General features: G+C 67.9%; 61 protein-coding genes (1 of these 61 running past the window's edge). 46 read left to right on the forward strand and 15 right to left on the reverse strand.

Annotated features, from left to right (window positions below):
• The coding region (locus JKV81_RS01800; RefSeq protein WP_202074798.1) for a cation transporter at positions 1-565 on the reverse strand (565 nt) is incomplete at its 3' end.
• Positions 566-656: 91 nt separating this feature from the next.
• A complete protein-coding gene (locus JKV81_RS01805) occupies positions 657-938 on the reverse strand; it encodes a heavy-metal-associated domain-containing protein (protein ID WP_055643684.1) in 282 nt (93 codons plus the stop codon).
• 180 nt (positions 939-1,118) lie between these two features.
• Here JKV81_RS01805 and JKV81_RS01810 point away from each other — a divergent pair, with 180 nt between their 5' ends.
• The gene (locus JKV81_RS01810) at positions 1,119-2,084 is read left to right on the forward strand and encodes a DUF8832 domain-containing protein (protein WP_055643683.1); all 966 of its coding nucleotides are present in this window, start codon (positions 1,119-1,121) and stop codon (positions 2,082-2,084) included.
• An 86-nt stretch (positions 2,085-2,170) separates the two neighbouring features.
• On the opposite strand, the gene JKV81_RS01815 is transcribed toward JKV81_RS01810, so the two are convergent.
• From JKV81_RS01815 to JKV81_RS01830, 4 genes are all read right to left on the reverse strand, one after another.
• Positions 2,171-2,893, reverse strand: a complete 723-nt coding sequence (locus JKV81_RS01815) for a hypothetical protein (RefSeq protein ID WP_055643682.1) — start codon at positions 2,891-2,893, stop codon at positions 2,171-2,173.
• Between the two features lie 218 nt (positions 2,894-3,111).
• Positions 3,112-4,413 (reverse strand): MDR family MFS transporter, encoded by a 1,302-nt coding sequence (locus JKV81_RS01820; RefSeq protein ID WP_107411322.1) that lies wholly within the window; start codon positions 4,411-4,413, stop codon positions 3,112-3,114.
• Positions 4,410-5,531, reverse strand: a complete 1,122-nt coding sequence (locus JKV81_RS01825; RefSeq protein ID WP_055643680.1) for a PLP-dependent cysteine synthase family protein — start codon at positions 5,529-5,531, stop codon at positions 4,410-4,412. The genes JKV81_RS01820 and JKV81_RS01825 overlap by 4 nt, the downstream gene beginning before the upstream one ends.
• Before the next feature lie 1,832 nt (positions 5,532-7,363).
• Positions 7,364-8,749, reverse strand: coding sequence for an MFS transporter (locus JKV81_RS01830; RefSeq protein WP_055643678.1), 1,386 nt, complete (start codon positions 8,747-8,749; stop codon positions 7,364-7,366).
• Between the two features lie 94 nt (positions 8,750-8,843).
• On the opposite strand from JKV81_RS01830, the gene JKV81_RS01835 reads away from it, so the two are divergent.
• Positions 8,844-9,446, forward strand: coding sequence for a TetR/AcrR family transcriptional regulator (locus tag JKV81_RS01835; protein ID WP_107411324.1), 603 nt, complete (start codon positions 8,844-8,846; stop codon positions 9,444-9,446).
• A gap of 441 nt (positions 9,447-9,887) precedes the next feature.
• Here JKV81_RS01835 and JKV81_RS01840 read toward each other — a convergent pair whose 3' ends face one another.
• Positions 9,888-11,360 carry an MFS transporter gene (locus tag JKV81_RS01840; RefSeq protein ID WP_307820476.1) on the reverse strand — a complete coding sequence of 491 codons (1,473 nt, stop codon included), beginning with the start codon at positions 11,358-11,360 and terminating at the stop codon, positions 9,888-9,890.
• A gap of 113 nt (positions 11,361-11,473) precedes the next feature.
• Here JKV81_RS01840 and JKV81_RS01845 point away from each other — a divergent pair, with 113 nt between their 5' ends.
• From JKV81_RS01845 to JKV81_RS01870, 6 genes are all read left to right on the forward strand, one after another.
• Positions 11,474-12,067 (forward strand): TetR/AcrR family transcriptional regulator, encoded by a 594-nt coding sequence (locus tag JKV81_RS01845; RefSeq protein WP_055643675.1) that lies wholly within the window; start codon positions 11,474-11,476, stop codon positions 12,065-12,067.
• 272 nt (positions 12,068-12,339) lie between these two features.
• A complete protein-coding gene (locus JKV81_RS01850; protein WP_107411325.1) occupies positions 12,340-12,741 on the forward strand; it encodes a DUF6153 family protein in 402 nt (133 codons plus the stop codon).
• Between the two features lie 123 nt (positions 12,742-12,864).
• The gene (locus JKV81_RS01855; RefSeq protein ID WP_055643673.1) at positions 12,865-13,491 is read left to right on the forward strand and encodes a DUF305 domain-containing protein; all 627 of its coding nucleotides are present in this window, start codon (positions 12,865-12,867) and stop codon (positions 13,489-13,491) included.
• Positions 13,492-13,585: 94 nt separating this feature from the next.
• Positions 13,586-14,482 (forward strand): F510_1955 family glycosylhydrolase, encoded by an 897-nt coding sequence (locus JKV81_RS01860; protein ID WP_107411326.1) that lies wholly within the window; start codon positions 13,586-13,588, stop codon positions 14,480-14,482.
• A gap of 81 nt (positions 14,483-14,563) precedes the next feature.
• Positions 14,564-15,094, forward strand: a complete 531-nt coding sequence (locus tag JKV81_RS01865; RefSeq protein WP_107414841.1) for a DUF4396 domain-containing protein — start codon at positions 14,564-14,566, stop codon at positions 15,092-15,094.
• Between the two features lie 140 nt (positions 15,095-15,234).
• Positions 15,235-15,645: a four-helix bundle copper-binding protein gene (locus JKV81_RS01870; protein ID WP_107411327.1), complete on the forward strand. Its 411-nt coding sequence runs from the start codon at positions 15,235-15,237 to the stop codon at positions 15,643-15,645.
• A gap of 136 nt (positions 15,646-15,781) precedes the next feature.
• Here JKV81_RS01870 and JKV81_RS01875 read toward each other — a convergent pair whose 3' ends face one another.
• Positions 15,782-16,201, reverse strand: coding sequence for a heavy metal-responsive transcriptional regulator (locus JKV81_RS01875; RefSeq protein WP_107411328.1), 420 nt, complete (start codon positions 16,199-16,201; stop codon positions 15,782-15,784).
• 82 nt (positions 16,202-16,283) lie between these two features.
• On the opposite strand from JKV81_RS01875, the gene JKV81_RS01880 reads away from it, so the two are divergent.
• Positions 16,284-17,258, forward strand: a complete 975-nt coding sequence (locus JKV81_RS01880) for an alkylmercury lyase family protein (RefSeq protein ID WP_107414842.1) — start codon at positions 16,284-16,286, stop codon at positions 17,256-17,258.
• A 107-nt stretch (positions 17,259-17,365) separates the two neighbouring features.
• Here JKV81_RS01880 and JKV81_RS01885 read toward each other — a convergent pair whose 3' ends face one another.
• Both JKV81_RS01885 and JKV81_RS01890 read right to left on the reverse strand, forming a co-directional pair.
• The gene (locus JKV81_RS01885) at positions 17,366-17,629 is read right to left on the reverse strand and encodes a SpoIIE family protein phosphatase (protein WP_109879062.1); all 264 of its coding nucleotides are present in this window, start codon (positions 17,627-17,629) and stop codon (positions 17,366-17,368) included.
• 301 nt (positions 17,630-17,930) lie between these two features.
• A complete protein-coding gene (locus tag JKV81_RS01890; RefSeq protein ID WP_109879061.1) occupies positions 17,931-18,368 on the reverse strand; it encodes a TIGR03618 family F420-dependent PPOX class oxidoreductase in 438 nt (145 codons plus the stop codon).
• Positions 18,369-19,046: 678 nt separating this feature from the next.
• Here JKV81_RS01890 and JKV81_RS01895 point away from each other — a divergent pair.
• The 4 genes from JKV81_RS01895 to JKV81_RS01910 all read left to right on the forward strand — a co-directional run bounded on the left by JKV81_RS01895 (position 19,047) and on the right by JKV81_RS01910 (position 22,630).
• Positions 19,047-19,625, forward strand: coding sequence for a hypothetical protein (locus JKV81_RS01895; RefSeq protein WP_109879060.1), 579 nt, complete (start codon positions 19,047-19,049; stop codon positions 19,623-19,625).
• Positions 19,626-19,628: 3 nt separating this feature from the next.
• Positions 19,629-20,744, forward strand: coding sequence for an MAB_1171c family putative transporter (locus tag JKV81_RS01900; protein ID WP_109879059.1), 1,116 nt, complete (start codon positions 19,629-19,631; stop codon positions 20,742-20,744).
• 23 nt (positions 20,745-20,767) lie between these two features.
• Positions 20,768-21,955 (forward strand): amidohydrolase family protein, encoded by a 1,188-nt coding sequence (locus tag JKV81_RS01905; RefSeq protein WP_109879058.1) that lies wholly within the window; start codon positions 20,768-20,770, stop codon positions 21,953-21,955.
• Between the two features lie 120 nt (positions 21,956-22,075).
• Positions 22,076-22,630, forward strand: coding sequence for a hypothetical protein (locus JKV81_RS01910; RefSeq protein WP_109879057.1), 555 nt, complete (start codon positions 22,076-22,078; stop codon positions 22,628-22,630).
• A gap of 40 nt (positions 22,631-22,670) precedes the next feature.
• Here the strand turns inward: JKV81_RS01910 and JKV81_RS01915 are convergent, their stop codons facing one another.
• Complete coding sequence (locus JKV81_RS01915) at positions 22,671-23,507, reverse strand: helix-turn-helix transcriptional regulator (protein WP_258310502.1); 837 nt, start codon at positions 23,505-23,507, stop codon at positions 22,671-22,673.
• A 374-nt stretch (positions 23,508-23,881) separates the two neighbouring features.
• Between JKV81_RS01915 and JKV81_RS01920 the strand changes: the two genes are divergently transcribed.
• The 22 genes from JKV81_RS01920 (at position 23,882) to JKV81_RS02025 (ending at position 41,125) form a co-directional block, all read left to right on the forward strand.
• Entirely contained in the window at positions 23,882-24,196 is a 315-nt protein-coding gene (locus JKV81_RS01920; protein WP_236054990.1) for a transcriptional regulator, read from the forward strand.
• Positions 24,196-24,570 (forward strand): helix-turn-helix domain-containing protein, encoded by a 375-nt coding sequence (locus tag JKV81_RS01925; protein WP_236054992.1) that lies wholly within the window; start codon positions 24,196-24,198, stop codon positions 24,568-24,570. Before JKV81_RS01920 ends, JKV81_RS01925 begins: the two co-directional genes overlap by 1 nt.
• Before the next feature lie 56 nt (positions 24,571-24,626).
• Positions 24,627-25,208 (forward strand): WhiB family transcriptional regulator, encoded by a 582-nt coding sequence (locus tag JKV81_RS01930; RefSeq protein WP_109879055.1) that lies wholly within the window; start codon positions 24,627-24,629, stop codon positions 25,206-25,208.
• 61 nt (positions 25,209-25,269) lie between these two features.
• The gene (locus JKV81_RS01935; RefSeq protein ID WP_146224080.1) at positions 25,270-25,629 is read left to right on the forward strand and encodes a hypothetical protein; all 360 of its coding nucleotides are present in this window, start codon (positions 25,270-25,272) and stop codon (positions 25,627-25,629) included.
• A gap of 65 nt (positions 25,630-25,694) precedes the next feature.
• The gene (locus JKV81_RS01940) at positions 25,695-26,489 is read left to right on the forward strand and encodes a hypothetical protein (protein ID WP_146224079.1); all 795 of its coding nucleotides are present in this window, start codon (positions 25,695-25,697) and stop codon (positions 26,487-26,489) included.
• Positions 26,490-26,572: 83 nt separating this feature from the next.
• Entirely contained in the window at positions 26,573-27,220 is a 648-nt protein-coding gene (locus JKV81_RS01945; RefSeq protein ID WP_258310501.1) for an ATP-binding protein, read from the forward strand.
• Complete coding sequence (locus JKV81_RS01950) at positions 27,220-27,567, forward strand: DUF4326 domain-containing protein (protein ID WP_109879053.1); 348 nt, start codon at positions 27,220-27,222, stop codon at positions 27,565-27,567. Before JKV81_RS01945 ends, JKV81_RS01950 begins: the two co-directional genes overlap by 1 nt.
• The gene (locus JKV81_RS01955) at positions 27,567-27,986 is read left to right on the forward strand and encodes a DUF6195 family protein (protein WP_109879052.1); all 420 of its coding nucleotides are present in this window, start codon (positions 27,567-27,569) and stop codon (positions 27,984-27,986) included. Before JKV81_RS01950 ends, JKV81_RS01955 begins: the two co-directional genes overlap by 1 nt.
• Positions 27,986-29,104, forward strand: a complete 1,119-nt coding sequence (locus JKV81_RS01960) for a DUF2637 domain-containing protein (RefSeq protein WP_236054993.1) — start codon at positions 27,986-27,988, stop codon at positions 29,102-29,104. Before JKV81_RS01955 ends, JKV81_RS01960 begins: the two co-directional genes overlap by 1 nt.
• A gap of 29 nt (positions 29,105-29,133) precedes the next feature.
• Positions 29,134-29,739, forward strand: coding sequence for a hypothetical protein (locus JKV81_RS01965; protein WP_109879067.1), 606 nt, complete (start codon positions 29,134-29,136; stop codon positions 29,737-29,739).
• A 484-nt stretch (positions 29,740-30,223) separates the two neighbouring features.
• Positions 30,224-30,787, forward strand: a complete 564-nt coding sequence (locus JKV81_RS01970; RefSeq protein WP_109879051.1) for a hypothetical protein — start codon at positions 30,224-30,226, stop codon at positions 30,785-30,787.
• 10 nt (positions 30,788-30,797) lie between these two features.
• Positions 30,798-31,775 carry a C40 family peptidase gene (locus JKV81_RS01975; RefSeq protein ID WP_109879050.1) on the forward strand — a complete coding sequence of 326 codons (978 nt, stop codon included), beginning with the start codon at positions 30,798-30,800 and terminating at the stop codon, positions 31,773-31,775.
• 50 nt (positions 31,776-31,825) lie between these two features.
• A complete protein-coding gene (locus tag JKV81_RS01980) occupies positions 31,826-32,164 on the forward strand; it encodes a DUF8827 family protein (RefSeq protein ID WP_007447287.1) in 339 nt (112 codons plus the stop codon).
• Between the two features lie 3 nt (positions 32,165-32,167).
• Positions 32,168-33,478 carry a hypothetical protein gene (locus tag JKV81_RS01985; protein ID WP_236054995.1) on the forward strand — a complete coding sequence of 437 codons (1,311 nt, stop codon included), beginning with the start codon at positions 32,168-32,170 and terminating at the stop codon, positions 33,476-33,478.
• Positions 33,459-35,090, forward strand: coding sequence for a brain acid soluble protein 1 (locus JKV81_RS01990; protein WP_236054996.1), 1,632 nt, complete (start codon positions 33,459-33,461; stop codon positions 35,088-35,090). The genes JKV81_RS01985 and JKV81_RS01990 overlap by 20 nt, the downstream gene beginning before the upstream one ends.
• 6 nt (positions 35,091-35,096) lie before the next feature.
• Positions 35,097-36,623, forward strand: coding sequence for an SCO6880 family protein (locus JKV81_RS01995; protein ID WP_109879049.1), 1,527 nt, complete (start codon positions 35,097-35,099; stop codon positions 36,621-36,623).
• Positions 36,620-38,056 (forward strand): putative type IV secretion/conjugal transfer ATPase, encoded by a 1,437-nt coding sequence (locus JKV81_RS02000; RefSeq protein WP_202074800.1) that lies wholly within the window; start codon positions 36,620-36,622, stop codon positions 38,054-38,056. The genes JKV81_RS01995 and JKV81_RS02000 overlap by 4 nt, the downstream gene beginning before the upstream one ends.
• 62 nt (positions 38,057-38,118) lie before the next feature.
• Positions 38,119-38,439, forward strand: coding sequence for a DUF6238 family protein (locus JKV81_RS02005; RefSeq protein WP_236054997.1), 321 nt, complete (start codon positions 38,119-38,121; stop codon positions 38,437-38,439).
• A complete protein-coding gene (locus JKV81_RS02010) occupies positions 38,439-38,702 on the forward strand; it encodes a hypothetical protein (protein WP_109879046.1) in 264 nt (87 codons plus the stop codon). Before JKV81_RS02005 ends, JKV81_RS02010 begins: the two co-directional genes overlap by 1 nt.
• A gap of 43 nt (positions 38,703-38,745) precedes the next feature.
• Positions 38,746-40,194 carry a type IV secretory system conjugative DNA transfer family protein gene (locus JKV81_RS02015; RefSeq protein WP_109879045.1) on the forward strand — a complete coding sequence of 483 codons (1,449 nt, stop codon included), beginning with the start codon at positions 38,746-38,748 and terminating at the stop codon, positions 40,192-40,194.
• Positions 40,191-40,694, forward strand: coding sequence for a hypothetical protein (locus JKV81_RS02020; protein ID WP_109879044.1), 504 nt, complete (start codon positions 40,191-40,193; stop codon positions 40,692-40,694). The genes JKV81_RS02015 and JKV81_RS02020 overlap by 4 nt, the downstream gene beginning before the upstream one ends.
• Positions 40,691-41,125 carry a hypothetical protein gene (locus JKV81_RS02025; protein ID WP_181396646.1) on the forward strand — a complete coding sequence of 145 codons (435 nt, stop codon included), beginning with the start codon at positions 40,691-40,693 and terminating at the stop codon, positions 41,123-41,125. The genes JKV81_RS02020 and JKV81_RS02025 overlap by 4 nt, the downstream gene beginning before the upstream one ends.
• Before the next feature lie 55 nt (positions 41,126-41,180).
• Here JKV81_RS02025 and JKV81_RS02030 read toward each other — a convergent pair whose 3' ends face one another.
• The 4 genes from JKV81_RS02030 to JKV81_RS02045 form a co-directional block, all read right to left on the reverse strand.
• The gene (locus tag JKV81_RS02030; RefSeq protein WP_109879043.1) at positions 41,181-41,654 is read right to left on the reverse strand and encodes a TrmO family methyltransferase domain-containing protein; all 474 of its coding nucleotides are present in this window, start codon (positions 41,652-41,654) and stop codon (positions 41,181-41,183) included.
• Positions 41,655-41,694: 40 nt separating this feature from the next.
• Complete coding sequence (locus JKV81_RS02035; RefSeq protein WP_109879042.1) at positions 41,695-43,086, reverse strand: NsdA family TPR-like regulatory protein; 1,392 nt, start codon at positions 43,084-43,086, stop codon at positions 41,695-41,697.
• Between the two features lie 158 nt (positions 43,087-43,244).
• Positions 43,245-43,772 (reverse strand): GNAT family N-acetyltransferase, encoded by a 528-nt coding sequence (locus JKV81_RS02040; RefSeq protein WP_109879041.1) that lies wholly within the window; start codon positions 43,770-43,772, stop codon positions 43,245-43,247.
• Positions 43,769-45,022 (reverse strand): helix-turn-helix domain-containing protein, encoded by a 1,254-nt coding sequence (locus tag JKV81_RS02045; protein ID WP_109879040.1) that lies wholly within the window; start codon positions 45,020-45,022, stop codon positions 43,769-43,771. The genes JKV81_RS02040 and JKV81_RS02045 overlap by 4 nt, the downstream gene beginning before the upstream one ends.
• Before the next feature lie 410 nt (positions 45,023-45,432).
• Here JKV81_RS02045 and JKV81_RS02050 point away from each other — a divergent pair, with 410 nt between their 5' ends.
• The 11 genes from JKV81_RS02050 to JKV81_RS02100 form a co-directional block, all read left to right on the forward strand.
• On the forward strand, positions 45,433-46,164 hold the full coding sequence (locus JKV81_RS02050) for a hypothetical protein (protein WP_109879039.1): 732 nt from the start codon (positions 45,433-45,435) through the stop codon (positions 46,162-46,164).
• Positions 46,165-46,205: 41 nt separating this feature from the next.
• Entirely contained in the window at positions 46,206-46,601 is a 396-nt protein-coding gene (locus JKV81_RS02055) for an ATP-binding protein (RefSeq protein WP_109879038.1), read from the forward strand.
• On the forward strand, positions 46,601-47,020 hold the full coding sequence (locus JKV81_RS02060) for a DUF6415 family natural product biosynthesis protein (protein ID WP_109879037.1): 420 nt from the start codon (positions 46,601-46,603) through the stop codon (positions 47,018-47,020). The genes JKV81_RS02055 and JKV81_RS02060 overlap by 1 nt, the downstream gene beginning before the upstream one ends.
• A 298-nt stretch (positions 47,021-47,318) precedes the next feature.
• A complete protein-coding gene (locus JKV81_RS02065; RefSeq protein WP_109879036.1) occupies positions 47,319-47,780 on the forward strand; it encodes a helix-turn-helix domain-containing protein in 462 nt (153 codons plus the stop codon).
• A gap of 131 nt (positions 47,781-47,911) precedes the next feature.
• On the forward strand, positions 47,912-48,337 hold the full coding sequence (locus tag JKV81_RS02070; protein WP_202074801.1) for a hypothetical protein: 426 nt from the start codon (positions 47,912-47,914) through the stop codon (positions 48,335-48,337).
• 446 nt (positions 48,338-48,783) lie between these two features.
• Positions 48,784-49,989 carry a methyltransferase, FxLD system gene (gene fxlM / locus JKV81_RS02075; protein WP_109879035.1) on the forward strand — a complete coding sequence of 402 codons (1,206 nt, stop codon included), beginning with the start codon at positions 48,784-48,786 and terminating at the stop codon, positions 49,987-49,989.
• Between the two features lie 63 nt (positions 49,990-50,052).
• Entirely contained in the window at positions 50,053-50,244 is a 192-nt protein-coding gene (locus JKV81_RS02080; protein ID WP_109879034.1) for an FxLD family lanthipeptide, read from the forward strand.
• A gap of 80 nt (positions 50,245-50,324) precedes the next feature.
• Positions 50,325-53,225 (forward strand): lantibiotic dehydratase, encoded by a 2,901-nt coding sequence (locus JKV81_RS02085; RefSeq protein WP_109879033.1) that lies wholly within the window; start codon positions 50,325-50,327, stop codon positions 53,223-53,225.
• On the forward strand, positions 53,222-54,466 hold the full coding sequence (locus tag JKV81_RS02090) for a lanthionine synthetase C family protein (RefSeq protein ID WP_109879032.1): 1,245 nt from the start codon (positions 53,222-53,224) through the stop codon (positions 54,464-54,466). Before JKV81_RS02085 ends, JKV81_RS02090 begins: the two co-directional genes overlap by 4 nt.
• Before the next feature lie 19 nt (positions 54,467-54,485).
• The gene (locus JKV81_RS02095; RefSeq protein WP_109879031.1) at positions 54,486-55,316 is read left to right on the forward strand and encodes a thiopeptide-type bacteriocin biosynthesis protein; all 831 of its coding nucleotides are present in this window, start codon (positions 54,486-54,488) and stop codon (positions 55,314-55,316) included.
• Positions 55,317-55,467: 151 nt separating this feature from the next.
• Positions 55,468-56,057: the 5' portion of a hypothetical protein gene (locus JKV81_RS02100; protein WP_236054999.1), read on the forward strand. 364 nt of this gene lie beyond the right edge of the window; only the first 590 of its 954 coding nucleotides appear in the window; the start codon lies at positions 55,468-55,470; the stop codon falls past the right edge of the window.

Consider the following 56,057-nt stretch of genomic DNA (forward strand, 5'->3'; position numbering starts at 1 on the left):
CGGCCGTCCCGAAGAACAGCGCCCACAGCGACCACAGGAATGCGGCCGACGTACCGACCGAGATCAGCGTGTCCATGGTGGCCGCGCCGTGCTTGGCATTGGTGAACGCGGCGCGGTGGAAGGGCCAGGCCGCGTAGGTGACGACGGGCGCGGCAAGGGTGAGGGAGAGCCACTGCCAGTACTCGATCTGCAGAGCCGGGATCATCGCCATCGCGATGACGGGTACGGCGAGAACAACGGCGGTGACGAGCCGCTGGCGAAGGGGCCGTAGCTCGATGTCCGCGCGCTCGTCCTCGCTCGGACCGCCCGTCGCTCCGTCCTGTTCGGCCCGCGGAAGGGCGGGCTCCTGGGCGGAGTAACCGGTCGCTTCGACGGTGGCGATCAGGTCCTGCACCGAGATGTCATCGGCGAAGCTGACCTTGGCTTTCTCGGTGGCGTAGTTGACGGTGGCCTCGACCCCGTCCATACGGTTGAGCTTCTTCTCGATACGGGCCGCGCACGAGGCGCAGGTCATGCCGCCGATGGCGAGCTCGACCTGGGCGGTGCCCTGAGTCGTGGTGGACATTTCCTGCTCCTCGTTCGGACGGAACTACGGGGCGGTGGCCGGGGCCCGGCCTGCGAACAGGGCCCCGGCGGCCGGTGGACTGTGGCGCGGGTCAGGCGCGGCCGGAGAGCTCGTAACCGGCGTCGTCGACCGCTGCCGCGATCGCTGCGTCGTCGGACGTGCTCTTGGTGGTGACGGTGACCAGGCCGGCGGTCACGTCCACGTCGACGGCCAGGACCTCGTCCAGCTCGCCGACCGCCTTCGTGATGGCGGTCTTGCAGTGCCCGCAGGTCATGCCTGAGACGCGGTAGACGGTGACGGTGGCGTCCGTGACGGCGGTCGCAGCCTCGCCGGTGCTGGTCGAGCAGGTGCCATCAGGAGTACAGCAGGACATGAGTTCCTCCTCGGATCCTTATACCCCTAGGGGGTATCAGTGCTGATTCCATGTATACCCCCAGGGTGTATTTCTGGCAAGCGCCACGAGAGACGGTCGCTTATACCCCCTAGGGGTATAAGCTCGTGAGTGCGAGGCCACCCAGAGGCCCGCCGGGTACGAACCCCAGAGGGAGCAGCCATGAACACCGCAGTGAAGATCACCGCATTCACCGCCGCACTCGCAGCGTCGTTCGGCGCCGCGTACGGGCTCGGCGGCTCCGTGGACCCGATCGCGGGTGGCACCGAACCCGCCACCCATGCCGGGCATGCGAAGGACGCCCCACCGGAGAGCGGGAGCGGCGACGGCGGCCACACGGCCCCACCGGCGGGAGGGCTCCAGATTTCCGAGGCCGGATACACCCTCGATCTCAAAACCCCTCGCGTGCAGGCGGCACAGACAAGTGAACTGCGCTTCGCCATACGCGACAGGTCCGGCCGACAGGTCACCGCCTACCAGCGAGAGCACGACAAGGAACTCCACCTCATCGTCGCCTCACGCGACCTGGCCACATACCAGCACCTGCACCCCACCAGGGCCAAGGACGGCGTCTGGAGCACCCCCGTCGACCTCCCCGCCGCCGGCGACTACCGGGTCTTCGCGGACTTCACCCCCACGGCGAAGAACGCCACCAACCTCACACTCGGGGCCGACCTCGCCGTCTCCGGGGCGTACAAGCCCGCAGAACTGCCCAAGCCATCCCGCACCGCCACGGTCGACGGGTACTCCGTGACGCTGAACGGCAACCTCCGTCCCGATACAGCGGAAGAACTCACGCTCAGGGTCAGCAAGGACGGGCGCCCGGTCACCGACCTCCAGCCCTATCTGGGCGCGTACGGGCACCTTGTGGCGCTGCGCGACGGTGACCTCGCCTACCTGCACGTCCACCCCCACGGCGAACCCGGCGACGGCACCACCGAGTCCGGCCCGGAAGTCTCCTTCACCGCGACTGCGCCCAGCCCTGCGGCCTATCGCCTCTTCCTCGACTTCAAGCACAAGGGCACCGTTCGCACCGCGGCGTTCACCGTCCACGCCGGAGCGCCAGCCGACACCTCTCAGCTTGACGAGCCGGCGGCCGAGACCGAAGTCGGCGGCCATCAGCACTGAGCATCAAAACGACATGCGAGGTCACAAGACGCCCACGGCCTGCCAGTAGCGCGCGTCGCGTAGAGCAGCCGCGTAACACCAGCGCGTCAGTGGCTGTGCCCGTCATCGATTCCAGATTCCGCTGGGGTTTCCCCTGCTGCCGGCGAGACACTCCCCTCCGGGGATCCGGCGGGGCCCGGCCGATCAGGCTGCGACTGCTGCTCTTCGGACTGAGGTTCCGTGCCGCCCCCGTGGCTGTGGCCACCTGCGCCAGGCTGCTCGGACAGCGCGGACGCCAGTTGGCGCAGTCCGAAGAAGCTGATGAGTACCACCATGAGGACGGAGAGGCCGGCCAGGCCGAAGACGCGGCGCCAAGAGGTTCCTTCGTCCTTGATCACGTATGCCAGGAAGGACAGTGCGATGCCGGCCGGTATGAGGACGGCCGCGCGTGCGGGGAAGTCCTCGAAGTGCTGGAGACCGCCGCTCAGCATGCCGATTCCGAAGGACAGCAGCAGCGAGGCTCCTATGACGACGAGCATCCGCGGCAGGGCCGGCTTGTGCCGGGCGAGGACGAATTCGTTGAGGACTGTGGCGGCGAGGAAGACCAAGACTCCGTACCCGGCGATGCGGGTGTAACGGGTGGGGTCGAGTGGGTGGTGGACCACGGCGCCGCTGATCAGTCCGGCCCCGACGAAGTAGCCAACGTAGCCGAGGTATCGCGCAAGCAGGGCGCTCTTCCGTGAACGGGCCTTGCGCAGGGCCGCTCGCCCGGGTCTCTGTGCGGGACCTTCGAGCGTGGCAGGGCGGTCCGCGAGCTGGGAGGTGGGCACCAGTTGCTCCTTGTTAGGTGGGGTCGTTGAGGCCAGGCGTGGGCGCCCAGGCGGCCTAAAAGGCGGGATTTCGCTACCGCTCGGCGCTGCGGCGCCCAGGGTTCGCAGTAACCGGCTGGGCAGGGGGCACATCAGTGCCCCCGAGGTGGGGGGTCGACCCGGTGCGGGGGAGGTCGGGTGGCACCCGGCCTCCCCCGCACTTGCCACGACCGTTCGGGTCAGGCGGTTGCAGGTACGGACTCGGATGCGGACTTTGGCGTTGCGAGGCGGCCGGTGCGGTCGAGTCCGTACAGCGCTGCTGCGCAGCCGAGGCCCAGCAGGGACAGGACGATCCACGGCAGCGCGGACATCCCGGCGTTGCGGGCAGCGTCAAGGGCGGCTCCGGTAAGGAGGTTCCCGACGGTGATGCCGATACCGCAGATGGTGTTGTACAGGCCGTAGTGGGTGGCGACGAGGCGGTTGCCGGAGAGACGGACGATGGTGTCCATCTCGAACGGGTAGGCGATCATCGTGCCCAGGGCGAGCAGCAGTGCGGACAGCGCGGGTGGCACCGCGGCAAGCAGCCACAGGCCAAGCCCGCCGTCCGGAACCGGCACAGCCGTGGCCAGCAGCAGCGGTACGAACGCCAGCCCCATGGCCAGCAGGCCCCACACGAGTGCGCGGCCGGGCTCCATACGGGCCTTGCACCAGGCAGTCACCCGCGTCTGGCCCAGGATGGTGCTGAGCCCGGACACGGCGAACAGCACCGCCACCGCAGCCGTGCCGAACTGGCCCTCGCCGCCCAGACGTCGCACCTCCAGCGGCAGCGCGAGATAGACCTGGAAGGTCATGACGTACGAGCCGACCATGGCGAGCGAGAACAGCAGGAACGGCCGGTTGGCCAGGATGCCGCGCCACTGCACCAGGACACCCCGGCGGCTGTCCGCCCCGGACTTCGTGTCGTCGGCCCTGCGCGCGGGCAGAGCCCGGATCTGCACGATGCTCAGGACCGCGAAAATCCCGGCGGCTGTGAGACAGGTGACGCGGAAGTCGATGCCGGTCAGCGCCATTCCCACCAGCGGGCCGAGGAGGATTCCGGCCTGGTAGAAGACGTTGAACAGCGCGAACGCCTCCACTCGCCGTTCCCCCGCGTCCGCCGCCAGGTAGGCGCGGGTGGCCGGGTTGAACAGCGCACCAGCCAGACCGGTGGCGGCGGAGGCGGCGATCAGCGCGGGGACCGACTCCACGAGCCCTAGGGTCGCGAAGCCGACGATGCGCAGCACCATACCGGCGATGATCATCGGCTTGTACCCGAACCGGTCGGCCAGGGTCCCGCCGACCAGGAACATGCCCTGCTGGCTGAAGTTGCGGACACCGAGGATCAGACCGACGAGCCACCCGGCCAGCCCGAGGGGCCCGGCCAGGTGGGTGGCGAGGTACGGCATGAGCATGTAGAAGCCGAGGTTGATGGTGAACTGGTTGACCATCAACAGCTGGACACTGCGCTCGTAGGTGCGGACCTGCGCGAGGGTGCTCTTCACCGCGCCTCCCCTGCACCGGTCCGGTCACGCACGTCGTCGCTGCTGAGGGTGAGCGGGTCGACCACGCTCGTACACCGGGCCCATCGGGTGACTTCCTTCTCGTCCAGGCGGCCGATCACGTCGGGCTCGGCAGCAGGCGGGCTGTCGAGCAGACCATGGGCCGCGCAGTAGTCGTCGTCGTAGACGGTGCCGAGGTAGCGCTGAGGCCCGTCGGGGAAGATCGCCGCGATCCGGGTGTCCTCGGGCATCTCGCGGGCGAGCCATCCGGCGACCAGGGCGACCGCGCCGACGCTCCATCCGCCGGTCGCGTAGTGCGAGGCAGCCAGCTGACGGCAGGACCACACCGCTTCGGCCGGGGCGACCCAGTGCACTTCGGAAAAACTGTCGTAGGCGACGTTGCGCGGGTAGATGCTGGATCCGAGCCCGCGCATCAGCCGTGGCCGGGCGGGCTGGCCGAAGATCGTGGAGCCGACGGTGTCCACGCCCACGACTTTCAGATCCGGGTAGAGCTGCCGCAGCACCCGGGAGACGCCTGCAGAGTGGCCGCCGGTACCGACACTGCACACCAGAACGTCGATGTGAGCGAGCTCGGTAGCCAGTTCCAGCGCGAGCGGCGTGTAGGCCGTGGTGTTGTCGGGGTTGTTGTACTGGTCCGGGCACCAGGAATCCGGGTACTGCTTCATGAGTTGGGTGACGCGGTCGCGGCGGGCCTGTTGCCAGCCGCCGGTGGGGTGGGGCTCGGAGACAACGTTGACCTGGGCGCCGTAAGCGGTGAGCAGCCGGGTCATGGACATCTCCAGGCCCGGGTCGGTGACCAGGGTGACCGGGTGGCCGTGGACCATGCCCGCCAGGGCCAGGCCGAGGCCGAGGGTGCCACTGGTGGACTCGATGATCCGCGCTCCGGGCTTCAGATCGCCACGGGCTCGGGCGCGTTCGACCATGTACAGACCGGGGCGGTCCTTTATGCCGCCGGGGTTGAAGCCTTCCAGCTTCGCCCAGAACCCCCGTCCGACCGGAGCGAAGGGCTCGCTGACGTGCAGGAGCGGCGTGTTGCCGACCAGGCCGGACAGGGCGGCGTGGCCGGGCTTGGGGGGATGGGTGACGTTCGGAGAGTGCATCAGTCGGCCCTCATCATTCGGTGAATGGCGCGTCGGGTACTGGTCTCTCGCACGCCGCCCGGCCCCGAACCGGTGATCCGGTCCCACGGGCGGAGCGACGGCCGCGGCATGCTGCGGCGGGAAGAGGCGGCCTACCTCCGCCACCGGCAGAGCGAACACAAGGTTTCTCGGCCTGAGCCAGCTCCTGGCACCGCCACCTGTGCCTGCCGAACGCCGGCGTCAGCTGACGGCGAGCACCCCGTTGTCGCTTCGGGGGCGGTGGCGGCGGACGTCGGCGTACGCGTCTGCTGGCCGGCGACCACAGCGGTGTCCGCGCCGGCCGGCGAGCAGGACGAGTCAGCGGGTGCGGCAGCGTGCGGCAGTTGCTCAACGCCCTGCTGGGCAGCCGAGACCGCGCGGGGCACGCCGTGAGCATCGCTGGGCTCGTGGAGCGGTAGCGCACAGCCGAGGATGCTCAGGAGCAAGCCGCTCAGGAGCAGGGCCATGAGCCGTTGCTGTACCGGTGCGATCACGGGACGTCGGCGAATACGGGTGGGGGACGGCACAGTTCCTCCGCAGGCGGCCGTCGCGCGCCCCAAGGGCAGCGCAGCGGCGGGCGGGACGTTCCATGGCAGGGGCGACGTCGCAGGAACCTGCCTCGCGACACAACGCGGCGCGTCGGAGCAAGGAGAGAGACAGCGACGACCGGCCTCATCGCGCCCACAGCCGCAGAGGGCTGCCCGAAGTCATGTCACACGGGAAGGCGTGGAAGGCCGGGGAAGGTCGCCGGTGCTAGATCTGCAGGACTGTGGCTCTTATCGACGTGCTCGGCAACTGCTTGGCTGCCGCGACGTCACCGAAGGCGATCGGAGTAGGTCGCGGCAGTGCAGGAGCGTCTGCCACGACCAGGGCGCAGAGGCTCGGGACATCCAGAGTCGGTGCCTGCTGCGGCTGACCGGGTACGCACTCCGCAGCCGTATGAGACGAGCCGTCATGCTCACCACCATGGTGATCAGCCGGCCCGTCCTCGACAGCGAGGCCGTGGCCCACGTCCACAGCGGACGCAGTCACGCTAGCGTCCAGGTGAGCGCTGACCGCTTCCTGGCTCACCCCGTGCGCGTATACGAAGGTGAACAGCGTGACGGCCACCCACAGCATGCGCAGCGGACCCGCTGACGAGCGGGCCCGTGCCACACGGGGAGACGACCAAGCCGTGACCATGCCGTGATCCTAGTCGCTCATGCTGCCGTCCATTCGCCGCCCCGGCCTCGAACAGAGCCCGAACAGACGGTCCTGTCCGGACACGCGTATCGGCAACAGCACAGGTGATGAGCAGACGACGGCTTCCGTGAGGGGTCCGAGACGAGCGCAAAAATAGGACGTGCGTCACACCCGGCCTGGGGCGCCACCCATCGGCGCGCTCACGACTGCCTTGGAGTACCGAACGGTCTGCTAGTCGTGCAACGGAGCCGGGCCTCACCGCCCACTCCGGGGAGCGGCAGGCGGCCCCGGGTGCCCAGGCCCGCCCGTCAACAGCTGTTCAGCTATGTCTCTTTGCCCGATACGAGGGCCACCAGGATGTCAGCGACCGGTCGTTCGGCCGCATGCGCCTCCGGCGCTCGGCAAGCAGGCAGAAGGTACGGCCTTGGTCGGAGCTGATCACCAGGCGATCCGCAGTGCCGACTCGTACCTGCGTCCTTATCGACCTCCCGCCGGCCTGCGGACTGACCGGTCACCGAGGGGTGGCGCAGACGGAGCAAGAGCTCGCGCAGGGGCGGAAAGCGAGTGCCCGGGCGGGCTCTCCTAGGGACCCGCAGGGGCGTGGTTGCCGTCGGTTCAAGCGCCGTGCCTGGTCACGGGGAAGGCTTCTTCGGGGTCAGGAAGAAGGTCAGGAGCGCGGCTACGGCAGCGACGACCGCGCCCGCGGCGAACCCGGGGGCGAAAGCAGCTGCGTCACCTCCGGCGATACCGGCTGCGGCCATGCTTGAGACCACAGCAGCTCCCAGCGATGCGCCAAACTCGTGGAACGTGCTGAGAATGCCCGAAGCAAGGCCCGCTTCGTGCGGTTCGATCTGGCCCAGCGCAGTGGCGGAGGCGACCACGAAGAGCACTCCCGTGCCCGCGGCAGCCACCGCGATACCCGCAACCGTGGCTGCCGTGTTCTCCCACAGGGCGGGAGCAGTCATCCCGGCGGCGGCGACCAGCAGGCCCGCCACTCCCAGCGTCCTGGATCCGGTCCGCCCGATGACGCGGCCGGCGGCGTTCGCGCCGATCATGGTTGCCAGTGCCACGGGCAGGAAGAACAGGCCGGTTGCCAGCGGCCCGTGTCCGCGGTGGTCCTGGAGGTAGAAGGTGCCGAGGAAGAACACCATGATCATCAGAGCTGTGGCCACCAGGATCAGCAGCGTGCCCGTGGCCACCGGCCGACGCGTCAGAAGGCGGATGTCCATCAGAGGCGTCGCCGTCCGCCGCTGCCAGGCCGCGAAGGCCCAGTACAGCAGCAGAGCCGCAACCACCAGACCCGCCGTCGCCATGGTGATCCACCCCTTGTCGCCGGCGCGTATCAGCGCATAGGTCAGGGTGCCGGTGGCAGCGGTGACCAGGATCGCGCCCACGGCATCCAGGCGCCCCGAGGTGGCACGCCGCTGTGGCGGCAGGTAGGCCCTCAGTGCGACGACCAGCGCCAAGCCCACGGGGACGTTGACGAAGAACACCCACGGCCAGCCTGGCCCCGCGGTCAGCAGGCCACCCAGCAGCACGCCCAGGGCGGCGCCGCTGCCACCGAGGGACGACCAGATCCCCAGGGCCTTGTTGCGCTCCTCGCCCTCGAAGAGCGTCACGACCAACGACAGGGCCGCCGGGGACAGCATGGCCGCGGAGAGGCCCTGGATCACCCGGCCGGCGAGCAGCATGCCTCCCGATTCCGCAAGACCCGCCAGCAGGGAGGCGCCGGCGAACAGTACGAGGCCGAGAAGGACGAGGCGCCGCGCGCCGAACAGGTCCGCAGCCCGGCCCCCCAGCAGGAGAAGACCTCCGAAGGCCAGGGTGTACCCGCTCACGACCCAGGTCAGCGCCTCGCGCTCCAGACCGAGGTCCGCTCCCAGGTGCGGCAACGCGATGGCCACGACCGTGACGTCCAGGATGAGCATCAGCTGCGCGACGCCGACCAGGCCAAGAATCTTCCACCGACGTGGATCCGGTGTGCGGGTGGGACTGGTGGAGATCTCTGCTTCGCTCACGACGGTCTGCCCCCTTGCAGGTAAGTCGAACAGGCTTGTACGAGTTATGGACGCTACTATAACTCGTACAAGCCTGTTCGACTTATGGAGTGAAATGCCTCGCTCGACACGGCCAGGAGCGCGTCGCGCCGACGCGCAGCACAGCGTCGAGAAGATCTTGGACGCGGCCATCGACTGCCTCAGCCGCAACCACGACGCGAGCGTCGTACAGATCGCGCAGGCCGCGGGCGTCGGCCGAGTCACCCTCTACGGCCACTTCCCCTCCCGGGAGGGTCTCGTCGAAGCCGCCCTGGCACATCTGCTGGAACGCGGCGAAGAGGTCCTGTCCGGGCTGGACCTGACGGGCGAGCCGGCCCAGTCGTTGCGCGAGCTCATCGACTCCAGCTGGCTGCTCATCGCGCAGTCCGGTGCGATGCTGGAGGCCGCTCAGAAGGTCCTGCCTCCCGGACGCATCCATGAACTGCACGCCGGACCCGAACAGCGTGTGCGCGAACTCATCGTGCGAGGGCAGGCACAGGGCGCGTTCCGTGACGACCTTCCCGCCGCCTGGCTGGCCAGCGCCCTCCACCACGTCCTCAAGGGCACGGCCGCGGACGTCAGGAGCGGCGCCATGACCGCGGAACAGGCCCCGGAGTTCATCGCACAGATCACTCTCGCCGCCTACGCGCCCCAGCCGAGCTGCTCGAACAGGCCATGACCTGCGTACCCCCCTCCCGTTGGGCGCAAGTGGCACTTCACCGGCTGACCCGATGGGACATCCATCCAGGGTGCGGACTCGTGGGGGTGACGCTCGGACCAGTGACTGGTGGTACGCGCGAGCCGAGCCTCCGACCGATGGTCGGCGCTCCGGCCAGACGACCCAACCTGCTGCAACTGACCCCCAGACGCCGGGTGGATAGGTCCACCTCATGGATCTTGACCGCTTCGGCGACGCAGCGGAGGCTCACGGACGGGATGCGTATACCGCGCAGGTCGCATCGAAAGGACGGGTCCTCCGCGAGGGCGAGGCCCGATCTTCCGCCCAGAGGGGTTCGCGCGCCCGCCGCCACCTGGTCGGCCGCGTTCGGTGCAGCCCACCGGCGAATGCTGATCATGCGCCGACCCGCTGTGCAGCGACGATCGACGGTTTAGTGCTGGTTTAGTGCGCCATAACGCGGCCCTGCGAGAGGTCCGGCCGACCGGCGGGAAGAAGGAACCAGCCGGAGATCCCCGCAGCCACGGCGATGACGGCGGATGTCGTGAAGGCGGCTGCGTAGCCGCTCAGGTCGCCCGCCCCTTCCAGGCTCGCCCCCGCGACCATCGCGATGACGGCGACTCCAAGGGCGGCGCCGAGTTCGTGTGCGGTGGTGACAAGGCCGGACGCCAGACCGGTGTCCTGGTGGCCGAGGCCGTTCATGGCGGCGGTGGTGGCGCAGACGAAGGTGGTGCCGAGGCCGAAGGACATGAGAGAGAAGCCCGGGGTGAGGCCCGTCCACAGTCCGCTGTCGGCCGTGAGGCCGGCGAGGAGGAGTGCGCCCAGCGCTGTCAGGGCGAATCCCGCCACTGCGGTGAGGCGCCAGCCGATGCGGCCGACCGTTGTTCCGCCGAGGTGGGCGCCCAGGGTGACGGCGACGGCGACGGGGAGGAAGGCCAGTCCGGTGGTGAGGGCGTTCTCGCCGAGGATGTGCTGGACGTAGAAGGAGTTGAGGAAGAAGGCGGAGATGAGCAGGCCGCTTGCGGCCAGCATCACCAGCGCGCCGGCGAGCAGGCTGCGCCGGGCGAGAACTTCCAGGCGTACGAGCGGCACCGCGACGCGGCGTTCCACGGCAAAGAAGGCGACGGTGAAGACAGCCGCGCCAACCAGGGGTAGCCAGACGTGGGCGGTGTCGAAGCCTCGGTCGCGAGACTCCACGAGGCCGTAGATCAGGAGAGCGGGGGCCGTGGTCAGGGTCAGAGCACCCAGCGGGTCAAGGCGCTTACGGGAAGGGGCCGGAGTTGCCGCGCGGTGCGTCCCACCGAGCAGCGCCGGTACCGCGACGAGGGCGAACAGGCCCACGGGGATGTTGATGAAGAAGATCCACGCCCAGCCGGGTCCGGACACCAGTACCCCGCCGAGCAGCACGCCCGCGGCGGCGCCCGCGCCGCCGATCGCCGCCCAGAGACCGAGGGCTTTGTGCCGGGCGGGGCCGTCGAACAGGACGGTGACCAGCGCCATCGCGGCCGGGGAAAGGAGGGCCGCCCCGACGCCCTGGACGGATCGTGCGGTGATGAGTGCAGGACCGCTCGCGGCAAGGCCCGAAGCGAGGGAGGCGGCGGTGAAGAGGGACAGTCCGACGAGGTACATGCGGAGTTTGCCCAGGGTGTCCGCGAGGCGTCCGCCCAGGAGCAGGAGGCTGCCGAAGAACAGCGTGTACGCGGTGACGATCCACGTCAGCGCGGAGCCGGAGAGGGAGAGTTCGGCACCGATCGTGGGCAGGGCAACGTTCACCACCGTCACGTCAGCGATCAGCATGAACTGTGCGAGGCAGAGCAGAGCGAGCACCCACCAGCGATGCCGGTGAACAGGCGACGGCGGCCCCTCGTGTGGGTGGTGCACGTGCTGTGACGCCGATGTGGTGTGCCGTGGGTCCACGGAGGATCTCCCTAAACTTTACACTTCTGTCAGGGATAAGGTACGCGCCGCTCGACCGAATGTGAACAGCACTGTAAAGTTTGGCGCCGACGACTACTTCAACGGAGGTGCCGATGGCGGACGAGAGTTCCCCCCGTCGGAGGGCGGACGCAGAGCGCAATGCGACAGCGATCATCGACGCGGGGGTGGAGTGCCTGCTGGTGGACCCGCAGTCGAGCATGGCGGCCGTCGCACGAGCGGCGGGGGTGAGCCGGGTGACGCTCTACTCCCACTTCCCCACACGCGAGAGCCTCCTCGAGGCAGCACTGGAGCGCTCCGTCGCGCAAGCCGTTCACGCTTTCGACGCCGAAGCGGGTGACGTCGGGCTCGCCGATGAGGCACTGGCGCGGCTGATGCGCTCGTCCTGGCAGGTGCTCGACCGGAACTTCTCCGCTTTCGCAGCCGCCGCGGCGGCTCTACCCCCGGATGTCATTCGCGGCCGACACGACCGCATCCTCCGCCCCGTGCGCGACCTGATCCTGCGCGGTCAGCAAGAAGACGCGATCCGCAGGGACCTGTCGGCGGACTGGCTGGTCACCGTCGTCTATCAGCTGATGCACGCCGCTGCGGGCGAAGTCCAGGCGGGGCGGCTCACCAGCGCGGCGGCCCCCGACGTTCTGACGGCAACCGTCCTGGCGGCGTTGCGGACCACAGACGGGCAGCAATGACCATCTCCGCGAGAGGTCAGCCGACTGAGAGCGTCTCTCGACGGCGGCGCATCCCGCAGAACGGTCAAGCACCGCCGACGAGTCAGCGAACACCGCACCCTGACCCGCCTGGTCGCGTCCTGGTGAAGGGCGGTGTGAGCAGCTCGCGGTGCGAGCGGCGTCGCGCCGCCCAGGCAGAGTCCAGCCGCCCGTCACGCCCTCGCCCCGGCTCTTGCCGTAGCATCCGGCCGGCCAGTAAGCGGTTCGTGGGCAGCTGCTCATAGGATGGGCGCATGACCGGCAGCACAGGATCCAGCCGCCGCCCCACCGGGCGGCTGTTCGTGCTGCTCATGCTGGCCGTGCTGACCGGCCTGCTCGGCATGCATGCCCTGGGCCCCGGAGGGGCACCGGCAGGCCGATCGGATGCCACGCACGAGATGGCGATGGCTCAAGTGGCCGACGCACCGCACCTGAGCAGTGGGTGCTCCCACACAGACGGCGGCAACGACCATCTCGACCACGCGGACGGGACATGCGCGGCGGCCGGAATCGGCTCCGCGTACGCGCCGCCCGCACTGACCAGCGCCCTCATGGACACGCCTGCCGCTTGCACTCCGGTGGCGGGCACGGCGCGGCTCGCCGAAGGCTGCCGAGCGCCTCCCGACCTGTCCGAGCTGCAACTCCTGCGGATATAGAGCGGCCCGCACGGCACCCCGATGCCCGGATGTTCCCGGGACCGGTGCCGCGCCTTCGTACGCCCTCATCCCAGATCCCTCGCGCGCCGCCGCGCAACAGCCGCGCGCACAAGGAGTTGCACCATGACCAGCAAGCGATCCCTCGTCCGTCGTACCGCCGCTGTGGCCGCTTCGGCAGCCGCCGCCCTCGTCCTCGCCGCCTGCGGTGGGAACGGTGACAGCTCGGCCGGACACGACGGGCACAGCAAGGAGTCCCCGTCTGCCTCGGCGTCGGCCTCACAGGGCCAGCAGAACGCGGCCGACGTAGCCTTCGCCAAGGGGATGATCCCCCACCACCGCCAAGCGGTCGAGATGGCCGACCTCGCGCCGTCCCGGGCCGGGTCGGCTGAGGTGAAGGCGCTCGCCGAGCAGATCAAGAAGGCCCAGGACCCGGAGATCAAGACGCTGTCCGGCTGGCTGACTTCGTGGGGCGAGGAGGTGCCCGCGGAAGGTGCCATGGACCACTCCGAGCACGGCATGAGCGGCATGATGACGGCCGAGGACATGGACAAGCTCAAGGACTCCTCGGGCAAGGCGTTCGACACCGCCTTCATGGAGATGATGATCAAGCACCACGAAGGTGCCGTATCGATGGCCGAGACCGAGAAGGCCGACGGTTCCTACGAGCCGGCCAAGAAGATGGCAGACGCGATCATCACGTCCCAGACAGCCGAGATCACCCAGATGAACGAGCTGCTCGGCAAGAACTGACCGCACCTCGGCAGGGGCGGGCGCCCACCGACGTCCGCCCTTGCCCGTGCAGCCCCATCCGCCTTCGGCTTCCCCTCAACAGCTTGGATCGCACGTGATCGCCTCCGTACACATACCCCGGCGCCGCGGGCGCGCCGCGCTTCTGGCCGCAGCCTCCCTGCTGCTCGCCGCCTGCACCGGCCCCGAAACGGACGCCGGCACTCCGGCCGCCGATCCTGGGACCGGGCATCTGCACGGCCTCGGCGTCGACCCGGCCGACGGCACCGTCTATGCCGCGGGCCATCTCGGAGTCTTCCGCCTCAGCGACGGCGAGGCGGTTCGGGCGGCCGACCGCTACCAGGACACCATGGGCTTCACCGTCACCGGTCCGTCCACCTTTCTGGCCAGCGGCCACCCCTCCCCGACCGACCCGGATGCCCGCTCGCCCCACCTGGGCCTGATCCGCAGCACCGATGCTGGCCGCACCTGGAAGACCCTCTCCGCCGAAGGTGAGGCAGACTTCCACGCCCTCCAACAGGCCGGCGCGTCCCTCTACGGATTCGACAGCCAGAGCGGTCGACTGTGGGCCAGCGCCGACCACGGCCGCACCTGGAACAAGCGCGCCAAACAGCCGCTTCTCGACCTCGCCGCCTACAGAAAAACCCCCGAGACGGTGTGGGCCGCCACGGGAAAGGGCCTTGAGCGCAGCACAGACGGCGGGCGCACCTTCGACGCCGTTCCCGGTGCCCCCGCCCTCATCGCCGTCGACGCAACCGGGCCCGGCATGCTCGTCGCCCTCGCGGCGGACGGCCGCGTGCTCAGCAGTCAAGGCGGTCGCAACTGGACCGAGCACGGCCGCCTTCCCGGCGGTGGTGTTCCCACCGTGTTGACCGCAGTGACCACGCAGCGGCTGCTGGCCGCCGACAGCACCGACACCATCTATCACTCCAGCGACGCCGGGCGCACCTGGAAGATCCTCCACCAGTCGACACAGGCGGCAGAAGACCACTAGAGGAATACCCCTAGGGGGTATACGGTTGATATGTGGAGCCCGGCGAACGGACCACACTGGACGGGAATGGGGATGAAGGTCATGGACCACAGCACTCACCGAACCGGCACCGGACACGACCCGGCCACCCACGAGGGCCACCACGCGCACGCCGATCACCACGGAAAGTACGCGCAGGGCGCGTCTTGGCCGATGGCCGCGAAGGCCACCCTGCACTGCCTGACCGGCTGCGCCATCGGCGAGATCCTCGGCATGGTGATCGGCACCGCGCTGCTGTGGGGCAACGTGGAGACCATGGTCCTGGCAATCTCGCTGGCGTTCCTTTTCGGCTACTCGTTCACGCTGTTCGCGGTTCTCCGGGCGGGCCTGGACCTCAAGAGCGCAGTCAAGGTGGCACTGGCCGCCGACACCGTCTCGATCGCCGTGATGGAGCTGGTCGACAACGGCATCATCGCCCTGACCCCCGGCGCGATGGAGGCCCACCTGTCGGACGGGCTGTTCTGGTCGGCGCTCCTGGGCGGATTCGTCGTCGCGTTCCTGATCACGACGCCGGTGAACAAGTGGATGATCGGGCGCGGCAAGGGCCACGCCGTCGTCCACGCCTACCACTGACCTCTTACCCGCAACGCGCCCGGTGCACCTCACATGCGCCGGGCGCGTTCGCGCTGATGGGAGTTAGCTGGAGGTATACCGGGGACTCGCGAGGCGACCAACCGGATCCGCCGGTCCCACGGAGAGACAGAGGCATCCTTATGTCCACCACCGTGAAGGACATGCTCGCCACATACCCGGCCGACCTGGGCGACGTCGACCGCAAGAAGCTCACCCGTTGCATCGAAGAATGCATCGCCTGCGCCCAAGCGTGTACCGCGTGCGCGGACGCCTGCCTATCGGAGGGCATGGTCGGCGATCTCACCAAGTGCATCCGCACCGACATGGACTGCGCCGACATCTGCAACGCCACCGCGTCCGTACTTTCCCGGCACACCGGCTACGACGCCAACGTCACCCGCGCCATGCTCACCGCCTGCGCCACCGCGTGCAGAGCCTGCGCCGACGAATGCTCCTCACACGCCAGCATGCACGAACACTGCCGCCTGTGCGCCGAAACCTGTCACTCCTGCGAACAAGCGTGCAACGAACTGCTCCAGGCCCTCGGCTGACGGCCCCAGGGCTCCCCGGCCAGACGGGCAACCCGCCCTTCTGCGTATCGCCCTGTCAAGGCGATGGGAATCCTTGGAAACGGCAAGGGATGCTCCTCGCCTCACTCGCTCCGGGGGTTCAACGAAGTGGGGAGTTTCAACGATCGACCTTCGGGTCGTCGGCTGGGGCGAGGATGGTGCAGATCTCGTCCTCGGTGCAGGCGGCGGGGTCGGTAGCGGCGGCACGCCGGGCGAGCCCGCGCAGTGCCTCGCGGGTGACGGTCAGTTCGGCCAAGCGGCATTCGATGTCGGCGAGGTGCTGGTCGATAAGCGCGGTGACGTGTGCGCAAGGGGCCTGGCCTCCGTCACGCAGGGCGAGGACGGACCGGATTTCGGCGAGGCTGAGGCCGGCCCCCTGGGCGTCGCGGATGAAGTCGAGCCGGGCTTTCGCCTGCTCGGGGTAGTCGCGGTAGCCGCTCGGGGTGCGGGGCGGGCCGGGCATCAGGCCGGTCTGCTCGTAGAAGCGGATGGTCTTGGTGGTCAGCCCGCTGGCCGCCGCGAGCTCGCCGATGCGCATGCCTCCACGTTACTGCTTGACCTTCCAGTGCGCTGGAAGGTCTAGCATCGGGGCAGGATGATGAGCTGGGAGGGTGAGCAGGATGCGGATCACGGTGCTGACGGTTCCGGAGTGCCCGAACGCCCCACTGGCCTTGGAGCGGATCACCGTGGCCCTGGCGGGGCGGGCGGCGCAGACGGAACTGGTCGAGATCCACGACCCGGACCAGGCCGCCACGCGAGGGATGAACGGCTCGCCGACAATCCTTCTAGACGGCGTGGACCCCTTCGCGTCAGCCGGGGCGGTGCCGAGCGTGTCGTGCCGCCTGTACCGGGACGCCGGCGGCGAAGTTACCGGCGCCCCCAGCGTGGCCGCGCTGCGCGAGGCCCTCACCGGTGCCAGCCAGGTGAGCGCTGCCGCACCGGTGGACTGCTGTGAGAGAGACGCTCTCGATGCGGTCGGGCGGGCCGGGCGGGGACGCCGTGCACCCGCCGAGCAGGGCCTGCGGGCGGTGCACCAGGCGGTGCTGCGGTACTTCGCCGAAACCGGGACGGCCCCCGGTCCCGAGGTGCTGGAGCCGGTAGCCGAACAGGCGGGCCGGACGGCCAGAGAGCTGCTGGCCGAGTTGGCCGCCGAGGACTTCCTGACCCTGGACGAGGCCGGGCAGATCCACGCGGCGTACCCCTTCTGCGCCGTACCGACCCGCCACCGCGTACAGATCGATGGCGGTGTAAAAGTGTGGTCCATGTGCGCGATCGACGCACTCGGAATTCCCCCCATGCTGGAAGCGGATGCGGTGATCACTTCCTCGGACCCGGTGAATGGCGAGCAGGTCACCATCACGACCCGGGGCGAGGCGGCCACCTGGGAGCCGGAAGACGCGGTGGTGTTCGTCGGTCAGCGACCAGGCGGCGGGCCCGCGGCTACCGCATGCTGCGACGCGCTGAACTTCTTCACCTCCACCGCCTCCGCCCAAACCTGGATCAACGGTCACCCGGGTATCCCCGGCCGTGTAGTCACCCAGGCGCAGGCCGAGGAGATCGCACAGCAGACTTTCGGTCCGCTGCTCGCCCCCTGAACTCGCGCCTATTGGTCACGGTGATGCGGCGGCCCCGCTCTAACCGTCGTGAGTGGGGAGATCCATCGAGCAGGTCTTGGCTCACCCCGAGTGGGTGGTGGGGATTTTCAAGGAGCCCCATCAAAGGCGCGCGGGCCGTGCCATTCGCAGACATGGACGGTGGCGTCGTCCTCCAGTCGTCCCTGGTGGTAGTCCATGACGGCGTCCTTGAGACAGCGCAGCGTCTCGTCCACGGGGAGGTTGTCGGTGTGGTGTCGGATGATGAAGTCGATGAAGGGCTCCACGCTGAACGCGCGGGCTTCGGTGATGCCGTCGGTGAACAGCAGCCGGTCGCCGAGCTCCAACTGCTCGGTACTTTGTTGGATCGGCAGATTGAATGCACTGCCGTAGCGGTCGCCGTAGCATCATCGGTCCCAGAGCCGACCTCGGGCGAACGAGGAAGCGATCCCGATGGGCGCCCGGTCAGGACACCGGCCAGCGATTCAGGCAACATGCCCAGCACGGTGTCCGTGGCGAAAAAGAGATTCGTCTCCTTGACCAAGTGCCGTGGGTTACCCATGCAAGTCGCTGAGCGCGCACAGGAGATGGTGCCAGCCCAAGCCGCTGAGCCCGGTGCCCTGAAGACTCGGCGGCACAGGGTGTGCATATGCCTATGTCGTGGATCGCTCGACGCTACGCAGCGGCCTGGGCTGGCTGGGGTCGGGCGCCCAAGGTCTGGCCCAACACCCGTTCGACCGAGACCAGGATGACGACCCGCTCCGGGTCCGGAGCCGGCGTACGGCCATATCGCTTTCCGTAACGGGCAACCGCGTCTTCGACCACATCGTCGTCGGTACACACCTCCGCCACCCCTTCGAGGGTGGCCCACCGGCCTCCGTCGACCTGACACAGGGCCACGCGGGCTTCGCCCCCACCCGCGAGAATGTTGGCCACTTTACGACTCGATTTGCGGGTGATAACCCGGGCCATTCCAGCGTCGACATCCACCGTCACACCGACGGGCACGACATGCGGTCGCCCATTGGGCCGCAGCGTGGTCAATGTGCACAGATGGTACTCATTCCAGAACTCCAGGTAACTATCCGGCTGGGTGGATATCGCGTTCGACATGGCTGAAAGCGTAAACGCCCCAGTTGCCCGAACTGCCCCAGAGTGACCGCCGCCACACCCCTTCCCGTCAGCCATTTTGTCCACTTCGCCGCCGTTTGCGCGCCCCCTCGCCTGACCTAAAGTCTCAGCTTGATAACGGAGTCGCCCATCGACTCGCAAAAGTTGATCCGTTCACGCCAGACATTAAAAACGCAGTTCAGAGGCTCGTACGGGATTGAACAAGGTTGTTTTACGTCACTTTGACCGGTCGAAATTACCTGCCGTCTACACGAATCGATCATGTTCTTCAGGCCATGTCTTGCCTGAAGCGTCACGTACTGTCCAAAGAGGTTCCCGGGAGCTCCACGGGGCAGCCCCGCTCGGGATGTCAGCGCGTATTCGCATACGTGACATCCGAGAGCGGCGGGAAGCCCTGGATGCCCTGGCATCCCTTCCCCTGCGAGGGGGTCTGGTGGGGCGCAGGAGCACCGACCGCGGTCGGTTCCGGCGCCGGGAGCCGGTCGTCATCGACATGGGCGCGGTGTCGCCCGGCTCGGGGGAGCCATCAGAGCCGGTTGGAGGTATTACTCAGTGTGGTTGGATAAGAGTGGTCGAGACACGTCGGAGCCCAAGGTTCCCGCTCAGGACGGAGTCAACCGCCGTCGCCTTGGGCGCTGGCGTACAGCCACAGCCCGGACGGTGGAGAAGGATCTGCACCGTCTGATTCGGCGGGAGCTGCAAGACCTCGGGGTGACTCCCCCGCTCGACGTTCACGACCTTTGCGAGAAGCTGAGCCGACGGCGCGGGCGCCCGCTGTTTCTGCGTGCAGCTCCGCTGCCCAAGCCCGGCCCCTCGGGCATGTGGGCGGAGTACGACACCTACGACGTGATCCTCTACCAGCAGGAGACGACCGAGCTGCACCAGGATGGGATCATCCTGCACGAGGTCGGACACATCCTCGTGGCGGAGAACGAGAGGGCAGCCGAGGACTCCGCCCGCGAGGTGGAGACGGATACGCCAGATACCGCCCCTGACGAAGACGCGGCGGCCGTCGACGTGGAGGGGTGGGCCACCCTGCTGCCGGTCTTCGGGACCGAGGCGATCAAGCGTGTCGCCCAGCGTTGCTCGTACGACGACGGCGAGGAGTGCTCCGTCGAACTCGTGGCGACGATCATCCTGGAGTGGTCGGCCCTGCTCGCAAACGCCACTCCTCCGGCTGACGACCCCGCCCTGCGTCGGGTCGAGGCGGCTTTTGGCGACCGGCGAGGATGGCTGTAACTCGTGGAACTCCTGCTCCTGGGGCTCCTGACCGCACTGGTCTGGAAGCTCTACCAGTGGAAGCGAAGCCCGCATGACGCACCTCTTCGCGCGGTCACCCTCTGCCTGCTCTGCGCTGCGCTCTCGTATCCCGTAGCGATGCCCGGCGGTGCGTCCGGAGTCGACACCGTCGCCGGCCACGGCACGGCGAAGCTGATCCAGAACGTGCTGCTGCTCCTGACGGTCTACTTCCTCATGTGCTTCTACCTCTACTCCGCCGCTGACGAAGAAGCGGGACGTCGGCGGGCACGCAAGGAAGCCGTACTCGTCGGAATCGTCGCAGTCGCGATCACCGTGGCTGCGGTATCGGTGCCACACGAGGTCTTCGCCGGCAGCTTCAGCACAGCCGACATGACGATTCCCCAGATCGCCTTCTTCTACGGCGGCGCTGGCCTCTACCTCATGTACGCCCTCGGCATGGCGTTCCGGTGGACTCGCCAATACGCCCGCATGTCCCGACGCCCGCACTCCACCGGGCTCTGGATGACCGCCGTCGGCCTGGGAGCGATGGCCGTAGCGTGCGCGATTCGAGCCGTCATCGTCGCCGTCCGCTCAGCAGATGTGGACGTGCCACACCCCCTTATGGTGGCCGTGGCCTTCCTCTTGGTCGCATCAATCCTGCTGTTCGCCGCAGGTGTCACCTACTCCGGAGCCCGAGCGCGAATCTCCTCCCTACGACTCTGGCTTCGACACCGGCGTGATCATCGTCGCCTCTCGCCTCTGTGGGAGCTGCTGGCGGAGGCATATCCGGACAACGTGCTGAGGCCGGCATCCCCTGCTCCACTGGACCGATGGCGGGCCCGTGGCGTGCACCGGCGCTACCACCGCCGCATCATGGAGTGCCGCGACGGCCTGGTGGACATCAGCCCGTACCTGCTGGACGAGGGTGACGACAGCACAGTCCTCAACCTCGACTCCGCCGAGCTTGCCGCCCGTCTCCGCCGGGCCTCCGCTCGGATCGAGAAGGGAGTCCCCGCGCCCCGCCGCGCGGTCCCACTCGCGATGGCGCTGGGGAGCGACCGCGAGTCGGATGTGAAACAACTGATTGCGGTATCCGACGAACTGCGCGCAGCCGCATGACCTCGCAAGATCAAGGAGTCACGATGCTGATTACCGGTGGACGAGTGCTCGTCGACTCGGGGACCTATCTGGAAGACGGTGCCGTTCTCATCGAGGGCGACTCGATCTCTGCCGTCGGGCCGCGCAAGGAGATCGAGGAGCGGGCCGGGGCCGACGTGCCTCGATTCGAGTTCGGCGGAACCGTGCTGCCGGGGCTCATCGACGCTCACGTTCACCTGGCCTTCGATGGCGGGCCGGACCCTGTGTCCACCCTCCAGGGCTCGACGGATGAAGCCCTGTTCGAGGACATGCGGCGGCGCAGCGAACAGCTCCTGCGCAGTGGCGTTACCACCGTCCGCGATCTCGGCGACCGCGGCGGACTGGCGCTTCGTCTGGCTGCGGAGATCAGCGATCGGCGCACACCAGGACCGAGGATCGTCTCCGCGGGCACCCCGGCCACCACCGTGGGCGGACACTGCCACTTCCTCGGCGGCGAAGTCTCCGGCGAAACCGAGATCCGCGAGCTCGTACGGCGCAACCTCGCGGCCGGGGCAGGCGTCATCAAGGCAATGGTCACCGGCGGCGGTCTCACGAAGGACGGCCCCAGGAGCCATCAGTCACAGTTCACGGCGGAGGAACTGGCCGCCCTTGTGGAGGAAGCCCACAAAGCGGGCGTCCCTGTCGCGGCCCACGCGCACGGTGCCGACGGCATCGCCTCAGCCGTAGAGGCCGGCGTCGACACCATCGAGCACTGCACTTGGATGTCGAGCGATGGCCTGGACTTCCGGCCCGACGTGGTTCAGCAGATCATCGCGAAGGACATCACCGTCTGCCCTGCCGTAAGCCCGCACTGGCAGATGCTCCCGCGCTTCTTCGGCGAGGAGCGCGCCAACGCGATGTTCGACCTGGTGCGGCAGATGGCCGACGCCGGAGTCCGCCTGATCGCGGGGACAGATGCAGGCGTACAGCGTGCCGGCTTCGACGGGCTTGCTCAGGCCCTGTCGTTCTACTCGCACCTGGGGCTGTCGAACGCCTCGATCATCGACATGGCGACGTCGCAAGCGGCTGCTGCCCTGGGCCTGGGCGAGATCACGGGGAAGGTCGCTCCCGGCTTCCGAGCGGATCTCCTCCTGGTGGACGGTGACCCGCTCGCGGATCTCTCCGCACTGAGCGGAGTCCAAACCGTGTTCGCCTCCGGTGTGCGCCACGAACCGAACAGCACGGGACAGTAAGAACCTCACCCTGGTGCCCTGTTTCCTGACCCTCGCGGGTCCGGGGAACAGGGCACCAGTGCCACTCCAGGAACAATTGGCGATTAGATGCGTATTAGGTCGGCTTGTACGGTAGACGGCATGTCTGTGGATATCCGTACTGTATTGCGTAAGCAGGAGGATGAGCTGCGGCGCTTTCGCCGGAACCTGTTCTCTACGGAGCCGGCTGATAGCGGCCTGGCCTCTGTACTGCCCAAAGACGTGCTGGAGCAGTTGCGGGCGGAGGGAAAGACGGTGCCGCACCGCTTCGGACCGGTGCGCTCGGTGATCGACCGGCATGCCGTCCTCACCATCGTCGGGGACATCATCGACCAGGCCGTACTCCTGGACCGTCCTGGCCGGGAAGGGGCTGTGCTGACACTGTCGGTCGCCGCGCGGCACAAGCAGCTCGGCACTCGCCAGGAAGTCGACCCGGGGGAGGCGCGGGCCTGGGTGGAAGCGATCGTGGGCCCCAAGTGGCTGCCGCACTTCTACTCTGCTGGGGCCCTGAGCGGCTCCGCTGCGGGCGAGACTTCGCGGTCGAGGCCGTTGACGACGCAGTACTTCTATCTGTTCCTCGGCGCGGACGGTGTCCCGCACGGTGAGCCAGAACATCAGCTCGGCGTGCAGTTGACCCTGCTCACCTATACGCCCTGACGATCACCAGATCCCAGGGCGAACGTCGCCTGGTGCGGCACTAGTTGTTGGTGCTTGGGCCGGCCTTCTTGTCCAGCTCGCTGGCGAGGTCGTTCAGGATCGAGAGGACATCGGCCGGCAGGCCCTCGGCGCTCAGTCCGCGGGCCCGGACTCGGCCCACCTTGCCCTGCTTGGCCGCCGACATGAGGCGGAGTCCTTCATAGACCTGCCGGGCGACGGACTCGTTCGGCTCGAAGTACAGCTTGGAGACATCGAAGAAGTTGGCCAGACCTTCGAGGACCACGGGCACCGGTGCGTCATCTCCACCCGTCCGCAGGGCCTCGATGTCCTCGGCCGATGTGACCTGGGAGCCCGCGTAGGCGTTCACCGAGTCCGCGATCTCCTGATCCCCCGGAGCGCTTCTGCCCGGATAGGAGCGCTCCAGCAGGAGAGTGATCTTCTCTGCCAGCGTCTCCGGCACCTTCTCGGCCTCGGCGGCGTCCTCGTCAGCCTCTCCGAAAGACCGGTCCTGGGCGCGCTTCAGCTCGTCCTCGGTCACCCCATATGCAGCCGCCAGGAGAGGGACGTACCGGTCCTTGAGCCGTCGTACGCCCTGCTCAGCTCCAGCCACCGGCCCATCGCTCTTGGTTCCGATGACCGCCCGCGTCTCGTACCGGTAGAGGCCAGCGTCGCACCGTAGGTCGGTCAGATCGGGCAAGCCCTCGCGCGGGAACAGGTCGTCCAGACCCCGGTTCAGCACCCTGGCGAGAGCAGGCAACTTCTCCTGATCGGGTGTCGTCGCTCCCGACTCCCACCCCGCCACGGTCGAGTCCGCAGCACCGAGGGCGGACGCCACGTCGGCCTGCGAGACGTCGGCGGCTCGACGTACCGCACGCACACGTTCTCTGTCGAAACGGCGAGCTGGCATCGGACCTCGTTTTTTGGGTGACCCGAGGAATCCTCGGACTGTTGACTTTTGATGCGAACCAAGATAGTTTCATCTTAGCGAAAAACGAGGGGGTTCGCACCCCTCTCAGCCTTCGCACACCTGCGGTTCGCATCGTGGACCGACTTGGTGGAGAGGGGCTACCGCGCATCACTCGGGCGCGGTTCCTCCCTCAAAACGCCATCGGCGTCCGAGAGTTCGCACCTCTCGGACGCCAGACAGCTCGTGATCCGCGGCCCCCGACAAGGGCGCTGGTCACTCGCACGGCCACTCCGTGTCCTTTCGCACGGCACGACGGAGCGGCGTACCACATAAAGGAGTGTCGCATGTCCCCTACTACGGGCTGCAACCCGAAGGTGGAGATCCCTTCGGGCCCGGCCGAACGGCTGGCGGCGCAACTGTCGTCCATGCTGCCGGAAGCCGCTGTCGTACAAGTTCGACTTCAGGGGCCTCGAACCCTGTGGCCCCACCTCGGGCTGACCGCCGTGAACGCCCGTGGACGAACCCTTCGTGTCCCTCGGGCGAAGGCGCTGACCATCGCCCGGTGGATCATTCGCTCGTTCCCCCAGGCCGGATGGGCGGCCTCCGGCGGGCATGCCTTCGACCTGCGGACCGCCGAACTGCGCGGGCTGGAGGCGTGATGGCGGCCGTGGCACCGGCGAACGCGGGCCCGGCCGTGGACTTGCAGGGACTCGCGGCCATGGTCGGTCTCTTGGCTCAGGCCGGCGGCCTGGACGCCTTGTTGGGCAGTCAGGCTACGGAGTCCCGCGACAAGCGTCTGCACATCGGGTACAGCGAAGCCGCTGAACGGTTGAACATTCCCGAGAAGTGGCTTCGTGAGCGTATATCGACGCTCCCGCACCGGAAGTTCGGGAAATTCGTGCAGTTCACGGAGGACGACCTCCACGCGATTTCCGATATGCACTTCGTCAGCCCTGGCGCAAGGACCCAGAGGGATGACGAGTCGGTACTGATGGCGCTTCAGCCGTCCAAGCGCTCTCGTAAGCGTTCCTGATCTCCTCTCGCGCCCGATGGAACAATTCGCGGCGCTGCGAACATCGCGAGACACAAATGAGCACTGACATATCCAGCCTTATCAAGGCTGTGCACCAGGGAAACTGGCTGCCCCTCCTGGAGGAGTCGAAGAGAGCTCCGGGTAAGCACTGGGCCGAATCAGCCCGATGCGCCAACCAGGACATCAACATGTTCGTCCCTCTCGCAGACGGCCCGCGGGAAGACCCCGACGTGGTGAAAGCCAAGTTGGGAATCTCCCTCAATCGTCCTCGCAATTTCTGCGCGTCATGCCCTGTGGCCGTCGCTGCCCGGTGCCTGGTGGAATCCCTCAAGGATGACGACGAGTACGGCATTCGGGGCGGCCTTCTGGCTTCGGAGCGCTCAGAGTTGCGGCGTGCTTGGCAAGACCGGGACACCGAGAAAGCCGTAGAAGGCGCCCTTAGAGGGTGCACCTCACCTCTGACAAAGCCCGCCCGGGACGCGGTGATTGCGCGGTTCGCCACTGATCCCTCACTGGACGCTGCCGCCGTCGCCCGCGGGCTTGGCGTGACGCACGAGTATCTGCTGAAACTCGCCCGTCGCTACCGAAAGTCTCAGGCCGGGCAGGGCACGCCCCTGCTCCACGTCGTAGCTGCCTGACTCCGCTCCCGAAGATACGATTTTTCCGCACGGCGGACCCTGCGCTTACGGGAGTTCTCCCATGCTTCAGAACAGCCCCTACGGATTTCGCCGTACGAACATCGGTGCTGAGATCCGAGGAATTGCACCTACGGCCGTCCTCGTGCGGGTCTTTCCCGTACGTCGGTCTGTTACCCACCTCTTCGAATCGGATTTTTACCGCATGCTCATCGACCGCAGGACCGAAGAGGAAGTGGCGCGAATGGTCAGGCGCGGTTTCGGCAGAGCAGCCGACTGGCGTCGCGCCCACGATTTCTACCTCCCCACCGAAACGCTGTATCTCACCCCGGAGCCGCATCAAAACGGCTACGTCCCGGAAGACGACCAGTCTTTTGGTCTTTCCCTCAGCCGTCGCATATTCATAGGCTGCGGTGAACGCTGATGAGCGACATAGCGACCGAACTAGTCTGGTCACAGTCAAAGTCGTGCCGGGGTTCGCGCCTCGTCATGCTGGCGCTGGCCCGTGAGGCGAGCGACGACGGCAAGGCGACGCTGACCCTGGAAGAGATATCGACGCTTACCCGTCTTACTCCCCGTTCGATAACAAAGTGCCTCGGAGAGCTGGCGAAGCTCGGAGAACTGAGCCACGAGCGGGGAGGGGGTGCTTCCAACCCGAATGCCTACTCGATACTGCTGTGCAGCAATGGCGTTGGCCATGTCGGTTCAGAGAAAGAACTTCCTACTCCCAACCCTGAAGATTCAGAAGAGGGAACTAGGTTCCAGGAACTTCCCTCCCAATACTCCGCTCCGGAAGCCGGAAGTGGGAAGTTTCACCACGCAGATTTGGAAGTTTCTTCCTCGCGCGTGCGTGGTGGTAATACTCCCTACGGGAGTATTACCACCACCAAAGAGCAAGCTAGCTTGCTGGGGTCGTACCGAGAGAACAGCACCGTCAAGCAGGACTCGGTGAAGGTTCCGGACGGAGCCAAGGACCTGGTAACAGCCATAACAAGCGCTGGAATGCTCGTCGGCTGGCGACTGACCGAATCGGAATGGGATCGGGTAACAGCTCTCGCAGCACGTTGGGGAAATGAACGGCTGGTCGAGATGGTGGCGCGGCGATGGAACGCCGACCGCCCGCCACAGTCCGCCCGCTATCTGCTGCGTATCTGGGCTGATCTGCCCTCGCACGCTCCCGCAGCAGCCTCCCCGGGGAATGTCGTGCCGTTGCGTCGGCAGTCCGGAGGCTGGATTCCCTTTCAGAACACCGCTGCCCCCAGCGCTTACCAGAACGGATTTTGATCATGGCAGAGCCGGAACGCGCGGGCAGCGCCAGGTCGATGCGCGCAATGGAACGAATACTCGCTGCGAAAGGACTTCAGGCCGTGCCGGACGTCAACCCCGCCGACGAGGCACCGGAAGAGAACCCGGGAGACCGCGAGTGGCACTGCCGGGCTCGGGCCGACTACGCCGTGAGCCGCTGGCAGCGGGCAACCCCTCCCCGCTTCCGTGATGCTGAGGCCACGCTGCCGGAGGTCGTCAGCTGGGCGGACCGGGCACTCACGGACAACGCTGCCGCTGGCGCTCTGCTCCTCACCGGTCTCACGGGGACGGGCAAGACGCACCAGGCGTACGGGGCCTTGCGGAGGATCGCGGCCGGCGGACCGGACCGGTTCGAGCTGATCGCCGTGAACTCAGCGGACATGTACGGCAACCTGCGCCCGTCACAGGTCATGGGGGCAGCAGAACACGAGCTGCAACGGCTCAGCCGGGTTCAGTACCTGCTCCTCGATGACCTCGGCACGGCGAAGACCTCGGAATGGACCGAAGAGGTCACGTACCGGCTGATCAACTTCAGGTACAACCACTGCTTGCCAACGATCATCACGTCCAACCTTCCGGCCCGTGATGAGAACGGCCCGGACCTGAGCGACTTCGTCGGGGCCCGCGTAGCGAGCCGTCTGGCCGAGATGGTCACGACCCTCGTGCCGATGATCGGCGCCGATCGGCGCCGTGGTGGGAGGGCGGCGTAATGCCCGTCCGCCTCCGCGGAGCCTCCCGCGACGCCGCAGCGCTGTCCACAGCCTGTGCATACGTCGGTCCTCGCAGCCGGTACGCGAACCCGTTCACAGCCGGGGTGCGGTCCCCGCTCGGTCCTCCGATGGACGCTGCGGAGTCGGTGGACCTCTTCGCCGCCACGCTCCGGGGCCCGGTCGGACGTCACTACGCCGCCCGCTTCGCCCGAGTCCTGCGCGGGCTCGACTTGATGTGCACATGCCCCCTTGACGCTCCGTGCCACGCGGACGTTCTCCTCCGCCTCGCCAATGAGCCCGGCGGCAGCACCGCACCCTGCACTACCGATCTTCTGGAAGGCCCCTGATGAGTCACCCGATCATGCTTGCTGCGGCCAAGCACCTCACCACCGCAAAGGAGCGGCGCAAGACCGCTCGGGAGGCCGCGTTCCGCACCTGGGGTCCGAGGTCGATCACCGCAGCGTCCAAGTACGCACGCACCCTCCTGGGGGACGCCGCAGTCACGCTCGACTGGGAGGTACTGGGGCTTCTCAGCTTCGAGGAACACCTGCAAGCCTTCGCGTCGCTCGACACGACCGGGGGCCAGCACCTGGAGCTGTACTACACCGATCAGGGCGGCGCGGAACGAATCTCGCTGCGGGTGTCGTGCGTGAGCTGCCCGAGTCAGCACGTGCACGAGGTCACGTCTTTGGAACAGCTCGGACAGCTCCTCTCGCAGACCCCTGCCTGGCAGGACATCAGCCCGCGCGACGGGGGCAACCTCTGATGTCACACGCGCACATAGACACGGCGGCGGGAACCGAACAGCAGGAGGGCTACAGCCTGCGCGGAATGACGGCCTGGGACCGCAGTGCGATCATCCTGCTCGGCGCGGCCGGCTTCGCCTTCTCGTACGACGCACTGCGTCAGATCGCCCTCGCGATCCACGCCAGGGAGACCTTGTCCTACCTCTTCCCGGTGTTCATCGACGGGTTCATTGCCTACGGCGTGCGGGCGATCGTGCTCCTTCGGCACCAGCGGTTCGCCGCACGGCTCTACGCCTGGTTCTTGTTTCTCGCGGCGACCGGGGCGAGCCTCGGCGCGAACGCTCTGCACGCCATCACGTTGAACGATTCTCCGCAGGCCGGACGGTCCGCGCTGCACCTTACGGACAGCGTCGTCGGTGTGCTGTCGATGCTCGCGCCCCTCGCACTGGCCGGATCGGTCCACCTCTACATCCTGATGGCGCGGACGGCTGAGCGGGCGGTCCCGGACCGGGCTGACACTGGTCCCGGACCGGTCCGCGAGGAGTCTCCGACGCTCGAACGCGTCACGGTCCAGCAGGGTCCTCGTCCGCTGGAAGCACCGGCACCGATGCCTCTGCGGCGGTTGACGAGCGGTCCGTCCGCGCCGCAGGATGCCGCCGCAGTAACCGTTGACCTGCGGAAAGCCGAGCCCCTGCCCGACGTGGAACCACGTACGGAGGACGCTGCGGCTCACCCGTCTGCGGGAGCGGACGGAGAGGAGACGGAGGGTAGGAGCGCGGACGGACCGGGCGGCGGACCTGCGGACCACGCGCCGGCCACAGCAGTGCCGGAGAGCACGAAATCCTCCGGCCCCACGGCGGTCCGGACCCCTACGGACGGCGAAAAGCCGTCCGTCCCGGACGACTCGGAGTGCCCCCAGGACCGGGAGGCGGACGACGACTGGTTGGCAGAGTTGCTGCCGATCGCGCGGGCCGCTACCGAGCGGGCCGGACGGACCAGTCGCGAGGTTGTCGGGGACGCCGTCCGCAAGCACCAGGCGATCAGCAACGACCGTCTTGGTGTGCTGCTGGCCCGGCTGAAGGAAGAGGACGACGAGGCTACGAGGACACCCGCCGCTGCCTCCACCGCCCTCTGGTGATCTCATCTCATGACGGGCCCGGGGCCTGCGTGGCTCGCGCCGTGCATGCCCCGGCCGGTCAGCTTGATCAGGAAGGAACGACGATGTGGTCTCGCCGACGCGACCGGGCGGAGGACGCCGTCCGCGCCGATGCCGTACAGGCAGCGTCCGCCCTCACGGTTCACCTCCAGGGCGGCGGCAATCTTGTGCCGGTCCAAGCGGACGGCGTTGCACTTGCGGCCGGTGAAGTCGCCTTCGCGGACGTGGCGTGCTCCGCCGCCCGCTTCTACGGGACAGAGGTCGACTACCCGACCTCGGCCAGCGGGTATTTCGAGGATCACCCGACCTTCGGCCGGCGGTGGGTGAGCAACGGTCGTCTCGATGCCCGTCGGCACCAGGAAGCGGAGGATGCCGCCCTTCCGCAGTGGCGCGATCACACCGCCGCCCGAGTGGTGCTCACCTCAACCGGGGTCCGGCTCCTGCCGCTGAGGGCTCGTGAGTGGATGCCGTTCGAGCACACCCTTCTGACCGGAGTCGCTGCTGAGCCGTCCGCTGTCGTCCTCTCGTACAGCACGTGCGCACCCCTGCTTCTTTCCGGCCCGGCCGCGCCATGGCTCGGCGTGGCGATTGAGCACCTGCGCCACGGGGCCGCATAGGGCCCGCAAAGCCTCCCCCTGAGCGAAAGCCGGAACTTAATTCCTGGAATTAAGTTCCGGCTTTTTTCGTGATTCGAGTTGTCCGCGGACCCCTGCAAGGATTCAGGCACGGCCAACGCCACAAGGCGTTTTCCGGCCGTAGAGATCTGCTCACGATCTCGCCCGAATCACGGAAGGGGCTGATGACCTTGATATGAGTAACGCGCCCGTCAGCTCAACCGTCTCGCAGATGCGAAACAAGATCGAACTCTCTCGCAGATGAGACAGGCAGATAGAGCTATACGCTCCGGCCTGCTTTGCGATTTCCCCGGCATTCGCCGGTAAAGCCCGCAGGAGGAATCCCCCTCCTTCCTGCGAAGGGGCGGCGCGGCCCCCAGCCCCCGCGGGACCGCGCCGCTCGCACTTCCGAAATCTCTTGCACCAAGGTTGTGGTTCCCGCATGCCTCGATCCACCCGTTTCATACCCATATCAGCCGCAATAGGTGTGGCTGGTTCCCTGGCCCTTCTGTCGACCGGCTGCTCCAGCTCGACCAACGACGCCTCCGCGGCCTCGACCGTGTCCGCGCAGCCGCACTCCGTCTCGGCGGGCATCCCCGACACGGCCACGCCGCACAGCAGCGCTACCTCCTCCTCGTCAGCTACCGGACTCCCCAAGGACGTTGAGCGGACGGCGCGGGCCTTCACTACGGCCTACGCGGAGCACGATGCCCGCGACGGTGCCGACAGCTCGTACGCGGATGCCGGCGCTCGGGCAGCCCGGCTCGCCTCGGGGGAACTCGCTGGCGTGCTCGCCCAGAAGCGGCCGAGTCAAGACGCCGCCTGGGCCGCCCTGCGGGCCGAGAAGGCACATCAGACGGCCAAGATCACGTCAGCAGTCGTCCCCGACGGCGCACCTGCGGCAACGGCCTCCTCCGCTCTCGTCCGCGTGAGCTACACCCTCACGACCGCCCCGAAGTCCGGTCACACGCGCAGCAGTAGCGAACAGCTCGCGCTCCGCCTGGAGCACACCTCCATGGGCTGGCGCGTCACCGCCTTGCCCTGGGCGTGACGGGGCCGCGATGAACAAGGGCACGCAAGCTGGCCTGGGACTCGTCACGGCCGGGCTCATCACCGGTGTCGCCATGCTGACCACGTTCGGAGGGGCCGACAGCGCCTCCGCGCAGGAAGCCGGACCGGGTGGCGGCATCACGACGGACGCTCCCGTGCCGGGCTGGGTCCGTGAGCTGATCAACAAGCACGCGGGCGAGTGCCCGCAGGTCACAGCCTCGCTCCTGGCGGCTCAGCTCTACACGGAAAGCCACTTCAACTCCGGCGCGACGTCACCCGTCGGCGCTCTCGGGATCGCCCAGTTCATGCCGGGGACCTGGGCCCAGCACGGCAAGGACGGCGACGGCGACGGGGTCAAGGACGTCCGCAACCCCGCCGACGCCATCGCCGCGCAGGCCGCGTACGACTGCACCTTGGCAAACGAGGTCAAGAAGGTGCCGGGCGACTCGACGGACAACATGCTGGCCGCGTACAACGCGGGCGGCGGAGCGGTGATCAAGTACGGCGGCATCCCCCCGTACCCCGAGACCCGCAACTACGTGCGCAGCATCCGCGCTCTGGCCTCGAAATGGGCCGACGCCGTCAGCCCGGACGCACCGGCCGGCAAGGGCGCCGCCCGCGCGATCTCGGCCGCGAAGACGGCCCTGGGCACTTGGTACCGGTGGGGCGGCAGTTGCGTCATGCCGTACGAGGGTGTGGGCGGCTGCGACTGCTCCTCGCTCACCAAGATGGCCTGGTCAGCGGCGGGAGTGAACCTGCCGCGAACCACGTACGACCAGGTCCACGCAGGGACCGCCGTCAAGGCCGTCTCCCAACTCGTCCCGGGCGACCTGCTGTTCAGCGTCCCGGGCAGCGCCGGCCCTGAGCACGTCGGCATGTACATCGGCGGCGGCCAGGTCATCGACGCACCGCACACCGGGGCTCAGGTGCGGATCAAGCCGCTCAGCTACTGGAAACCGCAGATCATCGCGATGCGGCACGTCGGCTAATCACGCCAAAGCATCCCAAACCATTCCTCACAGCACCAAGGGGCTAAACCATGCACAACCTCCTTTCTGCCGCTGCCGATCCCTCCCTGCACACGACCCTCGCCGCCGGAGCCGATGTTGTGTCCGGCGTGAAGCCGGACTGGGGCCCCTTCGGGAAGCTCGGCGGCACGGCGAAGGTCATCCTGGGTGTCATCGCCGCCGTCGTCCTCGTCGTCGGCGCCGGTGCCTTCCTCGCCGGTGTCGGCAAGTCGAAGGGGTGGTTCGGTGAGGGCCACTCCACGATGGACAGCTCGCGCGGCAAGGGCATGATGGTCGGCGGCCTGACCTGCGTCTTCCTCGTGGCCAGCTTCGGCACCATCTTCGCCATCACGTACGGCATGGGTGTGTAACCCATGCCTATCCGATCCCGGAGGAACGTTTCCTCCTCGAAAGCCAGCGGAGCGCGCCGCTCGTCGGCCAAGCTCTGGGGCATCGCGGCTGGCGGCGCAGCCGTGGTCACCGCGGCCGGGGTGGTCGTCAGCATGACGACGGGCACCCCTCCGGCCACGGCACCCTCCGAGTCGGCACCCGCCCACTCGGCTCCGCAGGCGAGCGGGGAAGGCGTGCGGGAGCTGCACGGCGTCCCCGTCGGCTACCCGCACACTCGATCCGGCGCCAAGGCGGCAGCGGCCAACTACACGACGGTCAGCGGGAGCTCGCAGTTTCTCGCGGACAAGGACGCGCGGCACCGTGCGGTGGCAGTTATGGCGGCCAAGGGCTCGGCTGATGCGGCGGTGAAGAAGGCCGACCACGCTGCCGAGGACGCGGTCGCCTCCCTGCGGGGCGACACCTCCAAGGTCTCCGTGAAGAAGACCGTCGCGCGTACCGGTGTCCTCTCGGCGCATGTCCTGGGCTTCGACGCCCACGGGGCGATGGTGCGGCTGTGGACGACGACGGTTCGCGGCAGCACGGCCGGGCACGCGACACCGAAGACGGGTTTCCAGTCGGTGACGGTCACCCTCACCTGGGAGTCCGACGACTGGAAGCTGAAGGACAGTTCGGCCTCGACGGGACTGGTCGCTCCGATCGACGTGCGGCAGGCATCCAACGTACCGGGCGACTTCTCGGACTACGTTCCGGCCGCTGCAGAAGACCCCGTGCTGAGCGGCGCCGAAGACCGCAGTGGATTCCCGGCACCGTACGGACACAACGAGCGCGGCGCGCGTGCCGCTGCCGTCAGCGCCACCATGCTCTACGGCGACCCTCGGTTCTTCACCGATGAGGACTGGCGGCACCGGATGCTGTCGGCCACGGCCGCGTCGAGCGTGCTGCACTCGGTCACCTCGGACACCGACTCGACGGCTCGTCTGGTCATGGAGAACCGCGGTGTCGGCGCGGACGGGACGACCGTCGACGGCAGCGAGCTGATCACGCGGACGGCGGCGCTCGCCACCCGCTCGATCTCCTACTCCGACCAGGCCGCGAGCGTGGAGCTGTGGACGGCGTCGGTGGGGGGCGTCGCCGGGAAGGACGAGACGCAGCGCCCGCAGGTCGCCTTCCTGCGGATGACCGTGGATCTGGTCTGGGAGGACGGCACCTGGAAGACGACGGCCGTCACGCCGTCCGAACCGCTCGTGCCGTCTCCGCCGGCCATGCAGGAGGCGGCCCCGGCCGACAGCTTCGCGGACGTGGGGGGTGCCAGCAATGCGCCTGCGACTGCGTGACGACGCCCCCGGCCTGCTGACCATCGAGCGGGGAGCGCCGGGTCGCTGGCGCCGCCGCCTCCAGGCGGTGGCGATGGTCAACGTGGTCATCGGGTTCGTGTTCGTGCCCTCGGCGGTGGCCAATCCCTTCTGCTACATCCCGATGGTGTGTGAGGCGAAGGCGGCCATCGACTTCGTCAAGGACCCGCTGGGGTTCCTGCTCCAGAAGCTCACCGAGGCGAACATCTGGTTCCTGCGCAAGATGCTGGAGCTGATCCAGAACACCACGAAGATCGACCTGACGAGCCCCGGCTTCCTGAAGCAGTACGCGATCATCTTCGCGGCCTCCAGCCTGCTCACCGTGGCCCTCTGGTTGATCGCCGTGGCCAAGCGAGCGGTCCGCGGAGTCGCCCTGACCACCGCCGTGTCCGAGGCGATTGGCTTCCTGCTCCTCCAGTTCGTGGTCAACGCCCTGACGCCGGGCGCGATCGCGCTGCTGATGAAGGCCATCGACGAAGTCACGGCCGTCTTCGAGCCGTACGCGACGAGCAACTTCAAACCGTTCCTGGAGAACATCCTCAAGGTCATGGCGGCCAACCCCACGGAGGGTGTGGGACAGCTGCTGGTCGTCAACCTCATCATGATGTGCGGCGCCCTGCTGATGTGGATCGAGCTGCTGATCCGCAGCGCGGCCATCTACGTGGCCGTCGCGCTCGGGCCGATCGTTAACGCCGGGCTGGTCGATCGCGACCTGTGGGGCAAGTCGAAGAAGTGGTTCGGCGCCATCTTCGCCATCGGCCTGAGTAAGCCGATCTTGTTCGCTCTGCTGGGCCTGGGCGGCGCGATCCTCAGCGACACCTCGGGGAGCATGTCCGACGCGGTCTCCAAGACCCTGGTCGGCGCGTTGATCCTCCTGCTCGCCGTCTTCGCGTCCGCCACGCTCTACAAGTGGGTGCCCGCATTCGGCGACGAGATGGCCAGCCTCCACCATGACCGGAAGAGTGCACAGTCCTCCGGCCCGGCCGCCGCGATCGACGGCCCCGCCCAGCACGCCAACAGGGCGATGGGTGCTCGTGTCCAGGACTCCTTGGTGGGCGGCTCCAAGACCGCTGGCGCGAAGACCGCTGGCGCGAAGATGGGCGGCGGAACTGCTGTGGCCGGACCGGTCGCGGCCGGGGCCGCCATTGCCAAGGCCGGCGTCGACATGGCGAAGAACAAGGCCACCAGCTCCCCGGGTGCGCAGGGCACCGACGCCGCAGGCGGCGGCAAGCCCGAACAGCCCGAAAGCCAGCAGGGCGGCGAGGACACCGCCGGAACGTCCGGCGCACCGGCCGCCGCTCGTCCCCAGGGAGCGACCTCCGACCCGGTCGTCAGCTCTTCTCCGGACTGGTCCTCGGCCGGTGGCCACGCCTCGGCCGGACGCGCACCGGAAGCCAGCGGGGCACCGAGCACAGCACAGCTGTCCTTCCCGCCGTCAACCGGCGCGGGAACCTCGGGCCCGCCAGCGCCCGCCTCCCTGTCCCCCGCATCAGGAACCACCTCGGGCTCCGGGCCCTCCGTCACGCCCCCGCCGCCGTCGCGGCCCTCGGGCGGCCAGGCACCCGGACGACCGAACCCCAGCAAGGATCAGTGACCTTCCATGTCGACTCGTACGTATCAGTTCGGAAAGCACCGCCCCACAGGGCTGGTCGGCCGCCGAGACCTCGGCGAACAGGTCGTCCTCGGCGGCGGCGCCGTCACCGGCATCCTCTTCGGCTACCTCTTCAACGGCGTGACGGCCATCGCCGCAACGTGCCTGGTCCTGCCGATCCTGCTCGCCCTGGTCATCGTGTACGCCCCGTACCGGCCCAAGGGCACGTCCCAGCGGCGCACCTTCTACCGCTGGTGGCGGATCAACCGCTACCACCGCAAGGCGCTCCGCCGTACCGGCGGCGTGTGGGTGTCCCCGGCCGTCGAAGCCGGCGTGCGCCGCAACGGCACGCCCCCGGACGCCGCTCTTGTGGAACCGGAAGGCGTCACGGGCATGACGTGGGTTCCTGTCACGGTCCGCGGTCAGCAGGCCGTCGTAGTCCTCCAGCCGGAGGCCGGGTGCGTCACAGCCACTCTGGAGATCGCTTCGCCCGGCCTCGGCGGCAAGGAAGTCGGTGAGCAGATCGTGGCCCTGGAGCGCTGGGGCGAACTCCTCGACGCGTTCGGGAACGTCGAAGAACACCCGGTGAAGCGCATCCAGGTCCTGGCCCGGCAGATGAAGTCGGACCCCTACGCCCACCAGCGTTACATCGCGCAGCGCGACGAGTCGGCCGCGACGACGGACGCCCCGCAGTGGCTGAAGGACTCGTACGACGTACTGGCCAACGCCGTCTCCACCAGCGCCGAGGAACACCGCTACTACATCACCATCCACGCCCGGTTCACCCGCGACCTGGCGGCCGAGGGCGCCGCCCGCGGCACTGGTGACGAAGGGATCGCCGCGGCCATGGCCGCGTACCTGGATGAGCTGTGGTCCCGCGCGGAGGACGCCGACCTCTCCGTGATCGCACCCCTGGACGAAGGCCGGATGACCGCGTTCATCCGCAACTCCTACGACCCTGACCACGCCATCTGGGACACCGACCTCCGACAGGCGCACGCCTTCCCCCGCAACGTCGACGTCCGCGACGGTGCCCACGTTGCCACCCGCGCGGCAGGCTCCACGGACAGCTGGTACCACGCCACGGCCGCCGTCGTCGGATGGCCCACGAGCCCTGTCGGCCCCGACTTCCTCTCGCCTCTGCTGATCGGGATGCCCGACGTCATCCGCACCATCTCCATCACGCAGCAGCTCGAACCTAACGACAAGGCCGTGGAGCGGATGCTCGCGGAGGACACGAACAACCAGGCCGAGATCGACCGCGACCGGAAGCGCGGCAAGAACATCGACCCGCGGGACCAGATCGCCGCCAGCGCTACCGGGTCACGCGGCATGACCCTGGCCTCCTCCGGCGCGGCCGGCTCCGCCGTCGTCGGCTACATCACCATCTCCTCGCGCAGCGCCGAAGAGCTGGAGCGCACCAAGCGCACCACCGCCTCCCGCGCCCGCAACGCGCACCTGCGGATCGAATGGCTTGACCTCGAACACGCCCGTGCCTTCGCCACGACCCTTCCCCTCGCTGGAGGCATCAAGTGACCGACCTCCTCGGCCTCGCCCCGCTGTCGCCGATGTACGAGACGGTGCGCCGTCCCCTCTACACCGAGACGACCACCAGCCAGGCCCTGTACCTGCCGATCGCCCCGCCGACCCTCGGCACGGCGGGCGCGATCATCGGCCGGGAGCTGTACTCGGGCAAGGCGTTCATCTACTGCCCGTTCTCGGCGTTCGGTGACTGTCTGCCCGGCGGCAACATGATCGTCATGGGGGACACGGGCCGGGGCAAGTCGGCCCTGACCAAGACGTACGCGGCCCGGCAGATCCGCCTCGGGCGTCAGGTCGTCGTCCTCGACACCAAGGAGCAGAAGGAGCGCGAGGAAGGCGAGTGGGCCGCGCTCGGCCGCTCGCTGACCGGCAAGGCCCCGGTGAAGTTCGCGCCCGGTGGCGGCCGTGGTGCCTCGTGTATCAACCCGATGGACCCGGCCATCGCGGGCAAGCGGCAAGTCGAGCTGGTGCGGACGATCGTTGAACTCGGTCTCGGCAAGGCCCTGGACGAGTTCGCCGGCTCTGCCCTGCGGATCGCGATCCGCAGGGCCCACCAGCGGGCGGGAGAACTCGGCCGCACCCCGGTCCTGGCCGACGTCTCCGCCGCGCTGCGATCCCCGGAGGAGTCCGACGCGACGGCCAAGAAGCGTACGCGGGACGAACTGCTCGGTGACGGCCTGGAGGCGTCCTACGTCCTGGACCGGCTCTGCGGCAGCGAACAGGACGACACCGGCGACCTGACGGGCATGCTCGACGGCCCGACCAGCCTGGGCGTGGATCTCGACGCCGACATGATCGTTTTTGACCTGACCAAGGTTCCGTCGGGCGGCGTCGCCATGACCATCCTCGTCGCCGTGATCTCGGTCTTCCTCGAAGAGGTCTGGCTGCGCCCGCTGTGCGAATGCGGGACGGAGCCGGGGCAGCACGACCGCGTCGTGGTCGACGCGAACTCCGGGGCCTGGGAGCTGGGGCCGAACCCCGGCTCCGGCTGCCGCCGCTACACGCAGCGCAAGCGCATCCTCGTCTGCGAGGAAGCCTGGCACATCCTCGGGACCCCTCAACTCGCTTCGCTGCTTGAGAAGTTCCTGAAATTCGCGCGGGGATACGGGCTGAGCTGCATCTTCATCGTCCATCACCTGTCCGACATCGACGACAGCCCAGAGACCCAAGCGGCGTTGAAGATGGCCGACACCATCGTGATCTACAGCCAGAAGAAGGCTGAGGCGGAAGCGACGGTGGCCCGGCTGGGTCTGCCGTCCTGGACGGCCGAGCACATCATGCGCCTGCGCCGTGGGATCGCGCTGTGGAAGGTCGGCGAGGTGATCTACCCCGGCGTCCAGCACCTCTTGGTGGAGGCAGAACAGCACCTGTGCTTCTCCTCCGGCTCGATGACCGACCTGACCAGCACCTCCCCGGACGCCGAATGAGCGGATACCACCGCCCCTCGACCGCCGACCCCTTCCACACAGACTCGGAACGAGCCCCCGCCATGACCGCCACCACCGACCACACCACGCTTCCCGCCGACGAGCGCGCGGTGCGACAGGACATCGACCAGCTGCACGCCGAAGCGCTCGACCTCGCACGGCGCATGAAGGAACTGGCCCTCGTCCTGGACCACGGCGACTACTCCGCCGCTGGAGGACGCGTACGTACGGCCGTCGCCCACATCTGGCGAGCCGCCGAGGACCTACACAGCGCCTTCCACACCGCGCCCCCGCGCTGTGCCGGGCCCGACGCGTCGATGTCGCGGCTGTGCGGCCGGCGGATGCGCTACCTGGCGGCCCGCGTCGCCCGGAGGGCCGAGTAATGGACATCATGCCCGGCGGCATCTCCCTTGTCCTGTACGCCGTGACGGCCGTGTGCGCGGTAGCCCTGGTGACGCTCTGGTTCCTGCTGAACCGCGGACGGCGCAACGCCGGATTCGCGAGCAAGGGACAGCTCAAGCGCCAGATGTCGGCCAAAGCAGTCCTGAAGGCCACCGAGATCCGCCCCTCCCTCACCAGCGACGACCGCCACCCCAGCCGCGCAACCGGGGTGAGCTTCGCGAAGGACCGCCCCGCCGGTCGCTGACCCTCTTTCCTTGTCACCCGCCCACCTCCCTCCGGAGTACGTCATGCACCACCCCCTCGATCCTCACGATTTCGGCTACTCGCTGGGCACGTCGCAGCGCCCGAAGGGCGTCGAGCTGTGGTCCCGCGCCGACAAGGCATGCCGGGTCATCGGCCCGATGGGCAGTGGAAAGACTCTGCGGTTCTTCGCCCCGCTCGTCCGCCGCTGGGCCGGGCCGGTCCTGGCCACCTCGACCAAGCCCGATCTGGTCGAACTGACCCTCGACGCGCGGCAGCGGGACGGTCGCCCCGTCGCCGTCTTCGACCCGCAGAACATCGCGCCGAGCCTCCCGCGCTTCCGGTGGACGCCGATCAACGGCGCAGCCGACACGGAGGTGGCGATGATGCGCGGGAAGGCGTTCGTCGCGGGGTCGCGCACCCCCAACGGTGCGGCACAGTCCAGCGAGGGCAGCGCCTTCTACAAGGGGCAGGCGTCCAAGATCCTCGCCGCCTTCTTCCACGCCGCCGCCCTCGACGGCGCCTCACTCGACTGGGTTCTGCGTTGGGCCCGCAAGCTGACCGACCCGGCACCCCTCGGCATCCTCAACGCTCACCCGGGCGCCGGCCCCGGCTGGGCGGACATGCTTCGCACGGCCACCACTGGCGACAGCCGCACCGTCGGCAACACCGCCTCGACCCTCGACGCGGCTCTCGAACCCTTCATGCACCAGTCGGTGATCAATGCCCTTCAGGGAGACGGAGGGGACCCCACGGACTTCGGCGCGTTCCTCGACGCCGGGGGCACCCTCTATCTCCTCGGCAAGGACAGCGAGGTGAACAGCGTCGCGCCGCTGACCACCGCGATAGCCGAAGACCTTCTGGATTTCGCGGAGGCACACGCCCTCGCGTCCCCGGCCGGGCGGCTCGACCCCGCACTGCTCGCGGCCTTGGACGAGGCGCCGAACATCGCGCCTATCCCCTCCCTCCGCCAACGCGTCGCCGACGGTCGGGGCCGAGGCATCACAGTGGTCTACGGCCTCCAGGCGTGGGCGTCGGCTCGTGCCCGTTTCGGCGAGGACACCGCCAAGGAGCTGGCGGCCTTCACCAACAACGTCATCGTCCTGCCCGGGGACAAGGACCCGGACTTCCTGAAGGACATGTCCGACCTGTGTGGTCAGGTCGAGCGAGAGCGCACGACGAAGACCACGTCCGGCGGAGACCGCGGCGGCCACTCGACGGCCACGCACATGGCGCTCGAACCCGTCCTTCGAGGAGACGAGATCAAGGGCCTCCCCGAGGGGCACGCCCTGGTCCTCGCGGACAACCTCCCGCCGATCGTCTCCCGGCTCGACGGCATGTGGACCTGGGATTCCTGGGCCGAGATCGAGGGTCACGTCCGTGACCTTCGAGCCGCCAATGAAGCCGAGCGGACCCGGCGGGCTACGGAGAAGAGGAACCAGGCCAAGGCCCACGCGGTGGCGTGGGCCGGCCGTGAAGGAGCGGCTGCCGCATGATCGAGACCCTGACCCACTTCGAGCCCTTTCCCGAACCGCCCGCACTGATCTTGGAGTACATCGCGGAACGGAGCACGGAGGAGTCCGTGGCCGCCGACGGTCCCGTCCCGTGGGACATCGGCGCCCTGTCAGCAGAGCTGATCAAGCCGATGCCCGCGTGGCTCGATTCCGTGTGCCGCTGGCTGAACCGGACGTACGCCTGGCAGCCGCAGGACGTCATCCCGCCCTGCTGGGCGAAGCACGAGGGCCTGGCATACGAGATCGCGGCCCTGGCCTTCGCCAGGGGAGACGCGTACGCGGAGGCGGGCTCGTCCGTGATCTGGCACGAGCAGTACGACCGCTTCCTCACCCGAATGAACAAGTCGTTGGGCAAAGCAGGCGACGAATGCCGCGTCGGCAGGCACGACGACCGTCCGGCGCGTTTCCAGCTCGCGGCCTGGCCCACGGCCAAGGACGAGAGGGCGGGAGTTTCGGAACGAGTCCAGGAGATGGCCGGATGATGGCGGACCCGAGCATGGTCTTCTCGACCGACCCGCGTTACGGACTGGTGGCGCGAAGCGGCTGGGAGCAGGAGGAGGCTCGAACCGTCCTCCGCGATTTGGGATGGGTCTGGGAGGAGGAACTGCACGCACTCGTTCAGCCGGACAACGTGTCGGCGGTCGAGGCCGGCGTTCAGGCCGTGGAAGAGCTGCACCTACACGGCCACCACACTGGCTATTCGATGGGTCCGTACGGCCCAATGCTGCTGACTCTGGATCGTGCCGAGACTGTCATCACCAAGGAGGTTGGTTGCGACACCCTCGACGGGCCGACGCCTGAAATGGTGACGACGGGCTCGCGCGATGGGTCCCACCTAGCGTCGACCGATGCCGTGGCCCTCCCGCCTCAAGAGCCGGATGTTGCAGATGAGTTCGAAGGGCCCAGTCTGTAGCGCCCCCATGTGGAAGACCACTTGCCAGCCAGCCGAAGCCTCCCGTGCGGCCGATTCAGCTCCTTCTTGCCCAGTAGTCCACCAGCATCTCGCTCGGCCAGACGGGCTCGCGGACTGGGCCGCGCGGCCCCATCTCGCTGAAGAACGGGGACACGTCGTAAATCTTCGTCCCGACCACCGCGTCCAGATCGGTCACTCGGAGCCGAAGGCCGTCGACCTCCAACAAGCGAGGGAAGCTCTGCGCAAGCTGGTTAGGGCGCCGATGGTTGCGGTGCGCGAACGTTCCCGTGGCAGGCCACTGCGCGTTACCGCGCGGGCTCCGGGCGTGGTACTCGACGTCGTCGGGCGACGACTGATCGAAGTGCCACACCACCACCAAGTGGGAGAACTCCTCCAGGCCCTGAACGGAGTCGATGGGGAACTCGTCCTTGTTGAGCTGGATCACGGACTCGACTCCGCCCCAGTAGTCATCGGCCACCTCGCTGCGACCAGCGATGACTTCCCCGATCGGCTGGATCTCCAAGGCCACGGGCCCGTCCCCCTCGACTCGAATGCACAGACGCTGGCGATCAATCTACTTGGGCAAGATACGAGGCAGCTCGGGCATCGAGTACCCCGACCACGGGGATGCCGCGCTTGCGGTAGGGCGACAGCAGGTGTCGCATGTCGATGACTCTCTGCCGCGCGCGGCCGGAGTAGATCCCGTCCTCCATCGCGTCCAGGACGCTGGTCCACGTTGCGCACGCCTCTTCCACGCCGCCCTGGGCGATCTGCGTCGCGCCCATGTACCCGAGGGTGACCGCGTGCGTGCGCCGGAACGCAGCACCGCGTGTACGCACGGAGCGGCGAAATTCTTTCACTGCCCGCCGCTGATCGCCCATGTCCCTTAATGTGCAGGCCGTCTCATGGGCGAGGGACGCCTCTCCGAAGAAGAACGTCCGGTCGGGCTCCTTGATCCCGTCGTGTGCGTTGGAGAGGTCATCTTCGGCTCGCAACAGGGCCTTCGCCGCCCGGTCGTTGTGTCGGTTCGCTGCGAGAGCCCGCGCGTGCACCACGCCCAGGAGCGCTCGCTCTCGCGGGGTGGCGGCTGCGTACCGCTGCCCGTGCACCGAAGCCCGCGCGAGTTGGAGAGCTTCGTGGCGAAACCCCATGTCGAGGGCTTGGTGGGCCATGGCTCTCAGGATGTGCCCGCTCAAGGGTGCGTCGCCGGACCGGGCTGCCAGTTTTACCGCGATGTTGAATCGCTGGAGCGCAATGGCGTGCTCGCTGTTGTCAAAGGCCATCCAGCCCGACACGTAGGCCAGTTCTGCCGAGGCAGAGAACATGGCGCGCCGGGTCCCGTCGTCGGCGAAGCGTCCTCGGAGGAAGCTGTGAACGTCGTTCTTCAGGTACTCGTCGACGGCCCGCCGGCCATGTCCGCCTCCGCGCCGTTGGTCCATGCGCGAGAACGCGAGGGTCAGTTCCCGTACGGTCTCGACGTCCCCGTGGCCGACCCGCTTCCGAGCCGCGGTCTCCTCGACCGGTGGCTCGGCCATGGCCTGCCACCACTCCGCGTCCGGCAAGATCAGAGACGCCGCAGAGTACACGCCGCCTGCCAGCAGTCGACGCCGGTCCGTGTTCACGCCATTCCCCAAGTCGCTCAGCGCGATCAGAGGATCGACGCGCCAGTCCAGCGCCTCCTGCGCTGGCGAGGTGGCGGCTGCGAACCCGATCTCTTGTGGCGTGATCTCACGCTTCAATCGACGGGACAGCGCCTGGCACAAGATAGCGGGAGCGACCCCTGATGCCTGGACGCCTCCCACCCACATGCTCACGTGGGAGCGTCCGATCTTGGAGTTCTCCAGCACTTCGCCGTTCAGCGTTTCGGCGGCGACACGGTTGTATGCGGCGGTGGCCTGAGCCCGTGACCAGCCCGCTTCCAAGAGGAGCGAGGCCAGCCGCTCATTTCTCTCGCGCGCCATTCTGCGCCCCCGAACCAGAAAACGATCTTTGACCACGTTGACCGACCCGCCCCGCCGGGTAGCACGGGGAGGGGCAGACACTCAACGTAGTGCTCAACTAAGCACTGGCGCAGAGAAGATGTCGCAAAGTCACCCGGTCTGAAGCCCGTGCCTCGGCGCTAGGAACGGAGATCCCGAACCATCACGGCATAGACCGGAGAGTCGGCGAACGGCTGCTGCTCACCGGTCTTGCGGTAACCCCACCGTTCGTAGAGGTCCTGCACCTTTGGGTGAGTCACGTCGACCAGGAGTACAGCAAGATCCTCGTTACGCCTGCTCAGCAGCGCCTCGTGCAGTCGATCCGCGATTCCTTGCTTGCGCCACTTCGGCCGCACCATGACCTCGGAGACTGCGTAGGTCGCGGTGTAGCCGTTGTTCGGTTCGAACGCAGTCGAGCGCCACCACTCGCGGCCGACTTGCAGCGGCGCGCCGTACGCGAACCCCGTCGGCTCCTCATCCTCGAAGGCGACGACGCACGTGAAGCCGTCCATGCCGGACCAGTGGTCGACGAACCACGGGAATCGTTGGTTGAACTCGTTGTCCATCGCTTCGGCATAGGAATCGGCGTGCACGTCGATCAGCATCTGCTTGAAGCCCTCGGGGAGGCTTCCATGGTTGTAGTGGCGCAGGTCGATCAGCCTGGTCACACTCGACTCCATTCTTCTCGCATACGGTCTGCCCAGTCCCGTGCGTACGCCGTGGAGGGCGCCAGCCGGAACAGGTCTCGGTGGAAATCCCCGATCAGGGTGCGCATCCGTCCTGGAAGAGGAGCGCCATCCATGGTCTGGAAGACAGTGGCCGCGGTCTCCGTTGCCCGCTCGGGCTCACCTTGGCGGAGCTGCGCGAGGGCGAGTTGGCATGTCGCCAGGGCTCGGTTGCGCTGGAACTCCGCCGGGATCTTGGCGAGGGCTCGATGGGCCATGGCCTCGGCGGGGGCCGCTTCTCCGTTGCGGTTGAGGATGACGGCGGCAAGATGGTTGAGCTCAGCTGGACCGTAGAACGCAGTCCAGCGAGGCCGCTCGTCCGGTGCCGCTTTCCGCAGGGTCTCCTGCGCTGATTCCAGAGCCCGTTTAGCCGCTCTTGGATCGCCGAGTGATGAGTGAGCAAGCGCGAGACGTACCCGCCCCATGGAGCTGAAGAAGGGGTCCCTACGAGCCGCCTTCGAGGCGTTGGCCGCCTGGGCAGCCGCTAGTTGCTCAGGCCAGTTCTTCCGCTGGTAGGCGAGCATCGCAACGTTGATCCACACCCGCATTCCGGTCGCGGAATCCTGGGACAGTCCCGCGAAGGTAGTGGACTCGTGGAGGTGTGCCTGCGCTGTGTCCAGCTCCCTCAGGTCGATGCAGGCCCAGGCCGCGATAGTCGTGTACTCGGCGGCGAGGGCGTACAAGGCGCGGCGCACACTTTCGCTGGCGTTTCGCTGTTGAAGTTCCAGGATCTTGGCCCGGCCGTCGATGGCTGCGGCAGCAAGGGATCGGTGTCCGCCCTGACGGTCGTCCGCTTCGACGAGCTTGTTCATGCCGGCGGAGGCTCGATCCACGTCCGTCATGCTTACCGAACGACGCTGTTTTCCGAGGGGTACAGCGCTGGCCGCCGTTCCTGTGGTGGCAACGATGAAGTCACGACGCCGCACGGGGCCCTCCGGAGGATGTTGCATGGTGCTGGGGGTGTGGAACCCCAGGTCCGCCACGGGGCAGCCGAACACACGCTCAAGTGCAGCGCAAGTACGGCCGATTGGCCGCCGAGTCGTCCCGTTGAGCAGGTTCCGGATCGTGCGCGACGACATGTCCCCAGGCCTGCCTGCGATCTCCAGAAGTGCCTGGTTGCAGCGATCAGCCAACTCGTCCTGGGTTAAGTCGAGTTCATCCATCCGCTTCTTCAGGATGACGTTCACTCCCATGCACTGAAAGTAGTACCGCCACTACCGAGCTGCCCAGAAACTTGGCAATGGGAACGCAAAGTCTTCCGGTCTATAGGGATGCACGAACCTCGGACTATTCCTGTCGCTCGGTCACCGAGAGTCGTTGACTGAGTATCAGCCGTCACACCGCACATCGGCGTAGAAGGCAACTCAGCACGGCGACGTACCAACCTGGTGGTCATTGTTGATCTTTGACCACCTTGACCACCTCCAAGCCCTTGACCCCATTCCGGGCTCAGCGGATTGGCGGTTCGCTCTTGTAGGCCAGCTACCAGACGAGCGGGAGCACTCCACATGAACGCCTCCACTGGCACAACCGACACAGCGAGCGCCGACCGCTTGGCCAGCATCGGCCTGCCGTGGAACCGCTTCACCCTGGGGAGGTCGTAATGCCGCTCGCTCTTGCCGACAGGCTGACGGAGTACCTGGACAGAGCCGCTTATGTCTACCAGTGGCCGCTGTATGCGCCTCCGGAACCGTGGAGCCCGGAGCCCGCCCGACCGCGCAAAGCGCCGGCATGGATGGAAGCCGAGCGTCGGGCCTCTCTGCGGTGGCGCACGGACGAGATCCGCATCACGCCCGATCCGATCGTGAGGCTCGGGGTCGCGCGTCGTGAAGTCCTTGACCACCGTCTCGCGCACCTCGAAGCTCACGGCCGAACCCCCCGTGTCTGCCTGTACTCCTTAAACCCGTTGCGGGAGCGGCCAGCGCCCTCGTTCGCTGCGCCCCGTGCCTATGCCACCGACGAGGGCTGGCGGATCGGCGCCGATCTATGCATTGCGGACCGGCTCCGCAAGACGGACCCGATGCACCGCCCCGGCTGGCGCTGGGTGCTGCATCTGGTGCACGCCGGGCACATTGATGGCGTCGTGGCTCTGGCTCACACGGACATCAGCCCGCACCTGGACGAGTACGAACTCCAGCTCGACCTGATGGCTCACTACGGCGGGTTCGTGGCGCTCGTGACGCCGGAGAGCGCAGGGGCGAAGCGTCGAGTGACACCGCCGGCGAAGGCACCCGAGCTCACGTACGGAGTGCCCGTCGGCGAGGTGCGAAGTGCGCGACGCAACAGCGCTGCACGACACATCCTCTCCCATTGCTCTCAACTGGGAGGAGCATGATGGGCCCCGCAACGTCTGCAGTAGTCGTGACCGCGTGTGAAATGCAGCAGAGCATCGGCTCCGGATTCGCAGTCGCCTTCACCCCGGACGAGTGCCGCGTCTCAGACATGCGCAAGATCACTGCGGCCTACCTAAAACTTTGGCGAGTACCGGAGTCGACCGCCGAGAACGTGATCCTCGCGGTGTCGGAACTCGTGACCAACGGCATCAGGCACGGACACGGCGACGTAGGGCTGAAAGCCGTCTGCGCCGACGGCGGACTCCGGATCGAGGTCACGGACGGCAACCCGAACCCGGCCCAGCTCGCCCAGGCGGAAGACGACGACCTGTCCGGCCGCGGCCTCTTCCTCGTCGCAGTCCTCGCCCACAACTGGGGAGTCAGCGACGACGGCCACACCACGTGGTGCGTCTTCCGCCTCTCCTCGGGGAGGAACTGATGACCGCCCTGATGTACGAAAGCACTGCACCATTACCCGTCGCAGCATTCGCCAACGACGAGGAGACAGCCAGCCGAGTCGACCTCGGCCTGCGCCGCTTCCTCGCCTCCGACGCGGTCACCGTCGCCCTGTACGACGACCTGGAGACCGTCCTCGGCGAGAACGCTGCGCGCCTCTCCCCTGAGGACAGCGCGGTTATCTCGGCCCGGCTGAGGGACGTGGCCCCGACGCTCAATGATGTGGTGGCGCGCCTGCTGAAGACCTACCCATCGGAGATGGACGACGTCATGGCCCGAAGCAGCGAGTTCCCCGGCCCGGAGGGTGCCCACGGGCACCTGGTGCGCTTCGCCAGCTCGATCCTCACCGTCCTCGACCTGATGGGCGAACTCGCCGTGCTGAGGGAGGTCGACCCCTCATGACGCATTCCCCCACCCCAGACGTCGGGCTGCTTCCCCCTGCGGCCCGACTCCCCGCCCGGCGCTGGGAAAACACGGCTCCACACGTCCCCCGACGGGAGCCGCAGCGCCCCAGCGCTGGGCGGAACACCCTCCGCATCACCCTCGCTGCGATTCTCTGCGCGCTCATATCCGCTGGACTGCTTCGCTCCCCTCGCCGTCGGCCAGACCCCGCCATACACGACTTGGTAGCCGCTGATGAGGCGCGGTTCGTTGAGCTGTGCCTCCATATCGCTCGTACCCGCCAGAGAGGAGTACAGCAGTGACAACGATCGCGAGGATCACCCTCGCCCCCAGGGAACGACAGATCATCGAGGGTCTGCGCGATGGCAGCACCATCGCTGTCGTCGCCCACGGCCTCAAGATCCGGGAGGGCACGGCAGCCGGCTACCTCAAGTTGGCCAAGCGGAAGCTGCACGGAGTGAGCGATAACGCCACCGCTATTGCCGTCGGCTACGCCACCGAAGCCATCGACCGCCCGGAGCTGCTCGCCCCAGAAGGGCTGTACCTGCCCCTTGCGCAGCGTCAACTCATCCCGTTCATCGCGAGGGGAATGCGCTCCGCGCAGATGGCCACCGAGCTGAAGCGGCCCGTCAACATCGTTCGCCGAGACGGGCGGGACCTGATGACCAACCTCGGATCCAAGAACCCCGCTCACATCGTCACGCGGGCGTGGCAGTGCCAGATCCTCACGGCAGATCAGGTGATCTCATGGCTCCGCTGATTCCACTACGTCATGAGATCCCTCGCAGCACGGGGCGGTGCCAGAGTCTGCGGACCGTAGCACGTAGCGCACAAATCGCTCTGTCCGCCTTGAACCTGCCGTCACCGAGATCTGAAAGTCCGCGGATTTCTGTGGGGTCGGGCCAAGCACATGAGCACACGACTTCACTCACCTCCCCGGTTCCCGACAAGGTCGAGGTCCTGGCCCTCGTGGAAGCAGCGCTGTCCTGGGACGTAGACAGCCCCGCTCTCCCTACGGTCAAGAACGCCCTCGCCATGGCACAGCAGTTCACGGACTTCGGCCGGATCGTCGCCGACGACTTGGAAGCCAAGCTGCTCGGCCTCCCCGCGGACTTCTGCATCGGTGCACGGGCAACTCTTGGCGAGGCCAGCAGGCGCCTCTACCTAAGACCTCTCGCCCAGACCGCTGCCCCACGGTCAGCCGCCCACCGCGCACAGAATCTTGCTCGGCTCGTCCAGGCGCTGAGCCGCGCGTTCGGTGAGGTCTACCGCGAGCAAGTCCGCTCCCGCTCAGTCCAGGCACCACAACGGGAGTGACCCCCAAGGACTGGGGTCTCCTCTCGGTCGCGTGGACCTTCGTGCCCGTGCACGAGGACCCGAGAGCGTCACGAGGAGGCGGCGCCGGGAGAGCGCGCCCCGGTCGCGTTCCGTGGGGGAGCTTACGGCCAGCCCTCTCGACCGCTCGCCAGTCGCAACGACAGGTGAGTGCACGACCCGGCTCCCAGCCTGAAAGGACGGCTCGGTGCCGGAGGAAGCGTGTGGGGAGGAGCCGTCTCCCTGTGGTCCCTCCCCGCACCGAAATGATCAAGAACGAGAGAGAGAAGGGTAATGCCGCCTCATCTGGAACCCATATCGAGCCACTTCACGCGCTATCCGCGCCCGCGGCGCGTAGTCAGCCTCGGAAACCCGAGCCCTGACTAGCGTCCTTGCCGCAGCGCCATGCCGGCACCACGCCCCAGCCCTTCGACGAATCAGGTCATCGCATGACTACCACTGACACCTCCGCCGTCCGCGATCCCGACGCACTGCGTGAGGACATGCTGCGCGCCCTGCATGAGCAAGACGGGATCAAGTCCGAGGCCGTCGCCGCCGCGTTCGCAGCGGTGCCGAGGCATCTGTTCGCCCCCGACGCACCGCCGGAGCTTGCCTACGATCTGCACAAGACCGTGCCGGTCAAGACGGACGAGAACGGTCTGAGCCTCAGCGTCATGTCTACGGCCCACCTCCAGGCCGTCATGCTGGAACAGGCCGAGGTCCGGCCCGGCATGAATGTCCTGGAAGTCGGGTCCGGTGGCGTCAACGCCGCCTATCTGCAGGAGCTTGTCGGGAGTACGGGAAACGTCACCACCGTCGACATCGACAGCGACGTCATCGACCGGGCCCGCAAGTGCCTGGATACCACCGGATACACCCAGGTCAAGACGGTAGTGGCTGATGGAGAGAACGGGGTTCCTGAGGGTGCCCCGTACGACCGGATCATCGTGACCGTCGAAGCCTGGGACATCCCGCCGTCCTGGGTGGGCGGCCTGGCCGAGCAGGGACGGATCGTCGTGCCCCTCAAGGTCCGAGGCACCACTCGCTCGATCGCCTTCGACCGTGAGGGCAACAACCTGGTCAGCCGCTCCTACAGCTTGGCGCACTTCGTGCCCATGCAGGGCGAAGGCGCCGCCGCGGAGCGCAAGGTCATGCTGCGGGAAGGCGTCGCGTTGCAGACGGACGACGACCGTGTGCCCCTGGAGCGCGAAGCGCTCAGCGCGGCCCTGAGCATGCCCCGGCTGGAGCGTTGGTCCGGCGCTGCGTATGACCTGCCCGACGAGCTGGAACTGTTTCTCACCCTGAACCTGCCGAGCCCGGCCCGGCTCCACGCTTCCGAGGACATCGTCGCGAGCGGGCTCGTGGAGGCGTCCGCACTCAAGGGCGTGCCCGCCCTGGTGAGCGGGGACAGCATCGCCTACCGCACCCGCCGCGAGAACAGCGAGACCGACGGGTTCGAGAGCGGCGTGATCGCCCACGGCCCGCAGGCCGAAGCGCTCGCCGAGGTGTACGCGGACCTGCTCCGCCGCTGGGCGCAGAACTACCGCCGGCGGGGAGCTGCGACGTTCCGCTACCTGCCGGGCCCTGCTCCCGCCCCCCTGCCCAAGGGCGCCGCACTGCGACGCCACGGCGTCGTCACGGCGACCTGGGCCTAAGACTCCGGGGCTCTCGGGCCTCGGGACCGTGCACTACCAGTCAACTGCCCAAGGAGGCAACGCATGACCGTACAGATGGAGCGCCCGCTGACGCCCGCGCAGTCGGTCGTCACCCCGAAGTCGTCCGGTGAGACGGCGGACTGGGAGCTCGACATCACCATCGTCGAAGGTGGCCCCGCCGCAGACCAGCTCATCCGCCTGACGGGCGACGGCTGCAACTCGACGTGCGCCACCGCGTGCACGAGCTGCCCGTAAGCAGCACCGACCCCCTTATTACGGTGCCCGGCCACGCCTGCACGGGCGAGGTCGGGCACTGCGCGGCCACAGGAGGGCACATGTACCGGCACGTCGATGCAGCGCTGATCCGAGCCGCTGCAGGAAGCCCTGAACCAGCCGACTGGCCGACCCTGGTCGGCACGAATGCAGGACCCGCATCATGGCGAGCGTGGCTTCACCAGACCTGGCAAAACCTCGAGTTCGCTGCCGCCGTCAACGCTGCCAGCCCGGACCTCGCGCGTCAGGTCGAACAGATCGGCGCCGACCACCCGCTGCCGGACTCCGAAGTACGCCGCACAGTGCTCGCTGTCCTGCGCTACCTGCTGCGCGCCCGCACCCGCGCCACGCCGTTTGGTCTGTTCGCTGGAGTCGCGACCGCGCGAATAGATGCCGTGGGTTCGCTGCGCACCGGTTCCGCGCACCACCACACGGCCAGAGCAGACGCTGAACACAGCACGGCCCTCGTCGAACGCTTCGAGCAGCACCCCGCGCTGCAACCGCATCTGATGCTGCTCACCTCCACCCTCGCCGTCGAACAGGACGGCCACGTGGTGATCGAGCACCGCCCCAGCGGAAAGCGCGACGTCGGCCCAGAGCACGTACGAGTACGACTGACCGGGCCCGTACGTGGAGCCCTGGACGGTGCACGCGCTCCGATCCGGTGGAGCGACCTCGCTGCGAAGCTCGCCACCGACTTCCCCGGCGCCCCCGCCGTGGCCATCAGCAAGCTCCTCGCGGGCTTGGTCGAGCAGCAGGTTCTCCTCACCGACCTGCGCCCGTCGATGACGACGCCTGACCCCCTCGCCGGGCTGACCGAGCACGTGCATCATCTGCCCGTCCACGAGCGGATCGAAGTCCATGCGGCGCCCATGACGGCGCTCGATCTCCGCCTGGACTGGGACCTGGCACTTCCCGAAAGCGTGCCCCACGAAGTGGCTGCGGCAGCGAGGGCGCTGACCCGGCTCGCACCACGAGCTGCGCTGACCGGCTGGACCGAATGGCACGCCCGGTTCCTCGACCGGTACGGGCCGCGCGCAGTCGTCCCCGTTCTGGACGCCATCGACGCCCTCGGGTACCCGCCCGGCTACCTCGGAGCCAACATCAAGCCGGAGTTCTCACCACTGCCCGATCGGGACGCCCGCCTCATCAAGCTCGCCCAGGCCGCCGCCGCGCAGGGCAATGTCGAAGTCACCCTCGATGACGCCGAGCTGGAGGACCTGGCCACCACCGATCCCGGGCGTCCCGTCCAGCCCAGCACCGAGATGACCGTACGCATCGACGCCGAAGACATCTCCGCCCTGCAACGTGGCGAGTTCGCCCTGCACGTCGTGGGAGTGGCCCGGTCGGCGGGAGCGACCGCCGGGCGCTTTCTGCACCTGCTGCCCGCCGAAGACCGCCGTCGCATGTCCGACACGTACGCCGGACTGCCGGCAGTACACCGCGGCGCGCTCGTCGCGCAGATCAGCGCCACCCCCCTGTCCGCGCGAGCCCAGAACGTCGCGCGTGCACCCCGAGTGGCCGACTTCGTGATCTCGCTGGGTGAGTACCAGAGCCAGGACACCACCATCATTCCCGTCACGGACCTGGCCGTCACTGCCGACACCCAACAAATCCACCTCGTCTCGCTCTCCCGGCGCCGGCCGGTACACACCCTGTTGCTGAACGCCGTAGACCTGGGCCTGCACTCTCACCCGCTCACCCGATTCCTGGCCGAGGCGCCCGTGGCACTGACGGTCCCCTGTACCGGATTCCTGTGGGGCACCGCCGCCTCGAACCTGCCGTTCCTGCCCGCGCTGCGCTACGGCCGCACGATCCTGTCCCCGGCCCGCTGGCGCCTCACCCGCGATGACCTTCCCGCCGGGCCGGCGTCATGGCCGCAGTGGGGAGAGGCCCTGGCCCGATGGTGCCGAGACGTTAACCTTCCCGAGCGGGTCTACCTGGCCGAAGCAGACCAGGGCCTGGCCCTAGACCTGACGGAGCCCTCCCACCGGGCGCTCCTGCGGGCTCAGTTAGACCGCGACGGCACGGCGATCCTGCACCCCGCTCCCCGCGCCGTAGACCTGGGCTGGACCGGTGGCCGGGCCCACGAGGCTGTGATCCCGCTGGTCGCGCACCAGAAACGGGCCCCAGTGCGACCGACAGCCCACGTCGTCAACCGTGAGCACGGGCACCTCCCCGGCAGCGGGAACCGTCTCTATCTTCAGCTGCATGGACGCCGTGACCGGCAAGATCCCATCCTGACCCGGCACCTGCCAACGCTGCTCAGCGAGCTGGGTGACCCGCTCTGCTGGTTCATCCGCTATCCCGACCCTGACGAACACCTCCGCCTTCGCCTGACCTGCGCGCCTGGCACCCTGGGCACGGCCTTCGAGCACATCGGCGCTTGGACAGAACAACTTCGTCGCCACGATCTGATCACCCACACCAGCGTGGAGACCTACCACCCGGAGACCGCACGGTTCGGGGGACCCGCGACCCTCGACGCGGCCGAGTCGTACTTCGCCGCCGATTCCGCCGCCGCGCTCGCCCAGCTCACGGCCGAAGGAGCGAAGGGCGCACCGGACGCCCATGCGATGACCGCCGCGAGCATGGTGGACATCGCCACCGGCCTGCTCGGCGACCAGTCCACGGCGATGCACTGGCTCATCGAGCACACCCGCACCGCGCCGGACCCGCCGCCCCGTACCCTCTACCGCCAAGCCGTCGACCTGGTGCACACGCACCCCGCGGGCTTGGACAAGCAGACCGCCGTGGCCTGGTCCAAGCGGCGGAGAGCACTGGCCGACTATGCCCACGTGCTCGCGGACTGCAACGAAGACCCCGGCGGCCTCCTGCCTGACCTGCTGCACCTCCACCACGTACGGATGTGCGGGCCCGGCCTGCCGGAAGAGATCACGCACCTTCACCTGGCCAGGGCCGCCGCCCTGAGCTGGAGGGCACGAGTAGGGAGAACACCGTGACTACGACAGCCCACGCCCCCGTCGCGCTGTCGACCGCCGACAAACTGGCCGACGCATTGGCCGACCCGACCAGCATCTGGCCGGGCGATCGCCCCAGCGGTGGCCGCGCCTGGCCCCAGTCGCTCGCCGGAGGTGCGTCAGGCATCGCCCTGCTGCACATCGAGCGGGCCCGTACCGGACACGGCGACTGGGACACCGCGCACGCCTGGCTGGCTGCGGCTGTGGACGGCGCGATCAGTGCGGCGGCCAACGCGAACCTGTACTTCGGCGCTCCCGCCCTGGCGTTTATCACGCACCGCGCGGCGAGCGCATCAAGCCGCTACCTGCGGCTCCTGGAGCGCCTGGACGCAGCCACCCTCGCCGTCACCCGCTCCCGTCTCAGCGCCGCCCACCAACGCATCGACCGCGGTGAACGTCCTCCGATGGAGGAGTTCGACCTGATCCAGGGTCTTTCCGGGCTTGGCGCTTACCACCTCAGCCGTCACCCTCACCACGAGATCACCCGCGACACCCTCAGCTACCTGGTGCGGCTCACCGAGCCCCTGTCCGAACCGACCGGGCTGCCGCCCTGGTGGATGAACGTCGCGCCCACCGGCGCACCCCATCCCGACTATCCGGGCGGCCACGGCAACTTCGGCCTCGCCCACGGCATCGGCTCAACCCTCGCCGTGCTCTCGCAGGCTCTGCTCTCCGGAGTGCCCGTGCCTGGCATGGCCAACGCTGTCCAGCGAATCTGCGCCTGGACCGACCATTGGCGGCAAGGTGACGACGCCCAGCCCTGGTGGCCCGGCCAGGTCACCGAGCAGCAAGTAGCCGACCGCCGAGTCCACTCCAGTCTTCGCCCGCGGCCCTCCTGGTGCTATGGGGTCAGCGGCACCGCCCGCGCCCAGCAACTAGCCGGACTCGCTCTGGGAGACGCAGATCGGGTGCAGGCCGCCGAGCGCGCGATCCTTTCGGCGCTGCGCGACCCAGTGCAACAGGGCCAACTGCCGGAGATCGGGCTGTGCCATGGGATGGCCGGTCTTCTTCAGGCCGCGTGGCGGATAGGTGCCGACACGGGCAACCCCGAGGTCACCGCCGAACTTCCTTATCTGGCTGCCCGGTTGATCCGCGCACTCGACGACGGACCACATGATCCGGAACTCCTCGACGGAGCCGCCGGTGCAGCGCTGGCCCTGCACACCCTCGGCACAGGCCGCGCACCGGCCCCGTACTGGGACACCTTCCTCGCCCTGGCGTGACCACCCCGGAGGACCTTTCATGAGCACACCTCACTGGTGCCAGGCCAACGTCGCCTTCTCCCACTGGGAACAAGCCGAGGCCACGGCCATATCCCGCATTACCCCACTCCTGCGCGCGGCCGAGCGCGATGGCGCACTCGGCACATGGTTCATCATCCGTAAGCACCCCTGCTGGCGCATCCGCTATCAGAGCACCGCCACCGGACGCGACCACATGAGCACAGTTCTCGACGGCCTGACCGCTGAGGGGCACATCAAGAGCTGGACAGAGATCATCTACGAGCCTGAACACCACGCGTTCGGCGGCGACGAGGCCATGGCCTCCGCCCATCGCTTCTTTCACCGCGACACCCTCGGCCTCGTCGGGTTCCTGGAAAGCGACACCGGCCGACACCGCCGAGAGACCTCCCTGATGCTGTGCGGGCTCATGATGCGCTCCGCCCAACTGGACTGGTACGAGCAGGGCGACGTCTGGGCCCGCGTCGCCGCACACCGGCCGCAGTCTCCTCAGGCCGCCTCACTCCAGGGTGGACAGCTCCACGACGCCGTACACCGTCTGCTGCGCGTCGACCCACAGTACGCGATGCAGCCGGGCGGGCCGCTGGCCCATGCAGCTGAATGGGCTCGCGCATACGTGGAGGTCGGCAGCGAACTGGCCTGCCTCAACGAGACCGGGCACCTCCACCGAGGGCTACGAGATGTGCTGGCTCACCACGTGTTCTTCGCTTGGAACCGACTCGGCCTGCCCTACACCACGCAGGCGACCCTCACGGCCGCCGCGAGAACCGTGATCTTCGGACAGGACCCAGCCATCGAGAGGAGCGCCGCAAACCATGTGGAAGGCTCCTGACACCCTCGCGAGACGATTCCCGCTCGTCGCCCGCCCACGCCCTTCGTGCCTTCCACTACCCCAGCGCATCCATGCGCTGTCCCTCCTCGCCGACTCCGCGACAGCTCACGGCGACCTCAGCACAGCGTCCACCGTCTACAACCAAGCTGCCTTGATCGCCTCCGACGTCGGCGACACGGAGGCGGCCCGTACCTGGTGCCGGCAGCACGCCGCCGTCTACCTGGGCGCCACCCCTCTCGAAGCGGCAGACGCGATCCGGGCCCTGGAACCCGTCGTCAACCTCGTTCGCCTCCAACTCAGGACCGGCAACGCGGACGCGGGACACCAACAGCTCGAATCTCTCTTCAACTCGGTCGCTGCTGACCGGTCCGCCCGCATCGACGGAGTGACCGTTCCCGCAAGCCTCGTGTCCACAGCACAGGACCGCCGCGAAGTCACCACCTGGTTGTGGGCTGTTGTACTGGCCGACGGGACCCGCTCCCTGACCAGTGCCGGCCGCTGGGGCGAAGCACTGTCGCACGTTCAACGGCACCGAGGTCTCGGTCGCCGAATGCTCGACGGGCGCCAAGTAGCGGTCATTGCAGCGCTTTTGAGTGGAGAAACAACGCACGTCAAGTACCTCCTGGCCAACACGGAACCGGGCGACATCTGGGAAGCCGCTGTCACGGACTGCCTGACGGTCCTCTGCCTCCGCAGCAGTGACCTGGGGTGGCGGCGCCCCCTCCACAACCTCGTCGACAC

This window comes from Streptomyces silvae, from assembly GCF_016745505.1.
Lineage (GTDB): Bacteria > Actinomycetota > Actinomycetes > Streptomycetales > Streptomycetaceae > Streptomyces > Streptomyces silvae.

What these genes read in the sequence shown, in the direction of transcription:
- JKV81_RS01940 (WP_146224079.1), top strand. Translation starts at nt 25,695, where the DNA reads ATGCTGGCGCTGGCCCGTGAGGCGAGCGACGACGGCAAGGCGACGCTG.
- JKV81_RS01810 (WP_055643683.1), top strand. Translation starts at nt 1,119, where the DNA reads ATGAACACCGCAGTGAAGATCACCGCATTCACCGCCGCACTCGCAGCG.
- JKV81_RS01955 (WP_109879052.1), top strand. Translation starts at nt 27,567, where the DNA reads ATGAGTCACCCGATCATGCTTGCTGCGGCCAAGCACCTCACCACCGCA.
- JKV81_RS01980 (WP_007447287.1), top strand. Translation starts at nt 31,826, where the DNA reads ATGCACAACCTCCTTTCTGCCGCTGCCGATCCCTCCCTGCACACGACC.
- JKV81_RS02050 (WP_109879039.1), top strand. Translation starts at nt 45,433, where the DNA reads ATGCCGCTCGCTCTTGCCGACAGGCTGACGGAGTACCTGGACAGAGCC.
- JKV81_RS01805 (WP_055643684.1), bottom strand. Translation starts at nt 938, where the DNA reads ATGTCCTGCTGTACTCCTGATGGCACCTGCTCGACCAGCACCGGCGAG.
- JKV81_RS01825 (WP_055643680.1), bottom strand. Translation starts at nt 5,531, where the DNA reads ATGCACTCTCCGAACGTCACCCATCCCCCCAAGCCCGGCCACGCCGCC.
- JKV81_RS01985 (WP_236054995.1), top strand. Translation starts at nt 32,168, where the DNA reads ATGCCTATCCGATCCCGGAGGAACGTTTCCTCCTCGAAAGCCAGCGGA.
- JKV81_RS02020 (WP_109879044.1), top strand. Translation starts at nt 40,191, where the DNA reads ATGATCGAGACCCTGACCCACTTCGAGCCCTTTCCCGAACCGCCCGCA.
- JKV81_RS02005 (WP_236054997.1), top strand. Translation starts at nt 38,119, where the DNA reads ATGACCGCCACCACCGACCACACCACGCTTCCCGCCGACGAGCGCGCG.
- JKV81_RS02060 (WP_109879037.1), top strand. Translation starts at nt 46,601, where the DNA reads ATGACCGCCCTGATGTACGAAAGCACTGCACCATTACCCGTCGCAGCA.
- JKV81_RS01855 (WP_055643673.1), top strand. Translation starts at nt 12,865, where the DNA reads ATGACCAGCAAGCGATCCCTCGTCCGTCGTACCGCCGCTGTGGCCGCT.
- JKV81_RS01930 (WP_109879055.1), top strand. Translation starts at nt 24,627, where the DNA reads ATGAGCACTGACATATCCAGCCTTATCAAGGCTGTGCACCAGGGAAAC.
- JKV81_RS01845 (WP_055643675.1), top strand. Translation starts at nt 11,474, where the DNA reads ATGGCGGACGAGAGTTCCCCCCGTCGGAGGGCGGACGCAGAGCGCAAT.
- JKV81_RS02080 (WP_109879034.1), top strand. Translation starts at nt 50,053, where the DNA reads ATGACCGTACAGATGGAGCGCCCGCTGACGCCCGCGCAGTCGGTCGTC.
- JKV81_RS02095 (WP_109879031.1), top strand. Translation starts at nt 54,486, where the DNA reads ATGAGCACACCTCACTGGTGCCAGGCCAACGTCGCCTTCTCCCACTGG.
- JKV81_RS01920 (WP_236054990.1), top strand. Translation starts at nt 23,882, where the DNA reads ATGTCCCCTACTACGGGCTGCAACCCGAAGGTGGAGATCCCTTCGGGC.
- JKV81_RS01835 (WP_107411324.1), top strand. Translation starts at nt 8,844, where the DNA reads ATGCCTCGCTCGACACGGCCAGGAGCGCGTCGCGCCGACGCGCAGCAC.
- JKV81_RS02025 (WP_181396646.1), top strand. Translation starts at nt 40,691, where the DNA reads ATGATGGCGGACCCGAGCATGGTCTTCTCGACCGACCCGCGTTACGGA.
- JKV81_RS01850 (WP_107411325.1), top strand. Translation starts at nt 12,340, where the DNA reads ATGACCGGCAGCACAGGATCCAGCCGCCGCCCCACCGGGCGGCTGTTC.
- JKV81_RS01990 (WP_236054996.1), top strand. Translation starts at nt 33,459, where the DNA reads ATGCGCCTGCGACTGCGTGACGACGCCCCCGGCCTGCTGACCATCGAG.
- JKV81_RS02015 (WP_109879045.1), top strand. Translation starts at nt 38,746, where the DNA reads ATGCACCACCCCCTCGATCCTCACGATTTCGGCTACTCGCTGGGCACG.
- JKV81_RS02085 (WP_109879033.1), top strand. Translation starts at nt 50,325, where the DNA reads ATGTACCGGCACGTCGATGCAGCGCTGATCCGAGCCGCTGCAGGAAGC.
- JKV81_RS01865 (WP_107414841.1), top strand. Translation starts at nt 14,564, where the DNA reads ATGGACCACAGCACTCACCGAACCGGCACCGGACACGACCCGGCCACC.
- JKV81_RS01905 (WP_109879058.1), top strand. Translation starts at nt 20,768, where the DNA reads ATGCTGATTACCGGTGGACGAGTGCTCGTCGACTCGGGGACCTATCTG.
- JKV81_RS02045 (WP_109879040.1), bottom strand. Translation starts at nt 45,022, where the DNA reads ATGGGAGTGAACGTCATCCTGAAGAAGCGGATGGATGAACTCGACTTA.
- JKV81_RS01870 (WP_107411327.1), top strand. Translation starts at nt 15,235, where the DNA reads ATGTCCACCACCGTGAAGGACATGCTCGCCACATACCCGGCCGACCTG.
- JKV81_RS01950 (WP_109879053.1), top strand. Translation starts at nt 27,220, where the DNA reads ATGCCCGTCCGCCTCCGCGGAGCCTCCCGCGACGCCGCAGCGCTGTCC.
- JKV81_RS01890 (WP_109879061.1), bottom strand. Translation starts at nt 18,368, where the DNA reads ATGTCGAACGCGATATCCACCCAGCCGGATAGTTACCTGGAGTTCTGG.
- fxlM (WP_109879035.1), top strand. Translation starts at nt 48,784, where the DNA reads ATGACTACCACTGACACCTCCGCCGTCCGCGATCCCGACGCACTGCGT.
- JKV81_RS02055 (WP_109879038.1), top strand. Translation starts at nt 46,206, where the DNA reads ATGCAGCAGAGCATCGGCTCCGGATTCGCAGTCGCCTTCACCCCGGAC.
- JKV81_RS01925 (WP_236054992.1), top strand. Translation starts at nt 24,196, where the DNA reads ATGGCGGCCGTGGCACCGGCGAACGCGGGCCCGGCCGTGGACTTGCAG.
- JKV81_RS01960 (WP_236054993.1), top strand. Translation starts at nt 27,986, where the DNA reads ATGTCACACGCGCACATAGACACGGCGGCGGGAACCGAACAGCAGGAG.
- JKV81_RS01880 (WP_107414842.1), top strand. Translation starts at nt 16,284, where the DNA reads ATGCGGATCACGGTGCTGACGGTTCCGGAGTGCCCGAACGCCCCACTG.
- JKV81_RS01935 (WP_146224080.1), top strand. Translation starts at nt 25,270, where the DNA reads ATGCTTCAGAACAGCCCCTACGGATTTCGCCGTACGAACATCGGTGCT.
- JKV81_RS01875 (WP_107411328.1), bottom strand. Translation starts at nt 16,201, where the DNA reads ATGCGCATCGGCGAGCTCGCGGCGGCCAGCGGGCTGACCACCAAGACC.
- JKV81_RS01975 (WP_109879050.1), top strand. Translation starts at nt 30,798, where the DNA reads ATGAACAAGGGCACGCAAGCTGGCCTGGGACTCGTCACGGCCGGGCTC.
- JKV81_RS01910 (WP_109879057.1), top strand. Translation starts at nt 22,076, where the DNA reads ATGTCTGTGGATATCCGTACTGTATTGCGTAAGCAGGAGGATGAGCTG.
- JKV81_RS02035 (WP_109879042.1), bottom strand. Translation starts at nt 43,086, where the DNA reads ATGGCGCGCGAGAGAAATGAGCGGCTGGCCTCGCTCCTCTTGGAAGCG.
- JKV81_RS01995 (WP_109879049.1), top strand. Translation starts at nt 35,097, where the DNA reads ATGTCGACTCGTACGTATCAGTTCGGAAAGCACCGCCCCACAGGGCTG.
- JKV81_RS02010 (WP_109879046.1), top strand. Translation starts at nt 38,439, where the DNA reads ATGGACATCATGCCCGGCGGCATCTCCCTTGTCCTGTACGCCGTGACG.